At 35.4% G+C, this 52,461-nt stretch carries 47 protein-coding genes; 19 read left to right on the forward strand and 28 right to left on the reverse strand.

Going from position 1 to position 52,461, the window contains the following annotated elements; all coding sequences use genetic code 11:
• Positions 1–35 precede the first annotated feature (35 nt).
• The 5 genes from NF27_RS08890 to NF27_RS08910 all read right to left on the reverse strand — a co-directional run bounded on the left by NF27_RS08890 (position 36) and on the right by NF27_RS08910 (position 3,819).
• On the reverse strand, positions 36–704 hold the full coding sequence (locus NF27_RS08890) for a hypothetical protein (RefSeq protein ID WP_039458531.1): 669 nt from the start codon (positions 702–704) through the stop codon (positions 36–38).
• 121 nt (positions 705–825) lie between these two features.
• Positions 826–1,209 carry a hypothetical protein gene (locus NF27_RS08895; protein ID WP_039458534.1) on the reverse strand — a complete coding sequence of 128 codons (384 nt, stop codon included), beginning with the start codon at positions 1,207–1,209 and terminating at the stop codon, positions 826–828.
• Between the two features lie 199 nt (positions 1,210–1,408).
• Entirely contained in the window at positions 1,409–2,017 is a 609-nt protein-coding gene (locus tag NF27_RS08900) for a TonB C-terminal domain-containing protein (RefSeq protein WP_039458537.1), read from the reverse strand.
• Positions 2,018–2,022: 5 nt separating this feature from the next.
• Positions 2,023–3,150, reverse strand: coding sequence for an FtsW/RodA/SpoVE family cell cycle protein (locus NF27_RS08905; RefSeq protein ID WP_039458539.1), 1,128 nt, complete (start codon positions 3,148–3,150; stop codon positions 2,023–2,025).
• An 18-nt stretch (positions 3,151–3,168) separates the two neighbouring features.
• Positions 3,169–3,819, reverse strand: coding sequence for an alpha/beta hydrolase (locus tag NF27_RS08910; protein ID WP_053332734.1), 651 nt, complete (start codon positions 3,817–3,819; stop codon positions 3,169–3,171).
• 314 nt (positions 3,820–4,133) lie between these two features.
• Between NF27_RS08910 and mraY the strand changes: the two genes are divergently transcribed.
• A complete protein-coding gene (mraY, locus tag NF27_RS08915; protein WP_039458542.1) occupies positions 4,134–5,222 on the forward strand; it encodes a phospho-N-acetylmuramoyl-pentapeptide-transferase in 1,089 nt (362 codons plus the stop codon).
• Between the two features lie 4 nt (positions 5,223–5,226).
• Positions 5,227–6,633, forward strand: a complete 1,407-nt coding sequence (murD, locus tag NF27_RS08920) for a UDP-N-acetylmuramoyl-L-alanine--D-glutamate ligase (RefSeq protein ID WP_039458546.1) — start codon at positions 5,227–5,229, stop codon at positions 6,631–6,633.
• 337 nt (positions 6,634–6,970) lie between these two features.
• Here murD and NF27_RS08925 read toward each other — a convergent pair whose 3' ends face one another.
• From NF27_RS08925 to NF27_RS08990, 14 genes are all read right to left on the reverse strand, one after another.
• Positions 6,971–7,438: a hypothetical protein gene (locus tag NF27_RS08925; RefSeq protein WP_039458548.1), complete on the reverse strand. Its 468-nt coding sequence runs from the start codon at positions 7,436–7,438 to the stop codon at positions 6,971–6,973.
• A gap of 30 nt (positions 7,439–7,468) precedes the next feature.
• Positions 7,469–8,008 (reverse strand): hypothetical protein, encoded by a 540-nt coding sequence (locus tag NF27_RS08930; protein WP_053332735.1) that lies wholly within the window; start codon positions 8,006–8,008, stop codon positions 7,469–7,471.
• Between the two features lie 116 nt (positions 8,009–8,124).
• Positions 8,125–9,669, reverse strand: coding sequence for a glycine--tRNA ligase subunit beta (glyS, locus tag NF27_RS08935; RefSeq protein WP_053332736.1), 1,545 nt, complete (start codon positions 9,667–9,669; stop codon positions 8,125–8,127).
• Between the two features lie 58 nt (positions 9,670–9,727).
• A complete protein-coding gene (gene folP, locus NF27_RS08940) occupies positions 9,728–10,492 on the reverse strand; it encodes a dihydropteroate synthase (RefSeq protein ID WP_039458551.1) in 765 nt (254 codons plus the stop codon).
• Complete coding sequence (gene folK / locus NF27_RS08945; protein ID WP_039458553.1) at positions 10,485–11,000, reverse strand: 2-amino-4-hydroxy-6-hydroxymethyldihydropteridine diphosphokinase; 516 nt, start codon at positions 10,998–11,000, stop codon at positions 10,485–10,487. The genes folP and folK overlap by 8 nt, the downstream gene beginning before the upstream one ends.
• Before the next feature lie 63 nt (positions 11,001–11,063).
• Entirely contained in the window at positions 11,064–11,630 is a 567-nt protein-coding gene (locus tag NF27_RS08950; RefSeq protein ID WP_039458555.1) for a hypothetical protein, read from the reverse strand.
• A gap of 22 nt (positions 11,631–11,652) precedes the next feature.
• Positions 11,653–13,470, reverse strand: coding sequence for a flagellar filament capping protein FliD (fliD, locus tag NF27_RS08955; RefSeq protein WP_039458557.1), 1,818 nt, complete (start codon positions 13,468–13,470; stop codon positions 11,653–11,655).
• Between the two features lie 92 nt (positions 13,471–13,562).
• Positions 13,563–15,977, reverse strand: a complete 2,415-nt coding sequence (locus NF27_RS11410; protein ID WP_053332737.1) for a flagellin N-terminal helical domain-containing protein — start codon at positions 15,975–15,977, stop codon at positions 13,563–13,565.
• Positions 15,978–16,182: 205 nt separating this feature from the next.
• Positions 16,183–16,695: a FixH family protein gene (locus NF27_RS08965; RefSeq protein WP_039458559.1), complete on the reverse strand. Its 513-nt coding sequence runs from the start codon at positions 16,693–16,695 to the stop codon at positions 16,183–16,185.
• A gap of 137 nt (positions 16,696–16,832) precedes the next feature.
• Positions 16,833–17,318 carry a hypothetical protein gene (locus NF27_RS08970; RefSeq protein WP_039458560.1) on the reverse strand — a complete coding sequence of 162 codons (486 nt, stop codon included), beginning with the start codon at positions 17,316–17,318 and terminating at the stop codon, positions 16,833–16,835.
• A 61-nt stretch (positions 17,319–17,379) separates the two neighbouring features.
• Positions 17,380–17,940 (reverse strand): hypothetical protein, encoded by a 561-nt coding sequence (locus NF27_RS08975; protein ID WP_039458562.1) that lies wholly within the window; start codon positions 17,938–17,940, stop codon positions 17,380–17,382.
• Between the two features lie 120 nt (positions 17,941–18,060).
• Positions 18,061–18,753 carry an amino acid ABC transporter ATP-binding protein gene (locus NF27_RS08980; protein ID WP_039458563.1) on the reverse strand — a complete coding sequence of 231 codons (693 nt, stop codon included), beginning with the start codon at positions 18,751–18,753 and terminating at the stop codon, positions 18,061–18,063.
• Positions 18,737–19,390: an amino acid ABC transporter permease gene (locus NF27_RS08985; RefSeq protein ID WP_039458564.1), complete on the reverse strand. Its 654-nt coding sequence runs from the start codon at positions 19,388–19,390 to the stop codon at positions 18,737–18,739. Before NF27_RS08985 ends, NF27_RS08980 begins: the two co-directional genes overlap by 17 nt.
• A gap of 6 nt (positions 19,391–19,396) precedes the next feature.
• Positions 19,397–20,173, reverse strand: coding sequence for an ABC transporter substrate-binding protein (locus NF27_RS08990; protein WP_039458566.1), 777 nt, complete (start codon positions 20,171–20,173; stop codon positions 19,397–19,399).
• Positions 20,174–20,248: 75 nt separating this feature from the next.
• Here NF27_RS08990 and NF27_RS08995 point away from each other — a divergent pair, with 75 nt between their 5' ends.
• Complete coding sequence (locus NF27_RS08995) at positions 20,249–20,674, forward strand: arginine repressor (protein WP_053332738.1); 426 nt, start codon at positions 20,249–20,251, stop codon at positions 20,672–20,674.
• A gap of 2 nt (positions 20,675–20,676) precedes the next feature.
• Here the strand turns inward: NF27_RS08995 and rsmA are convergent, their stop codons facing one another.
• On the reverse strand, positions 20,677–21,513 hold the full coding sequence (gene rsmA / locus NF27_RS09000) for a 16S rRNA (adenine(1518)-N(6)/adenine(1519)-N(6))-dimethyltransferase RsmA (RefSeq protein ID WP_053332739.1): 837 nt from the start codon (positions 21,511–21,513) through the stop codon (positions 20,677–20,679).
• Positions 21,514–21,576: 63 nt separating this feature from the next.
• Here rsmA and NF27_RS09005 point away from each other — a divergent pair, with 63 nt between their 5' ends.
• The 4 genes from NF27_RS09005 to cysS all read left to right on the forward strand — a co-directional run bounded on the left by NF27_RS09005 (position 21,577) and on the right by cysS (position 27,134).
• Entirely contained in the window at positions 21,577–22,464 is an 888-nt protein-coding gene (locus tag NF27_RS09005) for a branched-chain amino acid transaminase (RefSeq protein ID WP_039458567.1), read from the forward strand.
• A gap of 133 nt (positions 22,465–22,597) precedes the next feature.
• Entirely contained in the window at positions 22,598–24,796 is a 2,199-nt protein-coding gene (locus NF27_RS09010; protein ID WP_039458569.1) for an LPS-assembly protein LptD, read from the forward strand.
• A gap of 19 nt (positions 24,797–24,815) precedes the next feature.
• Entirely contained in the window at positions 24,816–25,763 is a 948-nt protein-coding gene (locus NF27_RS09015; protein ID WP_039458571.1) for a peptidylprolyl isomerase, read from the forward strand.
• Positions 25,764–25,796: 33 nt separating this feature from the next.
• Complete coding sequence (cysS, locus tag NF27_RS09020; protein WP_039458572.1) at positions 25,797–27,134, forward strand: cysteine--tRNA ligase; 1,338 nt, start codon at positions 25,797–25,799, stop codon at positions 27,132–27,134.
• A 9-nt stretch (positions 27,135–27,143) separates the two neighbouring features.
• Here cysS and priA read toward each other — a convergent pair whose 3' ends face one another.
• Positions 27,144–29,108, reverse strand: a complete 1,965-nt coding sequence (priA, locus tag NF27_RS09025; protein WP_039458574.1) for a replication restart helicase PriA — start codon at positions 29,106–29,108, stop codon at positions 27,144–27,146.
• Between the two features lie 7 nt (positions 29,109–29,115).
• Complete coding sequence (gene flhA, locus NF27_RS09030; RefSeq protein WP_039458575.1) at positions 29,116–31,236, reverse strand: flagellar biosynthesis protein FlhA; 2,121 nt, start codon at positions 31,234–31,236, stop codon at positions 29,116–29,118.
• 127 nt (positions 31,237–31,363) lie between these two features.
• Here flhA and NF27_RS09035 point away from each other — a divergent pair, with 127 nt between their 5' ends.
• The 4 genes from NF27_RS09035 (at position 31,364) to NF27_RS09050 (ending at position 35,689) form a co-directional block, all read left to right on the forward strand.
• Positions 31,364–32,665: a M48 family metalloprotease gene (locus NF27_RS09035; protein WP_039458577.1), complete on the forward strand. Its 1,302-nt coding sequence runs from the start codon at positions 31,364–31,366 to the stop codon at positions 32,663–32,665.
• Positions 32,666–32,737: 72 nt separating this feature from the next.
• Positions 32,738–33,559: a DsbA family protein gene (locus NF27_RS09040; RefSeq protein ID WP_039458578.1), complete on the forward strand. Its 822-nt coding sequence runs from the start codon at positions 32,738–32,740 to the stop codon at positions 33,557–33,559.
• A gap of 89 nt (positions 33,560–33,648) precedes the next feature.
• Complete coding sequence (locus NF27_RS09045; RefSeq protein ID WP_039458580.1) at positions 33,649–34,431, forward strand: hypothetical protein; 783 nt, start codon at positions 33,649–33,651, stop codon at positions 34,429–34,431.
• Entirely contained in the window at positions 34,424–35,689 is a 1,266-nt protein-coding gene (locus NF27_RS09050) for a heme biosynthesis HemY N-terminal domain-containing protein (protein WP_039458582.1), read from the forward strand. Before NF27_RS09045 ends, NF27_RS09050 begins: the two co-directional genes overlap by 8 nt.
• 3 nt (positions 35,690–35,692) lie before the next feature.
• Here the strand turns inward: NF27_RS09050 and tpiA are convergent, their stop codons facing one another.
• Complete coding sequence (gene tpiA / locus NF27_RS09055) at positions 35,693–36,406, reverse strand: triose-phosphate isomerase (RefSeq protein WP_039458584.1); 714 nt, start codon at positions 36,404–36,406, stop codon at positions 35,693–35,695.
• A gap of 143 nt (positions 36,407–36,549) precedes the next feature.
• On the opposite strand from tpiA, the gene NF27_RS09060 reads away from it, so the two are divergent.
• Positions 36,550–37,068: a DUF3576 domain-containing protein gene (locus NF27_RS09060; protein WP_039458587.1), complete on the forward strand. Its 519-nt coding sequence runs from the start codon at positions 36,550–36,552 to the stop codon at positions 37,066–37,068.
• An 88-nt stretch (positions 37,069–37,156) separates the two neighbouring features.
• Positions 37,157–39,286 (forward strand): hypothetical protein, encoded by a 2,130-nt coding sequence (locus tag NF27_RS11415; protein ID WP_053332740.1) that lies wholly within the window; start codon positions 37,157–37,159, stop codon positions 39,284–39,286.
• Here NF27_RS11415 and fmt read toward each other — a convergent pair.
• Positions 39,283–40,203 carry a methionyl-tRNA formyltransferase gene (fmt, locus tag NF27_RS09070; RefSeq protein ID WP_039458589.1) on the reverse strand — a complete coding sequence of 307 codons (921 nt, stop codon included), beginning with the start codon at positions 40,201–40,203 and terminating at the stop codon, positions 39,283–39,285. The two genes, NF27_RS11415 and fmt, sit on opposite strands and share 4 nt — an antisense overlap.
• A 239-nt stretch (positions 40,204–40,442) precedes the next feature.
• Between fmt and NF27_RS09075 the strand changes: the two genes are divergently transcribed.
• Positions 40,443–41,768 (forward strand): M23 family metallopeptidase, encoded by a 1,326-nt coding sequence (locus tag NF27_RS09075; protein ID WP_053332741.1) that lies wholly within the window; start codon positions 40,443–40,445, stop codon positions 41,766–41,768.
• Between the two features lie 7 nt (positions 41,769–41,775).
• Positions 41,776–42,843: a LysM peptidoglycan-binding domain-containing M23 family metallopeptidase gene (locus NF27_RS11420; protein ID WP_161791846.1), complete on the forward strand. Its 1,068-nt coding sequence runs from the start codon at positions 41,776–41,778 to the stop codon at positions 42,841–42,843.
• A 93-nt stretch (positions 42,844–42,936) separates the two neighbouring features.
• Here NF27_RS11420 and phbB read toward each other — a convergent pair whose 3' ends face one another.
• Both phbB and NF27_RS09090 read right to left on the reverse strand, forming a co-directional pair.
• Positions 42,937–43,656, reverse strand: coding sequence for an acetoacetyl-CoA reductase (phbB, locus tag NF27_RS09085; RefSeq protein ID WP_039458593.1), 720 nt, complete (start codon positions 43,654–43,656; stop codon positions 42,937–42,939).
• 22 nt (positions 43,657–43,678) lie between these two features.
• A complete protein-coding gene (locus NF27_RS09090; RefSeq protein ID WP_039458595.1) occupies positions 43,679–44,848 on the reverse strand; it encodes an acetyl-CoA C-acetyltransferase in 1,170 nt (389 codons plus the stop codon).
• A 259-nt stretch (positions 44,849–45,107) separates the two neighbouring features.
• Between NF27_RS09090 and hslU the strand changes: the two genes are divergently transcribed.
• Positions 45,108–46,427, forward strand: a complete 1,320-nt coding sequence (gene hslU, locus NF27_RS09095) for an ATP-dependent protease ATPase subunit HslU (protein WP_039458597.1) — start codon at positions 45,108–45,110, stop codon at positions 46,425–46,427.
• A gap of 6 nt (positions 46,428–46,433) precedes the next feature.
• Positions 46,434–47,015, forward strand: a complete 582-nt coding sequence (gene plsY / locus NF27_RS09100) for a glycerol-3-phosphate 1-O-acyltransferase PlsY (RefSeq protein ID WP_039458599.1) — start codon at positions 46,434–46,436, stop codon at positions 47,013–47,015.
• A gap of 123 nt (positions 47,016–47,138) precedes the next feature.
• Here the strand turns inward: plsY and NF27_RS09105 are convergent, their stop codons facing one another.
• Positions 47,139–47,609, reverse strand: coding sequence for a DUF2269 family protein (locus NF27_RS09105; protein WP_053332743.1), 471 nt, complete (start codon positions 47,607–47,609; stop codon positions 47,139–47,141).
• Complete coding sequence (locus NF27_RS11635; RefSeq protein ID WP_068982024.1) at positions 47,609–48,898, reverse strand: SDR family oxidoreductase; 1,290 nt, start codon at positions 48,896–48,898, stop codon at positions 47,609–47,611. Before NF27_RS11635 ends, NF27_RS09105 begins: the two co-directional genes overlap by 1 nt.
• Positions 48,899–49,075: 177 nt before the next feature.
• Here NF27_RS11635 and gatA point away from each other — a divergent pair, with 177 nt between their 5' ends.
• On the forward strand, positions 49,076–50,536 hold the full coding sequence (gene gatA / locus NF27_RS09115) for an Asp-tRNA(Asn)/Glu-tRNA(Gln) amidotransferase subunit GatA (protein WP_039458604.1): 1,461 nt from the start codon (positions 49,076–49,078) through the stop codon (positions 50,534–50,536).
• 30 nt (positions 50,537–50,566) lie between these two features.
• A complete protein-coding gene (gene fumC / locus NF27_RS09120) occupies positions 50,567–51,964 on the forward strand; it encodes a class II fumarate hydratase (protein ID WP_039458607.1) in 1,398 nt (465 codons plus the stop codon).
• Positions 51,965–52,461 lie beyond the last annotated feature (497 nt).

Below are 52,461 nucleotides of genomic sequence, written 5' to 3' on the forward strand. Positions count from 1 at the left end.
AGTTATTTGCTTCTACCAACATCTATCTCCAATTTCTATTCTTTGCAACACAACCATTCATAATCTGATAATAAAAAATTTCCCTTTTTATCATTAAATTTGGGGTCTTTCTCTATTTCAGCTCTTAACTTATCAATAAGCTCAGGAAGCTTTTTAGTTAAATCATTTAAAATATCTTCAGATTTACGTTTCGGCGGAATTCTAAGTAGCTTTCTTATAAAGCTAGTGTTTTCAGGATATTTGATTTTATATATCAAATCTCTTTCTATTAAATCATCTGCTTTTTTATATACATTTCTTAAGGTTTGTTTTTCTTGGTATAGTTCAAACTTTTTCTGGTAACTATCAACTTTAAAATCCTTAATTCTGGTTACAGCAACTACATCTTCTATGCTATAATCTTTACCGGCTGAGATTTTTTCATATATCTTAAATAATCCTTTTATATCTTCATGTTCTTGAGAATTATCATATTTTGTTTTTCTATTTGCATCTGTAAAATGCTGATATAAAAGTTCTATAATTTTATAAGAATTGGTAATATTTTTAGAATCACTACTAATAAAATTATTAAATGCATTAATAAATTCTTCGGGTGGTATTAAACTGTCTATATCATGATATTCTTTATTAAGATAACTTTGTAAACCTTGAAAATTACCTTCTTCTATGAATTTTAATATTTTATCTTGATTTAAAGCCATAACCCTTTTCCCTATCTAAGCTATTAACTTTGAATCTAGCAAAAAAAGGTTAATGAAAGGTAAACAAAAAGGTTTTACAAAACTTTTGTTAGCAATATATAAGTTTTAATGAAAAGTGATTTTAAACAAAAGTAGTCGATGCAATTTTTAACTCCTCACCGACAAGTACTAAAACAAATAAACACTTAATAACCACTACATCCGAGGCATCTTTTAAATAATGGCTCCAATCAACTTCAGCCATTAACATGTTATTATTTATAAAATGCACTCTCATGATTTCAATAGAATTTTCGTCTGTTTGTTCAATACTTAGCTGCTCGGTTAATTCCTCTTTTAAGTAACTTTGCAAGTCGCCGGGAATTGTAAATTCTTTAATTTGTTTATTTAATATATTAAATATAAATGTGTTCGGGATATAATGCATATTACAAAGAGCTGTAGCATTTGACTCCCTAAAGGACTTAGAATAAAAAGAAAAAAAATCTAAAACTTTCTGTTGCATAATCTTATCTAACCCAAAAGCTATAATTACTACCTTAAGTTGAAGATGGTTAATTCGCAATATGATTTAGGGGTATATAATACAACTTTAAGTATAAATTATTGGGTAAAATTAACTTTTTATTAACTTTTTACAAATGCGCTTGAAAACTAACATAATATTTTTTGACGTTTATAAATAAATATTTTGCAGAAAAACATTAAAATAGAAAAAGTGAAAGCTCATAAGTAATACTATTAATATCATTATCTTCAATCGAAGGGTTGGGAAAGGGGGAAGATTTTAATAATACCTGCTTAATAAAATTATTTATTACTTCTTCATGTATAGTTAATATCTTATATCCGATCAAATTTCCTGATTTATCAATTTTTATTCTTATATCCACTTTTTCATCAGAAGGGATATTTTCAGGTAAATTAATAAGGTTATTATGAATATGTGCCGAAAGAGTTATACCATAAGAATTTTTAGAATCTATTTTTCTCTGCTGTTCTATAACCTCTTTATTTGCGCTATTTCGCAATGGTTTTCCTATTAAAATATTTCTTATTTCTCTCATACTAGATTGCACTTGATGAACTCTAAGTTCTTGTTGAGGATTTTTGTTCTCTCCGGTTTGCTTAATATCCGAATCTATTAAATTAATATTTATAACGGTTACGATATTTCTCTGGGGTTGGATTTTTTCAATAAATAGCTGATTATAAAATACAAAGCATAAAACTATAAAAATATGTAAAAGTAACGAAATAAAGAAGCTTAGTATAGCGAATTGATCAATATATACACTCTCCTTATCTTGCACTTTTTTTACTCTTTTTTTAATCCTAACAGTGAACCGTAACGTTTCTTAGTTAAACTTAGGGATATCCCTATAATTATGGCAAAAGAAAGCACTGATGAACCGCCATAACTGATAAACGGCAGCGTCATTCCCTTAGTCGGGAATAAATGCAATGTAACACCGATATTAAAAATAGACTGTAAAGCAAAATACATTAGTAATCCTGCAGTAGAATATATATAAAACAAATTATTATCTTTTATAATTTTAAGGAACCCACGCAATACAATCAGGAAAAACAATAAAATTATTACCGAAGTGAATATAGCCCCTAACTCTTCACCTGAAACTGCAAAAATAAAATCAGTATGCGAGTCCGGTAAAACATTCTTTATCGTCCCCTCTCCGGGGCCTTTACCGAACAACCCTCCGTTTAGGTAAGCTTCTAACGATTTCTCCACCTGATAATTCTCATTTTCTTTCGGGTTTAAAAAACTATCTATTCTACGTGCAACGTGAGGCAGAAACAGATAAGCACCAAATGCTCCGAAAATTGTAAGCCCTCCCGTTACTATTATCCAAACGATCGGAAGCCCAGCAATAAAAAATTGAGTAGCCGTTACAGCCGTGATCGAAATAGTCATTCCTATATCAGGTTGCAATATCAAAAGAATAGCAATCACTAGGTAGAGGAATGAACAAATGGTAAAGCCCGGTAGATTGGATGTGGTATAGCGCTCAGATAGTATTAAGCCGGTTATTACCGCAAAAAATGGTTTTATAAACTCTGAAGGCTGCAAGGAAAACCCTTGGATTGTTATCCATCTCTTCGCGCCTTTAGCTTCATCTCCGATAAATAATACTGCTACCATTAAAGTAAGGAATATTAAGAAACCAAAGAGTGAAAATCTTTTTATAGTTTTTTCCGAGAAGGTCGAGATTAATAATATTAAGCTAACTGCCAGCAATAAAAAAATAAACTGCCTTTTTACAAAATAAAACGAGCTTAGGCCTAATCTCTCGGCCACAGCCGGGCTTGCAGTAGTAATTAGCATAGCACCAATGGAAATTACCATCAGCACGAATATAAGAAAGACTGAGTCAATCGCCCACCACCATCTTTTAAAAAAACCACTTCCCCTTCGTTCAACCATATTCTTTTACTTATAACCCTATTTTGAAAACATACCTTGTAGGAACTTGCCGCCACTTATAATACCTTCCATATCAATCCCATGGCCAAGCTTTTGCCTAAGTAAAGTTTTACACTCTACATTTAAATCATTTAACGTATGCTGAGCTAAGGTCATCATAGAGGCGGGTAATACTTGATCTTCCGCTCCATGTACTAACATAATACTCGGGCTGGATTTTATTTCATTTTTTAATAAATGCGGGCTGAGTAGCATTCCTGAATAACCCAGTACTGCTCTCACCGATGTCTCCCGTCTTAATGCAGTATGCAAAGACATCATAGTTCCTTGCGAAAACCCTAATAATACAACCTGAGAAGGAGTAAGTTTAAATTTAGCAGCCTGTTCATCTATAAAGCTGTTCAAGATTTTTTCCGCTGCTCTTGCACCCTTAGTCATAAACTCATCGTCACGTTGAGTTAAGCTAAACCACTGGAAAGCAGCCCCGCCTCCTTCAAAAAGATGGGGCGCATTAGGCGAGATAAAATGCGCATGGGGTAAATATTCCGCAAGCTCAGGGGCAAGAGATATTAGATCGGAAGCATTGGATCCGTAACCATGCAGCATAATTACTAACTGCTCGGGAGCCGGACTTTTATTGCTTAAATATTCCAAGTATTCAAGTGTCATCTCTCACTTACCATCTAATCATATTAAAATTTTATTAATACCTAGCATTAAAAACCTATTTATATTACTGATATTTCTATAAATAATATTTTTTCATTTTAAGCTTCTTCAAGAATATCAGGGTAAAAACTATAAAACAAATCTTTAAATAATATATTCTTAAGTTTATACACATACTTTCATATTGCTTTTTAAATCACTTTTGGCAATATTTTTTTATAAGCTTTTTACTGAATACATATTAATATAATAGCTTTTTAAAGTAATTTTATTAGTATGTTTAAACTTAATATTAGTGATGAGATTTTTAAATAATGCTTTATTATCTTGCAAACTTACTTATAAATTACTATCCCATGTTAAATGTTTTTAAATATTTAACCTTTAGAAGCGGCGGAGCTATAGCTACGGCTTTATTAGTAAGTTTTTTATTAGGTAATAAAATTATAAACTGGCTGAAATCTATACAGGAAGGCGGCCAACCGATTCGAACCGATGGTCCGGAATCACATCTAATTACCAAAAAAGGAACACCCACTATGGGAGGGGTTCTAATTATTTTAAGTATTACTTTTTCAGTTTTATTATGGGCTGATCTTAGCAATCCTTATATTTGGGTAACGTTGTTCATCACTATTTCTTATGGAGTTCTTGGCTTTTTAGATGATTACCTAAAGATTAAATATAAAAACTCCAAAGGTGTTTCGGGGAAAATAAAATTATTTTGGCAATTTAGCTTAGCATTGATTGCAGGTATTATGGTTTCCTATATTGCTGAGCCTCAGCATGTACGCTTGCTGACTTTTCCGTTTTTTAAGCATCTTGTTTCGGACTTAGGATGGTTCTATTTTGTCTTTATTGCGATTGTAATGACGGGAGCTTCTAATGCGGTAAATTTGACCGATGGCTTGGATGGATTGGCAATAGGTCCGATAATGGTGGTTTCTGCATGTTTTGCACTTATCAGCTATTTAGCGGGGAACGTTAATTTTGCTAATTATCTCCAAATCCATTATATATCGCACTCCGGTGAGCTTGCAGTATTTTGTGCTGCAATGATAGGAGCAGGACTAGGGTTTTTATGGTATAATGCTCCTCCCGCTCAAGTATTCATGGGGGATGTAGGAAGCTTATCTTTGGGCGGAGCAATCGGGGTAATAAGTGTAATTACAAAACATGAGATAGTGCTATTTATTACGGGCGGGTTATTTGTTATTGAAGCTATCTCCGTAATTTTACAAGTCGGCTCTTTCAAACTTAGAGGTAAACGTATATTTAAAATGGCACCAATACATCATCATTATGAAAAATTAGGTTGGCCGGAAACAAAAATAGTTATGCGTTTTTGGATAATCTCTATAATTTTTGCTTTAATTGGTTTATCAACATTAAAACTTAGATAGGGTTATGATTCCGATAAATAAATTTAGATATCAAGAAGTCATACTTCTGGGATTAGGACGTTCAGGACTTCCGGCATTGCATTCATTACTTTGCGGGAAAACCAAAGTTATAGCAATTGATGATAATTTACAGAATGTGAATATCGGCGGCTTAGCCGGAATGCTGCATCAACAGGCAATATCCGAAAGAAATTTAATAGTTAATCCCAGTATTGACCAAATCAATTTTAAAAATATCAGTGCTGTTATTGCAAGCCCGGGTATACCTTTAACTTACCCTAAACCCCATCCAATAATTGAAAAAGCTAAACAGCTGAATATACCGATCACTTCTGATATTGAATTATTATATGAGACTTGCACCAAGTCAAAATATATCGCAATAACCGGTACAAACGGTAAATCTACTACCACTGTCTTAATTGGACATATTTTGAAATATGCTAAGCAAGTTGTACAAGTAGGAGGCAATATCGGAGTTGGGGCATTGCAGTTAGAACCTCTAGACAGTAATGGAATATATGTACTGGAAACTTCTTCTTTTCAACTTGCTTTACTCAATAAAGTTAAATTTGATATTGCTGTATTTCTTAACCTCACTCCTGATCATTTGGATCGCCATAGGGATTTTGATTCTTATAAAGCAGCTAAGCTTAAAATTTTTGAAAATCAAAAATCTGATGATTATGCGATTGTTTCAATAGATACATTAGAAATGCAAAAAATATTCGATTACTTAGCTAAATACGGCAAACAAAAGATTATCCCCCTTTCAATACAAAAAATTACCGAGAATGGGGTAAGTATAATAGATGGTGTAATTTATGATAATATAACCCCTAATGTTCAAAAAGAATTTGAAATTAAAGAATTAAAAAGATTACCGGGAGAACATAATGCCCAAAATATTGCAGCAGCATATGCGGCGGCCAAAATTAACGGTGTTAAAGAGGAAATTATAGTAGAGGCAATAAAATCTTTTAAAGGCTTGGAACATAGAATTGAGTTAGTACTTGAAAAAGGAGAGCTTAAATTTATTAATGACAGCAAAGGCACCAATACCGATGCCACCCAAAATGCTCTTAAAGCTTTTAATAATATTTATTGGATTGCCGGCGGTATTTCCAAAGACCAAGGAATTGAATGTTTATCACATTTATTTGATAGGTTGAAACATGTATACTTAATAGGTGCTGCAGCCCCGAAATTTGCCGAGGTATTTAAAAAATATAATATACCTTATACATGTGCCGGCACTTTGAAAAAGTCTTTAGAATTGATTAAAGAGAGCAATATTAATTCCGGAGTAGTGTTACTCTCTCCGGCTTGCGCTTCATTGGATCAATGGAAAGATTATGAGCAAAGGGGTAATAGTTTTAAGGAAATAGTCAAGGAAATGTGGAATGACTAAAAACCAATTAGAACTATATTTAAGAATAGCTAATTCCTTCTTTGTAAATAGCTGCTATGCTAATCGGTAATAATTACCGTTAATTCTTATTATTACGAATCGGTGTAAAGACATCAGATAAAAGAAATCTTAACTTCTCAGCTTCCACTTTATCTATATAAACCTTGATTACTATAAATTATATTGCTCCATAAAACATTACCGCTTAATGCATCAATAATACCGATTAAAAGATAGGAGGTATCATCATTTTCCATGGCAGCACTTGAATTAGTAAGTACACTTATTACGAAATCACGAGCTCTAGCGCCATTAGTTTTAACCGCTGCCTCATATTCTATAAAAAGTAGTAAATTACTATCGATTTTTTTTCGAAAACAGTTGCAGGTATACCTAAGTTTTCAGATATGGAGAATGCCTTTTCCTCTTCCCATAAAACACGTGCATAAAGCTTACCCTTTGCTGTATTAAAAGATTGCTGCAATCGTGCAAAATCTTCAGATAATTGTTGTTCCCATATCTCTCTTCTATGTAACTTTTTAACTCTGAACCCTTTATCTTGAATAGCCTTTACCACTTCTTCCTTAATTATATTTTCAAGATAATCTTCATAGTCATGCATGCGCTTTTTCTTACCTACCACATCAACCATATTAACTTCAACTTTAGGAGGTAGAACCACTACATCATTATACTCCTTAATTTTACTTTCAAAATCCGGAGAATGGCGCTCTTTTGTAACTTTTGCACAACCTGAAGCAGTTATAATTACTAAAATTAAAGGTAATATAAGTAAAAAACGCATATCAAAAAATCTCAATATTATTTTAGTTAATTATAGAGCCGGTGTAATTCGTGCACCGGAATTTGAAAAAATGATATACACCTTTTGCCCTTCTTGGAGAAGAGGAACATTGCTCTGAACAACGGCAATTAATCCGCTGGTTGTGGCAGTAGAAATTGCATTTCTCATTGCAGAACTACCTTCGTAGTAAACATTTTTAAGTTTAGATATATCAACTTTTACAATATACTCACTGCCGTTAGCCTGGCTCAATTTATCCTGAATAAGTGCTCCGACTGCTGCACCTGCAATTGCTACACCGACTATAGCTGCACCCTGACCGGTACCGGCACCCATTCCTGCACCTGCAGCTGCACCCATAGCACCGCCTCCTGCGATACCTATAACATTATCCGATAGCTTTTCCGAGCCTTTTATAACAACCGGACGCACTGAAACAATCTGACCTTCAAGGGTTAAATTTAACCTTGAATCACTGGTATATACATGACTTGAAAGATCAGGCGCACACCCGTTGAGCAAACTAACTAATGTAATAAATAGTACTGTTTTTAAAAATGGAGTTTTCATATTTGTAATTATAAACAAAAATTTTAAAATTGGTATAAATTATATATTATTTAATATCTTTTTCAATTAAACTTTATTAACTTCTATAAAAACCTTATATTAAGTGGCCAACTAACTTAAATATTATTACTTATAACTTCCCGTTCCGATATATAATTTATTACATCTTCTCTGATATTAAAAGTCGCTAAATCAGTTTTAATATCCAGTGCAAAGTTATTTTCAGCTATGATTCTTACTACTCCGTTTGCTGCCCTACGTAGTGCAAACGGATCTTTTGAACCGGTAGGCTTAATATTAATTGCAAACATTTGATTCAAAGTATCAAGCTTATCCGCTAGAGCTACAATTGCCGCGACTTTATTAGTCGGAACATAATCATTAGGTCCTAAAGGCTTATAATGATCTCTTATTGTAATTGCTATATCTTCATCTTCTCTATCATTTAGTGCATAATAATAACCCATAATTCCCTGCAGTTCAGGAAATTCTCCTACCATTTCAGTTATAAGATCAGCTTTCATTAAACTAACCGCTCTTAAAACTTTTGCAGTATCAATTTGTAACCTCTGTGATAATTTTTCAGCGATAGCTTTTACGCTTTCTACCTTATCATAAACACTTCCGATTTCTTTATGAAAAGTTAAAGCCTTAAGCTGCTCAATTCTTTTTTCTAACTTTATTTTTTTATCATTTTCATAAAAGAATAAGGCATCAAATAGCCTCGCGCCTAGCACAGTCTGGTTGCCATGAATGATTTCTTTTCCTTGATCTTGTCCGATAGTATTTGAAACAATAATGAAGTAGGGAGCTAATTTTCCGGAAGTACTATTTCTCAGCATCAAATAACGCTGATTATTTCTAAGCGTGGTAATTAATACTTCTTCAGGCAGGGTCATAAATTTTTCATCAATCTGCCCCAAATAAACTACAGGATATTCAACTAAATTTACTACTTCATTTAAAAGCTCATTATCCTCAATAATGCTTAGATTTTTCCCGGATATGGCTTTTCGGATTTCCTGTTGTATAATTTCTTTTCTGTTTAATGCATCTAAAATTATAAAATTTTCTTTAAGTAATGTACTATACTCTATAAGACTTGCCGAGTTAACTGTGATTTCCTTACCCGAGAGGAATCTATGCCCGTAAGTTTTATTTGAGGCAATTATATGACCGAATTTAACCGGTAGTACCTCATTATCGAGAAAACAAACTATTGAATGCAGCGGCCTTACCCACCTGATATCATAATCCCCCCATCTCATTGATTTTGGCCATATAGCTTGATTTAAGCTAACTTCAACAGTTTCTTTGAGTACTGACTTTAAATCGCTTTGATTCCGTTTTAATTTATAAAAATAACATCCTTCCCTTAATTCCAACTCTGATTTGTCAGAAAGATTATATTTCCTCATGAAACCGTCTAAAGCCGCCTCAGGCGCACTTTCTTTAGGTCCTTTTACTTCCTCTGTCTGCTCTGCTACTTCAGTTGATAATCCGTTAATATGTATACAAATCCTTCTTGGAGTATAAAAAGATTTTGATTCAACTTTTTGCCCTAATTTATCGACTATATTCTTTTCTAAAGCAGCAGTAAAGGCAGCAAGCATTTTAGCCGGCATTTCTTCAGAAAATAATTCTAATAAAAAATCACTCATATAATTTCAATTTATTTTATTTGAATAAGAACATTAGCACAAATGCACTAATAATGGATTAAAAATTTAATGCTTCCGCCACTTTAAAGGCTCTTCTATGCCAATTTACATTATGAATTCTTAAATAGTCCGCTTGAGTTCTTAGGTAAAGTGACGCGGTTAAAGTTTCTAAATCCCTTTCTTGGGGGGGATAATCCGAAACAAGCTCTAAGAAAGATTTGCGGGAATGCCCGATTAGGATCTCAGTACCGAATTTCCTAAACCTTTCTAAATTTTTTAATACTTCAAAAGATTGTTTAGGGTTAGTACCGAAGCCGATTCCCGGATCTATAATCAGCTGATCTAATGCAATACCATATTTTAAACATGCTTCAACTTTCTTTTCAAAACCATATTCAATTTCATTTATATTATTTACTCTGACATTTTTATCTGCAGGTACAACTAAACTATACATTAAAATATATTTTACTTTACTTTCGGCAACTAGCTTCAGCATATTATCATTTAAACCGAAGGATACATCGTTAATTATCTCGGCACCGTATGCTATTGCCTTCTCAGCCGTTTGATAGTTATATGTATCAACACTTATCGGTTTTTTATCTAAGCATTTTAAAATCGGCTCGAGTATTTTCCATTCATCCTGATGGGTAACGAGCTCTGCACCATATGTAGTCGAAGCTGCTCCGATATCAACAATATCCGCACCTTCCTCAAAAAGTGTGCAAAGACGGTTTACAGCGTCCTGTGGTACAGCGTATTTCCCGCCATCCGAGAAAGAGTTTAAAGTAACGTTCAGGATTCCAACTAGCTTAGCCATTTATTAATTCTAATTTAGTTTTTTTGACCTTCGATATTTGGTTAAGATGTAGCTTTTTTAAAGCATAGTGTAAAGGCTTATTTGTAATAGGATGAATTAGATTTGCTTCAATTTCGCATGCAGGAACTAAAACGAATTCTCTCTCTAACATACCCGGATGCGGAATATTAATTTTATTATCATTTATTATATAATTATCAGCGAGTAAAATATCAATATCAATCACCCTAGGAGACCACCTAGGTGTGGCTAAGTCTCTTCCTAAATCTGCCTCAATTTGTTTACATACTCCAAGCATACGAAAAGGATCCAAATCAGAAAAACCGCTTAGGCATAAATTCAAAAAATCTTTATCCCATTCAGGGTTATAGCCCTCAAGTAACAGGGCTTTAGTCTCATAAACCGAGGAAATTTTTAATTCTTTTAAAAATGCAAGTTTATTTACTGCTTGTGACAGATAAGAAATTCTATCAAAAAGGTTGGAACCTAAGCTAAAAAGATACTTCATAAAAAAATGCTTTTTTGCTTATTATAATAAATACTATTATTATGATCCAGTTTTAAAATGCTTTCAAGATATGAGATTTCCGACTTTGCTTTGCTCAATACTTTCTAAATTAGCAGCGGGCACTGAATCATGCATATTTTTTTGCATAGCAACAAAAAATTGGGTCAGATAATTAGTAACAATACCTGCTTCCTCAAAGTATTTTTCTTTTAAAGTTGCATTTGCTAAAACAATACTATCATAAATAAAGGCCAACCTCTCATCGATATCTTTTAAATGTGCCTGGAGTTCATGGTCTTCCGAAAGGGAAAATACTTTTCTGAATTCCATAATGATTTTTAGGGATTTATCAATTCTATTATATACTTCAAGCCTTCTTTGTGCCAAGGATTGTTTTTGCTTACCGATCTTATCAGCAGAAATTTTCTTTATTTCTTTCAGCTCGTTTATAACGAATTTGCATGTATTACCAACATACTCAAAAGCTCTAATATATATGCTAAATGCATTTATCGGGTTATATAAATTATTACTACCGTAGTTATTTAGTTTATTAGTATATGAGGGGTTTGCATATTTTGTTTCAGATTTGTCTTCATTAATTGCAAATAAATTAATTCCTGAAATCATATTAACTCCCTAATTGGTATTATTATTTAGTTGAATATTGCTGCTGCGCTTCTAAAAACTCTAATGTAGAATTAAGCTCCCTGAACAAGGCTTCGAGCTTACCGTATTTATTCAGTAAAAATTCTCTTTCCTTATCCATAGCTTCATTCTTTTTTTCAATCTCTTTTTTATACTTTTCTACTGAGTCAGTTAATGTTTTTTGAGCTTTGGTAAAAGCTTCTTCTTTATTAAGCTCGCTTATATAATTGCTAATTTTATCACCAAAGCCTTGAGTGATAGAGCTATTAATTGTCTCTACACCATTGCCTGTATAGGAAAAATCAAAATTTTCTAAAATTGTTCCTGCAATTCCTTGTATATTATATCCTTGAGTGACATCGTCAGGATTTTTCAAAGTTAGGGAAGCATTAATTGTAACAGGCGATGAATCGGTCGGCGAGGTATAAGTTACCCGCACTCTATCCTCCGGGGCAGCTCTATTGACATCTATATCAAACTTAAGTGAACTGACATTAATATTAGTTCCCCTTTTCGCACCAATAGATAAATTAGCCGAGTCGGAAGTGAAATTTAATCCGAACAACTTCTTCACATCTTCCATATTGTCCGAAAGTGCGGAATTAAGTTTGTTATCATCCGTCACTAAAACACCTGTATAATTATTTTCTTGAACGACAACATTTTCCTTTTTAACGAATGTTATTCCTATACTTGCAAGAGTGTTATAATCGGGAAGTCCTTCCAAAGCTTGGGTAAGAATATTTTTAACATTGGATTTAATAGTTTTAACTAATGAATCTTTTTTTAAATTTGCAAGTCTAGTAGTTTTTTCATCATTGGTTTCATCTTTATCCGGCTTTTGTGCAGCAATAAAATCCTGCTGTTGGATAAACATTGTAAGTACATTATAATTTTCTACAAATTGAGTGATTGAATCATGAACTGACTTAGTATCAGGGCTAACGCTAACATTAATAATATCCCCTGCTTTAGTCTCTTCCGATAATGTAAAAGTTATATTATCGATAAAATCGGTAATTTTATTTGAAGGCCTGGTTACCGTGATACTTCCGTTATAAACCATGACTGCATCTTGTGCAGCTTGTACGTCTAAGCTAGGGTTATTAGTCGGGTCTTGTGTAAAGACGTTATTTAAAACGTTACTCGGGTCATTCAGGGTATATGCATTTTCCACCCCCGTCAGGTTCGATTCAAGTATAAGCCTATATTGCCCTACGTCGGGCTGTAATATTTTAGCTGAAACATTTGTAGTTGAACTTTTAGCATTAATTTTATCTTGTATAGTGCTTAATGAATCGCCCTCATCCAGAGTTATATCAATTCCGTTAATTTGAAAAATTCCTGCATTGAACTCACCGCTTGAGGGGGTGGTGGGGTCGTTTGTAACTCCGTCTGTCTTTGATGAAAACGCCCAACTTTGCTGTATTTTCGCTTTTGCCGTTTTTTGAACTTCAATACTGAAATTTTCGATCGGCGCGCCGTTTTTTACACTAATTGAAATATAGTTATCAGCCCCGACACCGTTACCCATTGTTGCGGCAACATTTCTCTTGGAGAAAATATCATCCTTGTTACCTGCTGCATTTTTTAATAAACTTGCAGAAGTCTCCAGGTTTTTTACATAAGTGGACAGCTCTTTAAACACTAAAGATTTTTTATTAGTTATTGATAATGAATCTTCAATTTTCTCAATTTCCAATTTTTTCGGAAAAACCGTGCCTTCAATTATTGACTTAACGTCAAGCCCTAGGCTTCCCCCGGTGAGGACTTTTTTTCCTGCAATAGTATCAAAATTCCCTAAACTTAACATTGATCCCATTTTTTCCCTATTTTTAAGTGCCTGAAAAACTAAAATTTATTATAAAAAAAGCCCGGGGAGGCATTGCTCCCCAAGCTTTCTATTTTTAAGTATTAACCAAGTAGCTTTAACAAACTTTGCGGTAAGTTATTTACTTGAGCTAATACTGAAATGCTCGCATTCATCTTAACTTGAGCTAGCCCGAAGTTAGTAGATGATTCGGCAACGTTAGTATCAAGATATACAGCTCTTGCAGCATCAGTATTTTGGAGAGTGGTTGCAATATTTGATGCAGCACTGTCAAACCTTGCTTGTTGTGCACCAATACTAGCTCTCGCTCCTTTTACCTCATCAATTGCCGCATCAATTACTTCCCCGGCCTTTTTTGCACCTTCTTCGGTTGTAATATCCAGAACTTCACCTTTAAATACAGCTTTGGTACTTAAATCACCCAATTCTACATCAATTACCTGGTCGGTTTTAGTTCCGACTTGGAAGCTCATTCCGGCTTGGTTTGCTTTAAATGCTGAAAGTAAATCATTATTTAAGGTGCTTACTTCAGTGTCAGTTATAAACTTAACATCTTTACCCCAAATAATAGAAATCTTCTCATTGCTGTCTGTGGTGTTAATAAGCTCAATTTTTTGTCCTTTAGGTGCGCTTTCAGCTAAATCAGTTTTAGAAAAAGTTCTGCCGTCACTTAAGGTAATACTGAGTTGAGCCTTTTGGTCATTAGTTTCCGTAGAACCGACAACTTTAATATCTGCAACATTAATTGCATCAAAGCTTTTTGAAGTCATACTGATTACAGTATCTTCAATTGAAGTTCCACTTGCATCAAAGGTAGAGATATCTCTATTTTGATAGAAATTAAGCGTAGCTACAGCATCATTAATTCTTTTAGCAAAGTTATCAGCTTCAGCTTGGTTAGCAACAGTAACACCATTGTTAGCAGCTAATTGTAAATCAAACCATCCGCCTTTCCCGTCTAAATCGTTAGATTTCATTCTGATAATATAATCTGCAGTTGGAGCGGTGTCTTTCACTTCTGCTTCATAAGTATAGTCACCGGCTTTTATGCTTAACTTAACTGCATCATCTCCGGTTCTTGTTGCTGTAAAGCCACTTAGCTTACCCATAAAGGAAGCATTATCACTAATATGAGAAACATCAATCCCGTCAGCAGCACCTGCGGTTCCTGCACTAACCGATACGGTTGTAGTATCGATTATTAAGTTTGCACCGTTAACTGTACTTGTCGCACCTTTTGCAGTAGCTCTAATTTGCAGGTTACCGGAATCTAATCTAGCTTCGTAGATATAATTGGCAATATTAGAATCTTCGGAATTATTTAAATATGTTGCAATATTTTTTAAAGTTTCCAAATCGCTTGAAGTACTTCTTAAAATTTGTGATTCAGGAGTTTCCACTTTATTTTTTAAAGTAAGTTTTGTTCCGAATACACTTAATACATCCTCGTTTGCTAAATCAGTTGCATTTACGGTCACCCAGCCTGAAGTTGCAGTAGTTTGAGTTAAGGTCTTAAGAATGTTATCACCAACTGTACCTTGTACACTTACTGAGCTTCTTCCTAAAGAACCGGTTGTAGAACCTGCCGAGTAATAACCGCTTACGGTTCCTGCAGTACCATTAATAACGGTATATGATGTACTTCCTGCTGAAGTAGTCGCCATATATTCAGCTGAGTTTGCTACACCGCCTGCAGTTACTAAAAATGAACCTGCAACACCTTCTTTTTTACTGGTAATAGTTAAAGTATTACCGTTAGCAGTTGCAACCAGATCAGATAGCCTTGCCGCATTTTGCTCAGTCATTGTTGAATGATAATCAGTACCGACGTTATTAATAATGTTAGCAATGGTACTTGCTTTAGTAGTAGTTAATGTTCCGTCAATTACTATATTAGCACCTGTTACAACTGTTGCAGCACCGGTAAAGTCAAAATCAAATGCGACACCATTTATATTTAAAGCTGCTACTGCGTTAGCAGTACCAACGGTTCCGGTAAAAGTTATATTTGCGGAAGCGGTTGCACCTTCACTCGCGGAAGCAGTATTTGATTCTACGCCTTTACCACCGGAAAGAGACCCGTCAAGTAATGCCTTATTGTTGAATGTGCTGGTAACCACAAGACGATCTTGTTCACTTACGAGTTGTTGAAATTCCTCGTTATAATAGCCTCTTTCATTTGATGAAGAGCTTCCCATAGCAGCTTGCATAGTAAGCTCTTTCATTCTTGTTAGGCCATCCAGAATCCCGGTCGCCGCACCGTCAGCCACCCCAAGCACTGCATTTGCTTGCCCTGTCGCCGTTAAAGCAGTTTTAAGTGCAGTCATGTTTATTTTTAAACCGGTACCGACCGATAAACCTGCCGCATCATCTGATGCTTTGGTAATTCTTTCTCCTGTTGATAATTGCTTAGCGGCTTTTGCGATTGCGCTGCTGGTTTTGCCTATTGTTGCGCCCGTAGTGTTCGCAATTAAATTTGAACTGATTGAAGTTGTCATAATTTTTTTCCTACTTGGATTTTTTTGATTGAGACTAATGTCTCTGTAGTAGATAAAGATTGAATCTATATTAAAACTTTACCTAATAATTTAATGTTAAATCTAAAATGAATTCATGGCAATACCTTTTTATCAATTATTATAAAAGCCCAGGAAGCTTTCTTAACTTTTATTTAATATACAAAATGGTATATATATTATATTCTTACTGCTCTTTATCACTAATTGTGATCCTTCTGTTTAAAAAGAATACATCGTTTTTAACGGAAGCTTTCAGTTTTATTTCCCATTGCCCTTGAAGAGGAAGTTGAACTGTTTTTGAGTATCTACCGGAGGAAATTTCCTCCAACTTCACAACCATATCATACTTATCATTTACGGGGCGCATAATTCGTACTTCAACTTCCCCACCTTTAACCGGACGATATTTCTTATCAAAAAGAGTAAAATCAAGTTCGATTAAGTTTTTTCCAACCAAATAATATCTGAGGTTACCGATCCACCCCAGTTTCTTTTGTGCTTCGTTTTCCTTGATTACTTGGTTATAATCCAACCCTTTTTGGTAAGCGTTCTCCGTAATAATCCCATTGTAGGAATTTTTGGAAATGTAAATAAAGATTGAGTCTAAGGTCACATAAAGAAGTATGAAGGCAATAAATAAATATGGTATTATAGATTTTTTGGTTTCCATAGCATGCTCTTTTAAAATATGGCGCACCAAGATGCTTAAATATAGGAAATACTACATGCATAATATAAAAGCAATATTTTGCTGATTAAATTTTTAGGCTGACTTACTTAGCAACCGATTATTTTTATATAACAGCCGGTTGCTAAATAGTATTATCAGAGAATTTAATACTCAAAATCGATATATACGGCATTATCCACCGGAACCGCTCCGTCAAAGGTGTTATCGCTTAAATTTTCGTCTTTAAAAGATATGCCCTCAAGTAATGCCTTATTGTTGAATACCCTAGTACTTACAAGGTGTTCTTGTTCTAATTTAAATCCCTGATAGCAACAAGCGCTTATAGTTCCTGCAGCAGTATTATTAACAGTATATAATACACTTCCCGCTGAAGTAGACACCATGTATTCAGCTGAGTTTGCTACACCGCCTGCAGTTACTAAAAACAACCCTGCAACACCCTCTTTTTTGCTGTTAATAGTTAAAGTGTTACCATTAACAGCTGCAACCAGATCAGATAGCCTTGCTGCATTTTGCTCAGTCATTGTTGAATGATAATCAGCACCGACATTGTTAATAATGTCAGCAATGGCACTTGCTTTAGTAGTAGTTAAATCTCCGTCTATTATTATATTGGCACCGGTTACCACGGTTGAACCACCAAAGTCAAAATCAAAAATGACTCCATTTATGTTTAAAGCAGCTGTAGCATCATTTGTACCTGCTGTAGCTTGTAAAAGTTATATTTGCAGAAACAGTCTTTACAAGGCGTTCTTGTTCATCTACAAGCTGTTCAAATTTATTGTGGTAATACCATCTTCCATTTGGTGAAGAACTTCCCATAGCAGCTTGCATAGTAAGCTCTTTCATTCTTATTAGGCCATCCAGAATACCTGATGCTGAACGATCAGGCACTCCAAGCACCGTGGCTAAACCTTCCAGAATACCTGATGCTGAACGATCAGGCACTCCAAGCACCACATTCTCATTCTCAATTTCCATTGCCGCCGAATCATAAATAAACTTCTTTATATTTATTTGGGAACGTAACGCCTTTACTCTTTCAATCGCCGCATCAATTGCTTCTCCGGTCTTTTTTGCAACTTCTTCGTTTGAAAGATCCCATACAAAATCGGAAATAACCCACTTAAATTCTATAGGGGGATGGATTTCCTTCCCACTTAAAACACTACCGGATTGGTCTTGATTATTATCAATTTTTGCAGAATTGATAATGTTAGTGTTCGATGAAAAACTAATTGAAGTTGTCATACTTATTTCCCCCTTAATATTTATATAAACGACTCTCTTTTAAGTAGTTATTTTATGTATTTAATAAGAACCTAATGTTTTGAGACTAACTATAAATTATGCTCGAAACAAGATTTATCATTATAAAATATTTTTTAAGAATAGCTTTAGGCGTTCACTCTTAGGGTTGTTGAATATTTCATAGGTAAGGGCATCTTCCAAGATTTTGCCCCCGTCGATAAATATAACCCGATCGGAAATCTCTTTAGCGAACAGCATCTCGTGGGTTACTATAATAAGCGTAATATTAGTGTGCGCGAGTTGTTTTATGGTTTCTAAAACTTCCTTAACGTTTTCGGGGTCAAGTGCTGAAGTCGGCTCATCGAAAAGCAGGATTTCCGGTTCCATACATAATGTTCTTGCAATTGCCGCCCTTTGCTTTTGACCGCCCGAGAGAGCGGAAGGGTATTTATCCGCCGAAGTTTCCAGCCCGACTTTTTTAAGTAGCTCTATTGCTTTATCCTCTGCTTCCCGCTTACTTTTCTTCAAAATTTTAACCGGTGCGTAGGTCAAATTTTGTAACACGGTCATATTAGGAAAAAGGCAAAAGTTTTGAAATACCATACCTATGCTATGTTTTTTATTATTCGCAGCCACTTTGATTTCACCTTGGGTATAACCCTCCAAGCCTGCTATACATCTTAAAATAGTTGATTTACCGCTTCCCGATGAGCCGATGATAGAAATAACTTCTCCTCTGCTAACTTTAAAGTTTATCCCGTCTAATATTTTGTGGTCGCCAAAATATTTAGTTAAATTATTTATACTTAGCATGTAATCTCGTCTCTAAAATTTTAGCAAAATAAGTTAAAGTAATTACCAGTATATAGTAGCAGATCCCGGCAACAACAAGCGGAGCAAAATAGGTATACTGCTCAGCTGCAACTACTTGCGCTCTTCTCATCAGGTCTGCCTCCCCGATTATCGCAATAATTGATGATTCTTTAATCATACCGGCTACTTCGTTAATAAGTGCAGGTAATATATTTTTTAATGCCTGAGGTAAAATTATATCTTTCATCATAAAGAAATAAGGTATATTTAAAACTCCGGCTGCCTCAAATTGCCCCTTGTCGATTGCTTGAACCCCGGCTCTGATTATATTGCATATATAAGCACTTGAATTAATAGAAAAGGCAATAACTCCGGAAGCAAACGCCGATATCTTATACCCGGTAAGGGCAGGCACGGCAAAATAGACAATGCTTAATTGCAGTAGAAGGGGGGTACCTCTTATTATTGAAACATAAAGCTTCACAGGAAAAGAGAGCACTTTATTTTCACTTAAAATAACAAATGCGAATATAATCCCGAGGAAAAACCCGATAAACACTGAGGTAAGTGAATACTGTAAAGTAATAGTTATTCCTTCAACAATATATAACACCCACTGAAAATCATAATTAGTCATAAATTTTTACTCTTTACTTTCAACAATCCATTTTTGTTCTAAGCTTCTTAACTTGCCTTCTTTTTCAAGATTATCCAAAGCATAGTTAAAAGCTTTTGTAAGTTCTGACTTTAGGGGTAAGACAACTGCATTGCCGCCTATAAAATCTTCAATAACTTTAGATTTTAAGTTCGGGTTTTTGGAGATTATTTTTCTTGCAATTTCCGCATCTAATAAAACTCCGTCTATTCTTCCGATTTTTAATTCTTCAATTAATGCAGGAACTCTGGCAATAGATAAGATTTCCAATGATGGTATGCCCGCTTGTTTTTTCTTTAAGTAAGTTTCCATAGTTGAACCCATCTGTACTCCGATTTTTTTATTTTCAAATCGGGATACTGCTTCCGTGTCTTTCGAGTCAAGAGTTAAGATTTCTATTTTAGCCTGGTAATATAATTTAGTGAAATCTACATTTCTGGCACGTTCGGGAGAAGGCGACATAGCTGAAATAATAAAATCTATTTGCTTGCTATTTAACGCAGGGATTAAGGAACCGAAATCCATGTCTTTAATCTCAAGCTTAAAATCAAGTTCATTTGCAAGCATATATGCTAAATCAATATCAAACCCTTGCGGCTTACCCAAATGCATAAATTCGAAAGGCGGATAGTCTAAAGATACTCCCATAACTAATGTTTTTTTTATATCCTTATCTATATTATCATGCTTAGCAAATGGGTTTAAACACATTATAAGCGTAATTGATAATAGACCTAAAACTAATATTACAAGCTTCTTTTTCATTTTTGTTCTCGACTTTTCTTTAGCTGATATGTTAATCTATTATGCATACATATGCAACATATAACTTCATAATCTATGATTGAAGAGCTGATCTTAGAGATTATAAAAAATGAGAAAATTTCTAGCCAGGAAGCTTTAGTGCTTAGGGTAGAAGAGTTGTCGCAAGAACACGTAGAGCAATCTACACTATCCAGAAAATTAAAGAAGCTGAATATTGAAAAAGAGAACGGCATTTACAAATTAAAAGAGAAAAAAAACTTTTTCTCTAGGCAAGTTATTAAATATATTAATATTTCGGAGCCCAATCTTCTTATAGTCAAGACTATTCCGGGTGTTGCCAATTCAATAGCTATTATAATTGATAATGAAATCGAAGCTAAATCCCGGCTGGCATCAGAAATAGCAGGCACTATAGCCGGAGATGATACAATTTTTATAGCAGTAAAGAATCCTAATAAATTACATCTAGCCAGAAAACAAGTTGAAGAGCTCATAATGTAAGTTTATAAGGGAATAATTTTATCTCCCAAATCGCAAAAATTTTTAAGTGTAAGATTCTCCGGCCTTGCAAGCGGATTAATGTTTAACTCCTCAAGCACTGATTCCAGGTTCTGAACTTTATTCTTTAATATAGATCTGACCATTTTTCTACGTTGACCAAATAAGATTTGAGTCATTTTCTCTACTTTACTAATATTTGCATTATAAAGAGGTTCTTTTCTCGGGGTTATAGTTACTATACTTGAAGTTACTTTAGGAGGAGGATAAAAATGATGTGCTTCAACATCGAACTTTTTCTCAACTTCACATAACAATTGGCATATAATTGAGAGCCTCCCGTAATGCGTAGTTGAAGGCATTGCCGACATTCTTTCCACTACTTCCTTCTGCAACATTACCGTGATAGACTCAAATAAATTTGTTTTTGTAATCCACTTTAATACTAACTCGGTACCGATATTATATGGAAGATTGGCGATCACCTTAGCAGGATAGTCAATTACCTCCTCTTCCTTAATTTTGAGAGCATCTCCTTGCACTACCTTTAAACGCTCAACATTTGCAGCAATTAGAGTTTCTAAAGCTTTAATACAGTTTACATCCATTTCAACGGCAACAATTTTTTCAGCATTACTTGCTAATAATGATCTGGTTAAAGTACCAGCTCCCGAACCTATTTCGAGTACATTAATCCCTTTTAAATTTCCGGCCGATAAAACTATTCTATCAGTGATATCAGTATCAAGTATAAAATTTTGCCCAAGCTTTTTGTTTGGTGTTAATCTATATCTTTTAATTATTTCACTAATTGAAGGCAGTATATTTGAAATTTTATCCATAGATTATTGCTTTGAATTTGCAACTAATATATCTTGCTTCTTATAAATTAACAGGAGTTTTTTATGTCTCTTATTCCATTTGATCAAAGGGAAGGTTTTATTTGGTTTGACGGCGATTTTGTCGAATGGAAAGATGCTAAAATTCACATTCTTACTCATGGATTGCATTACGGCTGTACCGTTTTTGAAGGTATTAGAGTTTATAATTATAAACCCTTTAAACTAAGGGAGCATCAGCAAAGGTTAATTAATTCGGCAAAACTTGTCGGGTATAATCTACCGTTTACACTGGAAGAGCTGGAGCTCGCTGCAATTAACGTAGTCAAAAAACAAAATATTAAAGATGGGTATTTAAGACCGGTCGCATGGCTCGGCAGTGAGACTATGCTAATTTCAGGAAATAATTGCAAAGTGCATACTGCAATTGCGGGATGGGAAACTTTTGAACAATCTAGAACAACTATACGAGAAAGAGGAGCAAGGGTTGTAATAAGCAATTGGATAAAGCCTCCGGCCGATTGTACGCCTTTTAAAAGCAAAGCATCAGGAATATATATGATTGCAACCATGGTAAAAAATGAAGCTACCGCAAAAGGATTTGATGATGCCCTCATGCTTGATATAAACCAAAATATTACTGAAGCAACTACTTCAAATTTTTTCATTATTACAGGTAACAAACTTTTAACCCCGATCCCAGATTGTTTTTTAAACGGAATTACCAGGCAAACTGTAATTGAAATTGCTAAGACTAATGGTATGGAGGTAATAGAGAAATATATAAAAATTGAAGATTTAAATGAAGCTGAGGCAGCATTTTTTACAGGCACGGCTATTGAGATAATGCCGATCGGGCAAATTGCAGCAACTAAAGCCACCTATGGTTTTGATATAAAAAACCACAAACTTAAACTTTTAATGGAAGCTTACAGCAAGTTGGTTAATGCTTAGGCTAACAATAATCCGAACACATTACCGGTAAATTATTTACGGTTTTCTAACAAATGATTAACAAAGTTAATTAGTTGTTAAAATTATAATTTTTTGCTAAATATAACAATACTTACTTTATTTGAAATTAACAATGCAGCGTTTAATATTATTTTTTATCGGTTTAATACTCTTTACCTATAAAATAAGTTACGGAAATACTTACGTAAGCTCCCAAAATAAACCGGTATATATAGAATATACCGATCTCTTTTACAATGATGCCGATGAGGTCATTATTTTTAAGGGAGATGTTATAGTTGTACAAGGCAATGAAGTCTTAACAGCTGAAGAAATGCATTACCATAAGGCTGAAGATAAATATTACGCTAAAGGAAATATTGCCATTCTTAAAGAGGACGGCAGCGTTTATTTTGCCGACATTTTAAATCTTGATAGGTTTTTATATAAAGGAAGAGCCTTAAATTTTAAAGGAAGACTTACTGAAAACGGTTTAATATCTGCATCAGAAGTAGAGATTTTCAGTAAAACTAAGATGCAAATGGGCAACGTAGTCTTCTCAACCTGCCGGATATGTGAAAACAATATGTTTCCCAATATACCCTTATGGCAAATTAGGGCAAAAGAAGCCTTAATTGACCGAGATAAAGAATCTATCACTTATAAACATGCAAGATTAGAAGCTTTTGGAACTCCGATTGCATATACGCCTTATATTGTCACTCCTACTCCGGGAGCCAAACGTAAGAGCGGGTTCTTATCACCAAATTTCGCTTGGACAAATGACTTCGGTTACAGCATAAAAACTCCTTATTACTGGAACATAGCCCCTAACATGGATGCAACTACATCAGTCAGGCTGTTTACAAAAGATCAACCATTACTGGAAGGAAATTTCAGGCACTTAACCAATCATGGTGAATACCTCTTAGAAGGTAGCATGATTGATACTAAGAAAGTTCTAAAAGACGGTACAGTGGTTGAAAACAGTAAACAAGTGAGAGGCCATATTAACTTCGAATCTCTCTTTACTTTAGAAAATACTATGTTTGATAGTTATATCGGTCTTAATTTAATGAGAGTATATGATAAGAGTAAAACATATCTTAAAAAGTATAAAATCAGCCAAGAAGATATCTTAACTACCAATGGGTTTGTTAGGAACTTTTGGGATAATAATTATTTATTTTTAGATACTCTATACTTCCAAAATTTAAATACAGCTTATACTGACGCGGATTGGAAAACAGCTCCTAGAGTCGTTCCTTGGTTGAGAGGTTATTTTGATAAAGACTTAGAGTATAATAACTCAAAAATTTATTTTGATATTGATGCTTTAAATTTACATAGAAATACCGGCATAAAATATCAAAGGTTATCTTCTACAGTAGGATACAAAGTCCCTTTTGTTTTACCCTACGGGCAGTTATTACAAATAGGCGGAAGCATTAGAGGTGATTATTATCAAGTACACCAAAGTAATAACTCTAAAAAAGTTACCGGCGATAAACCGGTAGGTAACACCACAACGGCTTATCCTCAATTTGATATTGAATGGAGATTACCTCTTATAAACCATACTAATTTCGGAACAATAACTCTTGAACCGATTGCAAATCTCATAGTTGCTCGTGATCATAAACCGTCATATATAATTCCTAATGAGGATAGCCAGTTTTTTGAAATTTCTGCTTTAAATTTGATGAGTAACAACAGGTATTTAGGGCATGACCAATTAGAAACAGGATCTCGTTTAAATTACGGCTTAAGAGGTAATTTAAAAAGCAAATATATTGAGAACTTAGGCTTCACGGCCGGAGAAGTTATTAATTTTAAGAAGCATGAAAATTACGGCAAAGCTTCCGGTCTTATGGAAAAAAGATCCGATTATGTAAGTAAAGTATATTTACAGCCCATCAAAGAAGTATACCTTGTGCATAAATTAAGATTAGATAACAAAGATTTGTCCGTAATGCGTAATGAAGTATATACTTCATTAAATTTACCTGAATGGAATATGTCAATAAATTATATGGAAGTCGGTAAAAAAATATTAACCTATAATAACCAACATAATAAAATTTATCGCAAAGATATAACAAGCACAGCTTCATATAATATTTATAATGATTGGTGGCTTGGGGGATATGTAAAGAGAAAATTAGGCGGTAAAATCCCCGGAGCAAGTAAGAAAATTTCCGAAGGGGTGAATCTTAACTATCTAGGAGATTGCTTACAGACATTTTTTATTGTAGAAAGAGATCATACAAAGCTTAATGATTTAAAACCAAGCACAACATATGCTTTAAATGTTAAGATTCCAGGATTTTAATTAAAGGAAAAGAAGTAGAATGAAGAAAATATTGTTATTTATATTTATTGCCTTTTACCAACTCTCATATGCTGCTGAACAAGCAGTTGTTGCAGTCGTAAACCATATGCCGATAACCGACCTGGATCTAAATCGCAGAATAGAGTTGGTTGTAAAATCCAACAATCTGCCTCACAACCCGAAAGCTTTAGAAGCTTTAAAATTTCAAGTTTTACAGATGCTAATAGATGAGAAGCTTTTTGAACAGGAAGCAAAAAAATTAAATATCATAGTTGATGAAATAGATATTAAACGTGCTTTTCATACTATTGCAGCTAATAATAATTTAAAGATTAGCCAACTTGATGCATTCTTAAAAAACTCGGGAATCTCTCAGGATGAACTGGAAAATCAAATAAAGCATCAATTACTCTGGTCGAAACTTATTAAAACTCAAATTGAACCGTTTGTAGTAGTAACCGAGCAGGATATCAAAGATTCCCCTTTATTACAAAAAGCTCACTCAACAACTCGATATGAAGATAGAGTAAGACTTGCAGAAATAGCAATCTTTACCGGCACTAATAATATTGAGGAAGCTAAAGATTTAATAGAACAATTAGCTGACCAAATTAAAAACGGCGCTGACTTTGCCAAACTTGCCAAGAACTTTTCCCAAAGCTCCAGTGCTACTAAATCAGGAGAGATAGGTTGGTTTTATATCAAGCAGCTATCTAGTGAATTCGCTGAAGCGGTAATTAATCTTAAGCCGGGTGAAATTTCTGAGCCCATAATTATGAATGACAGTGTATATATAATAAAAGTACTTGATAGAAAGACTGCTCCACAGCAAAAAGAAGATTTGCCCCATTCAAATTTAGCTAAAGATGAGGAATTAAAAGAATCTTTGAAACAAAGGAAGCTCGATAACCGAGTTAAGGCTTATCTTTTAAAACTTAGAAACCAAGCATTTATTGATTTAAAATAATTCTTAAATCCAAATCGGGTAATATAAAAAAATATGTCCATATTTTTAATTAATACACTTACCAAAGTTAAAGAAGAATTTATCCCCATAGACCCGCTCCATGTTAAGATGTATGTTTGCGGTCCTACTGTTTATGATCGTCCTCATCTTGGTAATGCGCGCTCTGCCGTAGTGTTTGATACTTTATATCGGTTACTGAAAAAAGTGTACCCTAAGGTTACCTTTGTTCGTAATATTACTGACGTCGACGATAAAATCATTACAGCTTCCGAGCTCAATAAAGAAGATATCAGCTCCCTAACCACTCGTATTACCAAATATTATCACGAAGATATAGCGGCCATTTCTTGCGTTCCTCCGACAATTGAGCCGAGAGCAACCGCACATATCCAAGAGATGATTGAAATGATCGAGAGCCTAATCAAGCAAGGGTTTGCTTATCCGGTAGAAGGACATGTTCTTTTTAACATTGAGTCTTTTGAGGGGTACGGCAAACTTTCAAGAAGAAGTGTTGAAGAAATGATTGCAGGAGCAAGAGTAGAGGTTGCACCTTTCAAAAAGCACCCGGCTGATTTTGTTTTATGGAAGCCCGCAAAAGAAAATGAATACCATGCCAGCTTTGAAAGCCCATGGGGTAGGGGTAGACCAGGTTGGCATATTGAATGCTCTGCAATGAGTAAAAAGCACCTCGGTAATACTTTTGATATCCATGGTGGAGGAATAGATTTAACTTTTCCGCATCATGAAAATGAAATTGCTCAAAGCGTATGCGCTAATAATTCTGTCGAATTTGCGCGTTACTGGGTACATAACGGCTTTTTAACCGTTGACGGCGAGAAGATGAGCAAAAGCCTAAATAACTTTAAAACCGTGAGAGAAGCCTTAAATGAAGGAATTGAGGGCACTGTGCTAAGGTATTTTTACCTCACGACTCATTATCGCAAGCCTCAAGATTTTACTCAAAAAGCAATTGATGATGCGAAAAAGGCTGTTGAGAGATTCAGAAACGTATTAAGCAAATTTAATAAAGAGGATTCTGACTCCACAGCTACACTTGAAGTAACGGAAGATTTAAAAGATGATTTAAATACTCCTGCAGCTCTTGCCAGACTCCATGGTTATGCTGATCAATTTTTTAAAGGCAATGAAACTATGGCGCTTCATCTTTATAGAAACGCTGAGTTTTTAGGTTTAAATTTATTAAAAGATGTTGAAGCTATACCTGTTGAGATTATAAAGCTGGCAAATGAGCGTATGCAAGCTAAGGCGGAGAAAAATTGGCAATTAGCTGACTCTTTAAGAGGAGAAATTGAGAGAAAAGGTTATACTATAAAAGATACCAAAGGAACTTTTGAAATCAGCAAGCTTTGACAATGCCTCTTATAAAAAGCTATAAGGGTCGATATCTATCTTAAGCTTAACTCTTGGAGAGAGATTAATTTTAGAAAGCCAATGAGCAATAATCTTTTGCATATTTATATTCTTTGCACTCTTAACAATGAATCTATAACGATATCTTTTTCTTAACATAAAGATCGGAGCAGGCGAAGGGCCTAGAACGGTAATATTGCCGGTTTCAGGAATGTGAACGGCGATTTGATCCGCGGTATCCAAACAAGCTTGTTCGCTTATAGATTGTAAAGTTATAATTGCAAGTTTTGAATAGGGGGGCATATCAGCTTCCATTCTATCATTTAACTCCGCTTCATAGAACTTCTCACTATTTCCATTGCTTAAGTTTTTTAGCAATGCGCTTTCCGGTTCATAAGTTTGAATAATTACTACTCCTTTCTCAACTTCTCTCCCTGCCCTGCCTGAAACTTGATGCAGCAACTGATAAGTCCGCTCTAGTGTTCTTATGTCTCCGCCGACTAAGTTTTTATCAGCTTCTATTATTCCGACTAAGTTAAGCTTAGGGAAATGCAACCCTTTTGCCGCCATTTGGGTACCGATTACAATATCAACTTCATTGTTCATAATTGCATCAATTATCTTTCCAGCTTCTTTATGGTTTTCGATGGTATCGCTGGTAAATAAGACAGTTCTGGCATCAGGTAAAAGTTTTTTGATTTCTTCTTCTATTCTTTCCACCCCCGGGCCTAAGGCAAAGACTTTTTCCGTACTGCCGCATGTAGTACATTTTTGCACTTTCTCAATTGAATACCCACAGTAATGACATTGTAAAATACCTTTTTTCTTATGTTCTACCATCCAAAAATTACAGTCCGGGCATTCTACTTTAGTTTTGCAGTTACTACAGTAGGTAATCGGAGCATACCCTCTACGATTAAGGAATAATAAAGATTGTTGCTTTGAAGCCAGGATTTCTTCAAGGTGGCTTTTTAAAGTGGGAGAAATCCATTCTCCTTTATTAAGCTGCTCTTTATTCAAATCAACTATTTTAATTTCCGGTAATGTTGCTGTTCCGTGACGAGAAGAAAGATAAACTTTTTCAGACTTGTTTTGCTTAACGTTATATATACTTTCTAAAGAGGGAGTGGCTGAAGAGAGAATAATTGGTATTTTTTCCAAACTTGCCCTTAAAATCGCCATATCTCGAGCATTATAGATTACTCCTTCTTCCTGCTTATATGATTGGTCATGCTCTTCATCAATTATAATCAACTTTAAATTTTTATAGGGCAGAAATAATGCACTTCTGGCTCCGACTATAAACTTTGCTTTACCGCTGAAAACCGCCTCCCAATATATTTTTTTTTCCTTAGGAGAAATGCTTGAATGCCACTGAACCGGTTTAAAACCTAACCTTTCTTCAAATCTTTGCATAAGTTGGGTGGTTAAAACAATTTCAGGCAATAGTACTAGCGTCTGTTTACCTTGATTAATTAATTCTTCCGCGGCTTTTAAGTAAACTTCCGTTTTACCGGAACCGGTTATACCTTCAAGTAAAATGGAGCTGTATTGATTTTGTGACAACTTTTCTTGAATAAGCGCTAAAGCACTTTGTTGTTCGTCTCTTAAGCTCACTAAGTTTGATATGGTTTTATGCGCTCCGATTTCAATTTTAACTTCTTTATCAAAATGCTTATTGCCCCCAAGTACCATTTTAAGTATTAACCCTCTTGGTACCATGTTGTAATTTGCTACCCGGTCAATAAATTTTATAAGGTTTTCTTCAAATTTCAGCCCCCTATAAACTTTACTGATTTCCTTAAGTTTACCATGGCTTTCATTGGTTTTACCTATAATAACACCGATTATCTCGGAGCTTCTGAAAGAAACTTTAACTAACTGCCCGTGCGATAAGTCATCTTCACCCGTATATTTATAGGTGAAAGTCTTATCAAACCTCAGTGGCAACAAAACAGAATAAAGTGTTTCCATTATTTAATTAAATTTGACCTATAGTTTTAATTTTAGCTTTGGGGTGAATTTCGCTTTGCGATAACACTACTATATTTGCCCTTAATCTCTCAACAATAGCTCTAATAAAAGGTCTAAGATTTGAGGAAGTTAAAATTACGGGAAACTCTCCTTCAAGTGCATGCCTCTCTAAAACTTTATTAATGGAAGCGACAAATTCCTGCAATTTACTCGGCGCCATTATAAGTTGCTTTTCATCATTTTCCCCGGTAATTGCATCTGAAAATGCCTGCTCCCATTGAGGCGATAATATAACTATCGGTATATACCCTCTTTCATTAGTATTAGTATGACATATTTGCTTAGAAAGTCTGGTTCTGACATGTTCTGCAATTTTTGATGCATTGTTGGTGTTCACCGAAATCTCGGAAACAGCTTCAAGAATAGTGGATAAATCTCTAATTGATACTCCTTCGGCTAAAAGCTGCTGTAAAATCCTCTGTAAAATTGTAGTAGAAATTTGTGAAGGAATGATCTCTGAAGCTAACTTCTTATGTTCGGGGGATAATCCGTCGATTAGCTTTTGGGTTTGGCTATAGGTAAGTAGCTCAGTTATATTTTCCTTAATAATTTCCGTCAAATGAGTGATAATAACCGTCGGCGGGTCAACTACCGTATATTCTCTAAATAACGCTTCTTCTCTTTGATCTTCAAGTATCCACTTAGCAGCTAATCCGAAAGCAGGTTCAGTCGTGACTTCTCCCGGAAGCTCAATGGCTTTTCCTTTCGGCTCCATTACTAACAGCATTTCCGGCCTGACATTCGACCTGCCGCACTCTATATCTTTAATCTTAATACAATACGTAGTCGGATCCAACTCGAGATTATCCTGTATTCTAATTGAAGGTATAATGAACCCCATATCTCTGGCAATCTGCTTTCTTAAGGCTTTTATCTGATCAGTTAATTTATGGCCTTTTTGGTAATTAATTAAAGATAATAATTCATAACCTAATTCCAGTTTTATAGTATCAATTTGTAAAGTATCACTCAAAGCATCCTCAGGAGCAGCTCCTTCAACACTTTCATCACCTTGAGCTATACCGTCCGCTTTCTCTTCATCCTCCTTAACCTTAGCTTTAGCCTTATTTAAATAGTATGCAAGTCCTGAAGTTATACCGGCTACGAATAGAAAAGGAATGGCAGGAATTCCGGGCATCATCGCCATAAATGCAATTAACCCCGAACTAACCCCTAAAGCTTTCGGGTAACTTCCCAGCTGCTCAAATATTGCCTTTTCGGCGGAGCCAGTAGAACCTGATTTTGTTACCAGTAAACCTGCCCCCGTAGAAACTATTAATGCCGGTATCTGAGTAACCAACCCGTCACCGATAGTAAGTATGGTATATGTGGTAAGTGCTTTTTCAAAACTCATGTCCATTTGCACGGTACCGATTATAATACCGGCAACAAAGTTGATAAATATGATAAGCAGCGCAGCAATAGCATCGCCACGAACAAATTTATTAGCACCATCCATAGCTCCGAAGAAAGTATTTTCGTCTTCTAAATGCTTTCTGCGGCTACGAGCTATTTCTTCACTGATTAAACCGGCTGAAAGATCGGCATCAATAGCCATTTGCTTCCCGGGCATTGCATCTAAGCTGAATCTTGCTGCCACCTCTGCAATCCTGCCCGAACCTTTAGTAATAACGATAAAATTTATAATAGTAAGAATAGCAAAAACAATAACACCGATTATAACCGAGCCTTGCATAACAAAATAACCGAATGCCTCAACTACATGTCCTGCCGCACTGGTACCCGTATGCCCTTTACTTAATATTAGCCTGGTGGTTGCAATACTTAAGGAAAGCCTTAGCATGGTTACAACTAATAAAACGGTAGGAAATGAACTAAAATCCAGAGGCCTATCAATAAAAAGCGATGTCATTAATATCAAAACTGAAAGTGTGATTGAAATACTTAAAAGAAAATCGACTACCATCGGGGGAATCGGAAAGATAAGCACCCCGACTATACAAAGAACACCTACTGCAAAAAAGATATCTAAATTGCGCTTTGAACCGGAAATTCCGTTTAAGATTCCTTCCTTATCAAATGGCAGATTGAAACTCCCAATGCGCATTTAAATCCTTACAATATAATATGTTTATAAGTATGAGTATAGGTGGGAATAATATTTTGTTAATACTTTTTTCTTTTATTTCTAAGAATTTTAAAGTTAAACTACTTCAAAACCTACTAAGTAAAAAATGCATATTTCGAAAATCATTATTTTTATTGCAGCATTTCTGATATGCAACACTGCACACGGCATGCAAATAATAATTGATGAAGAGGCAGAAGAAGTAATAACTGAAATTGCGCGACCGATCTTTAGAGCAGCAGGTTTGCCCGGTAAAGATTTAAAAATCAAAATAGTCGGCGATAAAAGCATTAATGCATTTGTAATGGATAATACTAATATTTTTATCTTTACCGACCTGATTACTTTTTCGGATAACCCGGATGTGCTCGCGGGAGTAATCGCCCATGAGTGTGCTCATATTGCTTTAGGGCATATTTCATTAACTCGCGAAAAGATGGAATCTTTGAAAAATAAAATGATTGCAAGTACTATTTTGGGAGCTGCCGCAGGATTATTAAGCGGAAACTTTGAAACCTTTGGTGCAGTAGCATTGGGTGGGAAACATGCTGCGGAAATGGATTTTTTAAAGCATTCAAGAATACAGGAATCACAAGCAGATGCTGCTGCAATTAAATACTTAGAGAAGATTAAGTTGTCTCCTGATGGCTTATCTAAGCTCCTTCGCCACTTAAACAGTAATGAAAGAATTTTTTATAAGGGCTCAAATCCTTATCTTCTCACCCACCCGGTTTCCAGAGAAAGAATTAATTATATTAAACAAAATACTAACATCTCTTTAGGATCACTCCCTTCAAGCTTAAACCATAAATATAAAATGATTGTAGCTAAGGTATTTGCTTTTACTTCTCCCTTTAAGGAAGTTTTCAAAAAGTATGGGGGCAATGATAAACCTGACCTATATGCACATTCGATTGCTTATTATAAAATCGGAAAATTAAAAACCGCACTTGAACTCATAGATAAATTGCTCTTAGTAGAACCGAATAACCCGTATTTTATTGAACTTAAGGCTCAATTTCTATATGAAAACGGTAAGGTTAACGAGTCTATTACTTATTATGAAAAAGCATTAAAACTTAAAAGTACATCTACCATATTTAAAATCGAGCTAGCTTCCGCATTAATTACCGCCGATTCCGACCTTAAAAAAGCCGGGGAACTTTTACGCTCTGCGATTGATGTCGACAGATCAAATTTTAGCGCTTGGCATAGCTTAGGAATTGTTTTAGGTAAGGAAAATATGACTGACTATTCATATATAGCTCTCGCTCATGCATTTTCAATTATCGGAGATACTAAAACTGCTAAAAAATTCATTAATAGTATAAACAGTGAATCCAATCATATCAAAGACCCATTTTATATAAGCGCACTGGAAGAAGCTAAAACAGCAATAAAAAAATAGAAAATCACTTGCTTATTATCATAAAACTTTTAAAAGATAAGTTGCAGTAAATTATAAAGTACGGTCATCAATATGAATTATAGAATTTTATCCACCTATGTTTTCCTCTTAGGGTTCTTTGCTTTCCTGGGGTTTGCTTATTTTAATTATTCTAAATCTCCTTCTGTGGAAAAACTCAATACTGAAAAATTTAGAGAAAATGAAAGTGCTCTTGAAGAAACTATTATAAAAGTCATTAAAGATAACCCTGAAGCTATTATTAAATCATTAGAAAACTATCAAATGAAAAAAATGCAAGAGGCCATTGCTGAATCAGGTAAGAAAATAAAAACTCATTTAGCGGAACTTGAAAATAATTCGGATGACCCGAGAGTGGGAATGAAGAATGCTAAAGTTAAAGTAATTGAATTTTTTGACTATAATTGCGGTTATTGTAAACATACATCAAATATCAAGTCTAAAATTATTGAACAGAATCCCGATATAGAATATGTATTTAAAGAATTACCGATTTTAGGCGAAAGCTCAGTACTTGCGGCTAGATATGCTTTAGCTGTAAATATAGTTGATAAGAGTAAATATTTAGCATTTCACTTAGCGGTACTAAACGACAAGGGTAAGAAAGACGAAGAAGCTTTACTTAGCTTAGCGGGTAAAGTCGGAGTTAATATTCCTAATCTTAAAAAGGCTTTAACTGATAATAAGATAAATGAAATTATCCAAGCTAACCAGAATCTTGCCAGAACAGTCGGTATAGGCGGAACTCCTACATTTATTATAGCAGGAGAGCTTATGAATGAGTTAGGCTACGAAAGCTTAGTTGCGAAAATTAACGAGGCTAAAGCTAAAGCAGAGCAGCCGAATAAAGTTACTCCATCCACAGATTCAAAGTAAGCCGGTAACTTTATAATAATACACTAAAAAAATAATATTAATTTTATCCCTCTTCGTTTATTCTACCAAATATTCGGAGAGGTTTTTTTATGAATGAAGAGATAAAAGAAGCTATTGTCAGCAAAAAAATAAAAAAGACGCCCATACTTATAGCATTGTTAGGAGTGCTAATCCTAAGCATATATTTAGGCTTTTTCCTTCTAAAAAAAGAATTAGATCAAATTCGTAATTCTATATTATTAGTTCAGGATACCACACAATACAGCCTATCAAATTTAGAAGAAATAAAAGCCCAAAAGCACTTGTTGGCTGAAACCCTAAAAGTATTCAAAAATGTGCCTAAGACCAGCAGCGAAGAAATAGTGAGCAAAGCTAATAAGTTTGAATTAATTAAAAGAATTTATCTGGTAAGACAAAGACTGAAAGACTCGCACAATATAGTTACGGATTTAGAGAAGATTGCAGATTATAATGATTCCTTTTTAAAAGATAAAATGAATAATTTTATTAAACTTGAATACTCTTCTCTTAAGTCAAATTCCAATCTAATTAAAATAATTGAAAATATTGAAAATACCAGTACGGAGATAGCCCAGCCCGAAGGCTACTATGCAAGAGTAAAACAATATTTTAATAAATTGGTATTGGTTAAAAGCAGCAAGGATTATAAACAGGAAAAGATAAGGAAAGATAAACTGGTGCAAATCAAAAAAGCAGTAGAGATGGGCAATATAGCTTCAGCTTATAATATTTCAAAAACTGTTTCTAATCAGAATAAAGAATTGGAATACTTACAAAATTTGCTGCATACTAGAATTGGCTTAGAAAAACTTTTAAATGAATTTACATTGAGTATACTGGAAAATGATTAGAATTATTACATTAATAATCTTTATAGCCTGTCTTACTTTCGGGTTTTTATGGTTGTATCAGAATAGCGGCAATATTAGTTTTGATGCCTTTGGTTACCATGTAGAAACTTCTTTTGCTTTATCAGTGCTGTTTCTTTTATTCTTTTTTATGGCAATGCTGTTATTAATACGTATATTCTTTGTCATACTCGGTTTGCCTTATAATTTTAAAAATTTAATTACTTCCTTTTATAAGGTTAATATTCCTTTAAAACTTGAGGAGCTGCTGGTTGCTATATATAATCATAATCATCCAAAAGCAAATAAAGCATTAAACCAGCTAAGGAAACATTTACCTGAAAATTTAACCAACTTATTAGCCTCGGAAGTAGCTTTGTTAAAAGAGGAACTGGGTGAAATTAAGTTGGCTTTTCTCAATTTGTCTAAGAATGATGCAACAAGAATTGCAGGTATAGAAGGATTAATTTCAGTTGCTCAACAGGAAAATAATTGGAATGAAGTGATAACTTACTGCAATGAGCTTAATAAAATTCATAAAAGCGAATGGTTACTAAGCACATATATTCATGCATTTATCATGGAGGATAAATGGGAGGATTTAATCAATTTTATTGAAAATTCCAGGCAATCTTCTTTACTCGCTAAAAATAGAAGAAAACAACTATTAGGAATTGCGTGTTATAAAGTTGCAAATAACTATTTTCTAACTCGTGATAGTGAAAATGCCTTAAAATATGCTTTATTTTCCTATAAACACCTTAGTGACTTTACTCCTAACCTCATTTTATTGGCAAAAATTAAAGCTGCAGATCAAAAATTCGAGGATAGTATAAAATATATTAAGGCTGTATGGCAAATAGAACCAAGTTTTAGCGCATCGGATATATTAGTTTCCATAAGAAAAAATTATACGGATGAGAAGTTTTTTAAAATTGTAAAAAATATAACCGGCTACAATTCCGGACATTATGAAAGCAATTTATTACTTGCAAAAGCTGCCCTTGATATCGGAAAATATGAAGATGCTTTTGAAGCAATATCAAAAGCTATTGAAGAGAATTATAAATTTAGGGCATGTCTTATAATGGCTGAATATTGCCAAAAAACACACGGGAATGTTACTGAAGTAATCGAGTGGGTTAAACGCGCGATAGGCTCGGAAATTGATGTTTTCCATTTATTATATTTTTGGGATTTCAACACAATGAACATTACTAAATTCCCGACTAATAATTGCTTTCCGATTGCGAGGGTCTAAAGCTCAACCTAATAAGCTTTTATATATTGCATGAAACTCTTCTGCTTTTAGGCTCGCTGCACCTACTAAAAACCCGTCTAAATTAGCTATGTCTGATATTAGACATGAATTATCGGCACTTACTGATCCTCCATATAATACTTTTGCTTTTGACATAGTTGTGATCATATCAACAACTTCTGCAATTTCTTCAACAGTGGGTATCACCCCCGTACCGATAGACCAAACCGGTTCATAGGCAATAACCGCATTTTTTTGATATAAAATTTGAGAGTTTTCAATTTGCTCCTTAATGAAACTCAGGTAAGTTCCCTCTTTCCTTTTATTCAACTTTTCACCTACACATAAAATCGGGATTAAATTACTTTGCACTGCTAAATCAATTTTTCGGGCTATTTCTTCACCTCGCTCATTGAAAAATTTTCTCCGCTCGTAATGCCCGATTATTACATACTTACACCCAATATCAGTAAGCATTTCACCACTAACTTCTCCCGTGTAAGAGCCTTTTGGAAATGAGGCAATATTCTGTGCGCCAAGCTTTACAGGACTGTTCTTAGTTATATTATTTACTAAGCTGAGATAAGGATGAGCAGGGCACAGCACAACTTCAGCCTGTTGCCCAGTAAGCATATTAACATAATATTCCGCAAGGCTTTTTAAGCTTTCTGAATTACCGTTCATCTTCCAATTAGCAATCAATATTTTTTTGTGCATAGAAACAATACTTTATTAGACTGTTAAAGATATAAAATTATATTTGTTTAACTCTAATAGCAAGTTTATTGCAAAACTCGTATTCTTGACTTTATCGGATTTGAATGCTAGGAAATTAAGCAAAATAAATTTTTGGTGAACTTATGAAAAAGTACCGGGTTTTGGCTACGATTATAGCTGCTCTAACCATTACTTCCTGCTCAAAAGCAGATAAAGAAACAAATTACCCTAAATCAAGGGAAGACCAAGAGTTGGAAAGAATGGGTAAACTTACCGGAGATGACGGAATAGTACTTTTCGGCGGCTCCAAGAAAAAAGGTAAATCAGTTGCCGATGCTATAAATGTTAACAGCTACCTGTGGAGAGCTTCTCTGGATTCGGTTCATTTACTGCAAGCCCCCCTTATTTCAGCTGACCCTTTCGGCGGGGTTATCATCACTGATTGGTATACAAGCAGCCCTAACGCTAAAGAAAGATTTAAGTTTAACATTATGATTATCGGTGCGTCTTTAAGATCCGATGCGGTTAAAGTTTCAGCTTTCAAACAAGTTAAAGATGCTCATGGAGCGTGGAAAGATAGCCCGATTACTCCACAATTTTCAAGAGATATGGAAGATAAAATCCTACTTAAAGCCAGAGAAATTAAAGTAAATAGCCTTTAAACTACCTTAAACATTATTTCTCGTTAACACTTAATTAACCTTTTGTTGCTAGTATAACGCTATAAAAGGTTAATTATTTTGTTATATTATGAAAAATCCTAGTAACTACGAAAGGCTTCAGCAAAACCAAGAAGAAATTGGACAGAAAATTGCTGCTTATATAAATACTCCTTTAAAAGACATTCCTAAGCCTAAAGAGATTGAATTTGATCTCCAATCTCCTAATTATAGCAAGTTAATTGAACAGCTGGAAGAGAATAGAGATGCCGGTGAAGGGATAAAATGGACAAGAAACACTTTAGAAGACGGTTCTAAAGTTCTAATTAGAGATGCACGTAACGTTAACCCTGCTGCTCCGCCGCCGCTTGATAGCCCTGAGTCATATAAAATTCAATTTTTAAATGCCGCAAGAGCTGCTGAGGAGATATTGAATTTAGAGCTGGGAAAAGCTACCTCGCATGAAATCCAAGACATAAAAGATAAAGTTCGCATAACGGTAAAGAATTTTTTAGACAATAACCTTGGTAAGGACGATATAAAAAAAGAAAATACTACATTAGTGGGGATCCTCAAAGCAGCAGGCATAGAGAATGCCGGGAAAAAAATCTCAGTTGCAAAAGATTTCGGTAACCTTTCCGATCAGCATTATCATGTGACCACAATTACCAAGCAAAAAGATAGTCAAGGTAAAGATAGCCTAGTCGTGGAATCAGATGCCATGCTTCTTGGGTTAACCGAAAATCAAAAGCTTCAGTATCTGGCGATAAAACATGCGAAAAGAGGAGAAAATATAGAACTCACAATAAAAGGTGAGCAGGTAAATATGGATTGGTATAATAACCTTGCACCGCATTTGAAAGATTTGGTACACAAGCATGCAGGAGAAATTGCCGAAGGAAATTTTGTGCTGCCGACTCAGTTGAGAGGCGAGTTGATAGGCGTACGTAATGCCCACTCTAAGACAACTTATATAACTCCTCCCCTTGATGAGCTTCAAACCTCGACGGAACCGTTAGTAATGAAGTCAAGGACTTTACATGCGGGCACTGCATCATTTCACGGCAAACAAGTTTCAAAAGAAGAACGCCAGGAGATAGCGACTGAGAACTTAAGGCAGCTGCAAAGTTTCGTGCCCCAAGGAAGAACCACAACTATTAACGTGCTTAATTCACCGGCTAACCCGACCGGGATAGATAGCGCTATCCATGAGCAGGTAGGTAAGGGACAGGAAAAATTAAAGGGAAATAGAGCAACAACCCCGTTTAATATTTGGCGACTGGTCTCCAGAAATGATAACACCGGCTTTGAGAAAATTTTGTCGGATGTAGGTATTATTTCCAATAGTATAGGTTTATTAGATATTGCAAAGTTTTTAACCACAGGAAAAAATGAGCAAGCAGCCAGAGAACAACTTGTTAGACAAAAAGTAGAAGGCTATGAACCTGAAGCATTAGAGGCTTTAGAGCATGCAATTAATGCTAAGCATCTTACGACCACTTCACATCTTTTTAGAGACCCTAATAATTCCAACCTCGCACTAAGCACTGAAATGAATGCAGTTGCCTTCTCTCTGCTTCACGGGGCTTTAAATAAGCCTGCAGACCTTAACAAGATACCGCTAAGTGAAGTAGTAGTCCAATGTGCAAGCGGTAAGGATAGGACAGGATTAGAACTCACTGACCAATCTTTTAAAGCAACGAATGAAGCATTACAATTAAAAGGTAAACAAGGTCAACAAATTGAGAACCTAAAAACTCAAGTAAAAGGCGGGCACACTCAATTTATGGCTTCAGCCAACGGCGGAACCAGGGGAGCGCATGGCATTAAAAAAGATACGCTCGCGGCTTTCCCGCAGGATCCCTATAAAGATAATATAGAAGGTCTTCAGCAAAACACGGCAAGCCATAATAAATTTAAATATGAGGATAGGGAAAAACAGCCTTTGGTTACTAAGATAATTAATAAGATTTTAGATGCCGTAACAAAACCGTTTAAGACAAATAAAGATGAAGAGATTACCTCTCCTGCTACAGAAAAGCCAAGTATTGCAAAGTTCAGCGATATAAGTTTAAAAAAATTTGAAGAGGAAAAGTCTAAAATGAAAGAGGATATTAAGCCGCAAACTCATGGTGAGCACCCGAGGCCTAAATGGGCAGAAGGGGTCATAGAAAGAAGAGAACAAAAATCTACTGTTCAATCACAACCTCAACGGGGTTAGTTAAGGTCACTGCCGATAGGAACCGAGAACCCCCTCAGGAAAGCTTCTGTGTACACCATTTTCCTGCCTTCTCTTTGTACTAATGTAGGCTTTATCACTCCTTTCTTACATGCTATCGTCAGGTGATCATCAATTACCGTGCCGCTAAGGGCATCCATCGAAGTTGACTCATATTCAGCCGTGATAATTTTTATCTTTTCATTTCTAAATATAAAATAAGCTCCGGGCTTAGGGCTTAATGCTCTAATCTTAGCATTAACCAGATGTGCGCTCATGTTCCAATCAATTTTTTCTTCATCCTTGAAAATTTTATTAGCATAAGTCAATCCTTCTTCAGATTGCTTCTTCCAAACCGCAGTACCGCTTGCAATTTGCTCAATCGTTTCAAGTAATAGTTTTGAGCCTCTTTCAGCTAAAACACCTGCAAGCTCTCTACCCGTCATATTCTGAGGAATAACATAAGGTTCTTCCAAAATAACATCGCCCGTGTCTAAGCCTTCATCCATTTGCATAATGCAAATTGCGGTTTCTTCATCGCCGGCCATTATACATCTTTCTATCGGTGCTGCTCCCCGCCATCTGGGAAGTTTTGAAGGATGAATATTAAGTGCTCCGAACTTAAATGCTTCTAAAACCGCTTTCGGTAAAATTAAACCATAAGCCACTACCACTATTATATCAGCGCCCAAAGCTTTCAGCTTTTCTACTTCGTCAGGGTTTTTCAAATTTTTAGGGGTAAAAACCTGTATGTCATGTTTTTCAGCTATAGTTTGAACAGGACTGCACAATAATTGTTTTCCCCTGCCCGCAGGTTTCGGCTCTCGCGTGTAAATAGCAAGCACCTGATGTTTAGAGCTAATTAAAGCCTCTAAAGCCGGGATTGCAAATTCAGGGGTACCCATAAATACTATTTTCATACTTACTCAACTATTTTTTGTAAACTATCTAATGAAACTAAAAGAATTGCAACTTTAAAGTAATTTAAGCTGCACAATATTTTCTTTAGTTATAGATAAATAGATGGTTTTTAAACTTAATTTTTATTAATTACCTTTTTTAGAAAATATAAGAAATTTATTATAGTTTCGCATTATTTCTTGCAACCGGCTCTTTATAATATTATAAATTTGCTATTAGAGAAATAATTTTTGCGTCAATGAGGAAATTACAGAAGTTTGATAAACTACATATCATCCTATTTTTAGGTATATTTATATCACTGGCTTTTAACGTTAGTTTTTATATTTCATTTAACGACCTGGAAAAAGATCTGGAGACTATTACTGCTCCCGAAGAAATGGAAGAAGCTAAGCCGGAAGTAATAGAACAGGAAAAAACTCCAGATCCTACAGATTCTTTAATGTTATTTACCGTACAATCAGGCGATACTTTATTTAAAATATTTTCAGATGCAGGTATTGCAATAAACGATTCCTATTCTATCAGCTCGGCAATCAATAAAGTTTACGAAGTTTCAAAGTTAAAAATCGGTAACCAAGTTGAGGTTAAATTTTTAGCGGAAGCCGATAAACCCGAGGATCATGATTATTATTCAAAAGTAAGTTATATAAAAGTAATTACCGATGATAAAATAATCGAAGTAAAGTATGACAATAAGGAAAAAGAATACATTGCTAACCTTGTAGTAATACCGCTTACGGTTAAAGAAGTTTTCGCCCATGGCACAATAAATGATAGTTTATATTTATCAGCCGTTAATTCCGGTGTAAGCCCATATGCGATAATGGATCTCATAAAATTATTCAGTTATAACGTTGACTTTCAAAGAGATATAAAACCAGGTGATGTATTTGAAGTATATTATAACTGTTTAATTAATGAGAAGGGGCAAAAAGTAAGGGATGGAAATATAATTTATGCTGCCGTAACTCTTGCAGGCAAGAAGAAGGAGATATTCAGATTTTTATCAGACCATCAAGCTACTGATTATTATGATAATAAGGGAGAAAGTATACGTAAAACTTTATTGAAAACTCCTATAAGCGGAGCCAAAATCTCTTCAGGTTTTGGTATAAGAAAACACCCGATTTTAGGGTATTCAAAAATGCATAAAGGCTTGGATTATGCAGCACCCAGAGGAACACCCGTGTTTGCCGCAGGTGACGGCATCATTCATTTTATTAAAGTAGTTAAGAACGGTTATGGGAAACATTTAGAGATTAAACATTCTTCCAAGTATTCTACCCTCTATGCACACCTTGACAGGTTCGCAAGCGGTGTTGCAAAGGGAAGCCGGGTAAGCCAAGGAGACATAATAGGTTTTGTCGGTTCTACCGGGATGGCAACCGGCCCTCATTTACACTATGAAGTACGTGAACGCGGCCAACAAGTCAATCCTGCAAAAATCAGCTTTCCTAAATTCCCTGCTCTTACAGGAGCTGATTTACAAAGATTTAAAAATCAGCTAAAAGGTATGGAAGAAAAAATTCTTATGTTTAAGAAAAAAGATGCGAATAAATAATATAAATATGAACACAACAAAAAAGATAGCTTTTGCTTTATTAATACCGGCTATACTTTCATCCTGCTCTGCTCAAAACCCGGCAGCCGTACGTCATAAAGGAAACTATTATTACGGTAAAGACGGTGTTTCTAAATATGCGATAGTCTATCCCGGGCAAACGCTTTTACAAATCGCAGTTGAGAATAATATTTCTCTTAAAGATTTAGCTAAAATTAATAAAATAAGCCCACCTTACCGTATCTATGCCGGTCAGCATATCAGGCTCCCGAATGAGCTTTATCATATTGTGCAGCCGGGTGAATCTTTAATGGGCATATCTTTAAGATATAAAGTTTCTTTTGCTGATATGGTAAAAATAAATGATATCCATCCGCCTTATCATGTTAAAATAGGGGAAAAGCTAAGGATTCCGTTAACCAGTAAAGATAATACCATTCACGCTGAAGAGCTTGACCCGTATAAAGGTGTGGCACAAGAGAAAGCAGCTCCTATCATTCCCCTTGATGACGGAGGGAGCAATATATCTAATTCTAAATCAGAGGCAAGTAAAGATGCCTATGAGGAAGAAGAATTTCAAAGTTTAGAAAAACAATTAGGTGATGAAGAAGGTAGAAATAAAAGCAAATCTTTATTAAAAGAGAATGGAAACAGCCCAGCTACTGATTTATCTTATAGCCTACCAACTCCTTTAAATTCAGATAAATTCGTATGGCCTATCGGAGACAATGCTAAGGTTATATCTCATTATGGTCAAAGCCCGGGTAAATTCAGTGAGGGGATGTCAATTGCGGCTCCGCTTAACTCTCCCGTCGCGGCTGTAAGTAGGGGTGAGGTAATATATGTCGGTAATGATGTTGAAGGCTACGGTAAAATGGTGATCATACGCCATGAAAATGATATTTTGTCAGCATATGCCCACAACAGCTCGGTTCTAGTTAAAAAAGGAGATAAGGTATCAAGAGGGCAAACCATTGCTAAGGTAGGTAAAACCGGAGACGTAGATAAAGCACAGCTCTACTTTTCATTGCGAAAAGGAAAATCGACTATTAATCCTGAAAAGCTTCTGAAGTAATAATAAGTATATCTTTATAGATATTGTTACTAAGCACTATATGAAAAAGGCGACCCTATAGCCGCCTTTTTATTTTATAGTTAGATATTAAAATTATACTCTTAGCGCACCGTTAACCGGGATAACCGTTCCGGTAATAAACCCGGAAGCATCATCAGCTAAGAATGCTATAACTCTTGCTATTTCCTCTACATTACCTAAGCGCTGCATCGGTACTTTAGCAACAATTGCATCTAAAGCCTCTTTCGGCATTGCTGCAACCATTTCAGTGCTAATATATCCCGGTGCTACTGCATTAACGGTTATTCCGGCTCTTGCGCTTTCCAGTGCTAGTGCTTTTGTAAAACCTTCAATCCCTGCTTTAGCAGCAGAATAGTTGGTTTGCCCCATCATACCGTTGGCATTAACCGAGCTCATGCTGATAATTCTGCCGAATTTACTATCCCTCATCTTTTGAATAACTGATTTAGACATATTAAATACAGATGAAAGATTAGTATCAATTACTGCCTTCCAGTCTTCATACGAGAGTTTATGCATCATAGCATCACGTGTAATCCCTGCATTGTTTACCAGAATTTCAACATTGCCGCCCAAATATTCTTCTGCTTTTGCCACTCCTTCTACACATTGATTATAGTTAGACACATCCAATTTAAAAGTTTTTATGCCGGTTTCCTGCTCTAATTTCTTTGCCAAATCATCACTTCCTGCATAAACAACTGCCACTTTATGGCCGGCTGCTTTTAAAGCCATTGCTATTGCTTTTCCGATACCTCTGGTTCCACCTGTAACTAACGCTCTTCTTCCCATTATTTTTCTCCTATTTTATTATTTATCTTTCTATACACATAGCAACACCCATACCACCACCGATGCAAAGAGTGGCTAAGCCCTTTTTCGCATCTCTTTTATTCATTTCATGGATAAGGGTTACTAAAACTCTTGCGCCTGATGCACCGATCGGATGACCTAATGCAATTGCTCCTCCGTTCACATTCACTTTAGTCTCATCTAATTTTAAGCTTTTGTTTACACAAATTGCTTGTGCTGCAAACGCTTCATTAGCTTCAATGAGATCAAGGTCATCTACTCCCCAACCGCATTTCTCTAATACTTGTTGACATGCAGCTATCGGCCCTGTTCCCATAATGATAGGGTCCACTCCTGCTTGGGCAAAGTCCTTAATTTTTGCTAGTATTTTTAAGCCTCTTTTTTCTGCTTCTTCTTTGCTCATAAGCATTAAAAGTGCTGCCCCGTCATTAATACCTGAAGCATTACCGGCAGTTACCGTGCCATCTTTTTTAAATGCCGGCCTAATTCCTGATAAAGCTTCGTAGCTGGCTCCTGCACGAATAAATTCATCTTGATCAAAGACTATATCGCCTTTTCTGGAAGGTATAGTAACCGGTACTATTTCATCTTTAAACTTGCCTGCTTTTTGAGCGGCTTCCGCTTTATTTTGCGAATTAACCGAGAATTTATCCTGATCTTCTCTGCTGATATTAAATTGTTCGGCAATTTTTTCTGCTGTTATACCCATATGCACGTTATTAAATGCATCCCATAATCCATCTTTAATCATTAGATCGGTTAGTTCTGCCGACCCCATTTTAGTCCCGTTTCTCATATGCACTGCATGTGGAGCACGGCTCATATTTTCCTGCCCACCGGCAATTACTATTTTGGCTTGCCCGGTTAGGATTGCCTGGTGCCCTAATGCTACTGCCCTTAGGCCTGAACCGCATACTTGATTAATTGTGAAGGCAGTTGTCGTATAAGGTAAGCCGCTTCCTATTGAAGCTTGTCTTGCCGGATTTTGTCCTTCACCTGAGGTTAAGATCTGCCCCATTATAACTTCGCTCACCTCATTCGGTGCTACTTTAGTATTTTCTAAAGTTTTTTTAATTAATATTTCTGACATCTTATGTGCAGGCATTGAACTTAAGGTTCCGTTAAAATTCCCTACTGCCGTCCTTAGTGCGCTAACTATTACTACTTCCATAAAAAAACCTTCTCCTTAAAAATAAAATTTTGATCCCGCCTAAACTAATAAGTTACATGACTTTGTAACAATTGACAATTATAGTTACTTAATATTCAGCGCAGTAACCAGATAAGAAATAAATTGTTAATCTAATTGCAATCAAAATCAATGATTATTTTGTGACTAAAAAATTTATAATTTAATAGTATGGTATACCTTGCTTTCTTTAGAACATTAGTTATTTTAAAATACCTAATTAAATAATTTACGAAAAAGAATGCATACATTTCTAACGCCTAAAGAAATAATTGCCGAATTAGACAGATTTGTTGTTGGTCAGGATAATGCTAAGCGTGCCGTAGCAATTGCACTTAGAAACCGTTGGCGCAGAAAACATGTGCCTGAAGATATTAAAGAGGAGATTGTTCCGCATAACATTTTAATGGTCGGTCCTACTGGAGTCGGTAAAACTGAAATTGCAAAAAGACTTGCAAAGCTTACAAGCTCTCCTTTTATTAAGGTAGAAGCTACTAAATTTACCGAAGTCGGCTATGTAGGTAGAGATGTAGATTCAATTATTAGAGATTTAATGGATATTTCTATTAATTTAGTACGTGAAAATATGCGCAAAGAAGTTACGGAAAAGGCGACTATTGCAGCGGAAGTTAAGTTAATTGATGCTATGGTCGGCGAAAGCGCCAGTGAAGAAACAAAGCTAAAATTTTATGAAAAATTCAGAAAAGGTAAAATGGACGGAAGTGAAGTTGAAATCAAGGTAGCCGATAATCCGTCAATGAATTTACCGACTTTTGATATACCGGGAATGCCGGGCGGCCAGATGGGAGTGTTAAGTATTGGGGATGTACTGGGCAAAGCTTTGGGCGGGCAAAAAACTAAAACAGTAAAACTTAATGTTAAGGATGCTTTTGAAGCATTACTCAAGGAAGAGAGCGATAAGTTACTAGATGAAGAAAAAGTTATTAGAGAATCAATTAGGCTGGTAGAGAATGAAGGGATAGTATTTATTGACGAGATCGATAAAATTGCCTCTCGTAGTGCAAGTCAAGGCCGTGGAGAAGTTAGCCGTGAAGGGGTACAGCGTGATTTATTACCTCTCCTTGAAGGTACTGTGGTAACTACAAAATACGGCTCGGTAAAAACCGATCATATTTTATTTATAGCATCGGGCGCATTCCATTTAGCTAAACCTTCGGATTTACTTCCTGAACTTCAGGGCAGGCTACCGATTAGAGTGGAACTTAACCCTCTTACCGAAGAAGATATGGTTAAGATATTGAAAGATCCTGCTCATAGCTTACCGAAGCAATATACCGCATTGCTTGCAGTGGAAAATGTTGAGTTGGAGTTCAGTGAAGACGGTTTGAGGGAAATAGCGAAAGTAGCTACTGAAATTAACCAGGAAGTAGAAAATATCGGAGCTAGACGACTACATACCATTATGGAAAAACTTTTAGAAGGTGTAAGTTTCTCGGCAACTGAAACTCCTTATGCTAAGGTGACGGTTAATCGTGATTATGTAGTTGATAACCTTACCTCTTTAACCAAAACCCATGATTTAAGTAAATTTATACTTTAGAAAAATATGTTTGAATTTATAATAGTTGCTTTTATTTCTTACTTTATGGGATCTATACCTTTTGGGTTAATACTTTCCGAATTACTGGGTCATGGCGATTTAAGAAAAAGCGGATCAGGTAATATAGGAGCAACTAATGCCATGCGCGTCGGCGGAAAAAAGTTAGGAATACTTACTTTAATTTTAGATGCACTTAAAGGCGTTATACCAATAATAATCTTTCTGTTTTTAAATTTTAGCGACACGCTGATTGCATTATGCGGAGTGGCAGTAGTATTAGGCCATGTATTCCCTGTTTGGTTAAAATTTAAAGGGGGTAAAGGGGTCGCCACTGCTGTTGCAGTACTTCTTGTTTCAGTACCCTATGTCGGATTAGTGTTTGTATTTTCATGGCTTTTAGTTTTTGCTTTGAGTAGAACGGTTTCCCTGGCATCTTTATGTGCAGTACTTTGTTCGACTATTACAGCTTTCTGGTTTGCTACTCCTTATTTTATTATGAGCCTAGTGCTCTGCATACTTATCTTCTATAGGCATAAGGAGAATATAAAACGGATATTAAACGGTACGGAACTAAAGTTTAAAAAATAAAGGCTTAGTTTTTAGAAATCATTACCAATAAAATTAATAAATTCTATTGCATGCTTAACAAGGCTCCTACGTTTCTTATTCTGGCTATTGTTTTTATCGCTGTAACCAGATCTTTTTAGGTTCTTATAGAGCCGGTTTGAACACCATTAAAAAAAAGATAATAACAAGACTTATAAATGCCGGCCAACCTAAGCTGAACCAAATATAAAAAAGTTTATAATATTTATCGGGTATAGGTAGGTTATTTCTCATGCTGTTATTAATTATTTTATATAATTGAATTTGTATCCATACTACCGGCAGCCAGCATAACCCGGCAATAATATATAGTATATAAGTAATAACTAACCACGTTTCTAAAAAATTATATCCAAGCATATGAAGTAATATAAACCCTGAAACGGGCTGGATAACAACCGCAGGGGTAGTAAATAAAAAATCTGCAATAACCGTAGATTTAGCGGCAAATAATTTAACGCTAATGTTATCGGATAGGTTAGACCACCACATAAAAAAAGCAATGCCGATGCCTGTGCCGAATAAAATTGTCGAGCTTATTATATGAATAGTTTTTATAACCAAATACCATTCCATCATTTATCTCGCTCAATAGCTATCATGACTAATGTTATAAGTAATATTGGTATATTTTTCATAAGCGCTCCCAGAGGATCAAACCATAAGGTGTTCTCGAGCACGGTTAGAGTTACGGTATAAACAAAGATTAAAATTAGTTGTAATAACCCGACCTGAGTTACTTTGTATCTTAACATTAAACATAGACCGAATATCATATCAACAAAGCAACCGAGCGGAAGTAAAATATTTATAAAACTTGGTTTTATATTTAAGCTAAGCATCAAATTATATGCCTTTTCCGGGGCTACCGCTAAACTGATCATCCCGGACATAAACCAGAAAACACCTAAAATAAAGCATATACAGGGTTTTAAAAAATAAAGCCTTGCATGCCATAAAGATTGTACGGTAAGCGGTTCCGTCGCAAGTGCAATCTTAAAACTTTTAGGGGTAATCTCGGTTTCACGGATAAATTCTTCCGCACTTGCCGTATTACCATGCTCCATCATATGATATGAAGTACTGTTAAGCGGGGCTATATTTAAAATATCACCGATTTTACAGAAAAGGCGAATTATCGGTTTAGGGATCTGTACTGCTTTAGTAGGTTTAAGTCCTAACCAACTTCTGAAGCTAAAGAGTATTTCTTTTACGGTTAGCTGTTCTAATCCCGCGACCTTAATTACTTTTTGAGTCGGTTTATCTTTGTTAATAAAATATGCTATACTGTCGGTCAAATCGTCCATATGAACCGGTTGAAATTTTTGCATGCCGTCGCCGACCAGGGGAATTACCGGCAATACGGACAATGCCCTAAGCAATGATGTGCCGCCGAAACTACCTGAAGCATAAAGTAGAGAAGGCTTAAGTATTACCCAATCAATCTCCTTAAAACTTTGCAAATATAAGTCCGCTTCTCTTTTACTTGCAGAATATTCCGTAAACTTTTCATCATCAATGCCCAGGGCTGAAATATGAATGATTTTTTTTATTCCTGCAAGCTTAGCCCCTTCAAATAAAGCTATTGTCCCTTTCGCATGGATATCATGAATATTATCTCCGGCTTTACTCTGTAAGATCCCTACTGCATTTATTATAACATCCATACCTGTTAATCTTTCACCCCACACTGCAGGATTATGATCGGTATTAAAATTACAGTAAACTATTTTGCAGTTAGGGAACTTTAGTCTCGTTCTTTCTACATCCCTTACCGCACAAACTATTTCGTGACCTAAACTTATTAGCTTAGCGGTTATATAAGCACCAATGAACCCATTTGCTCCGGTTATTAAAATTTTCATTTAATTTGTAGTTTTTTAATATTTTTTCATCTTATTTATATAGATGAGAGTGTCAACCTATTGCTTTTTCGGGGTGGGGCACTTTCCTAATATTTTAGTATATTAATTCTTTCTGTCTGATTGCAATATTTATGAAAATGTTTATCTTATGTTCTAAACAATAATCCTGCTGATTTTATGACCGAGCTTACGAATCTGACTATTTCCGAAGCGAAAAAGCTTCTTGCCTACAAAGAAATTACTGCGGTTGAACTAACCGAAGCACATTTGAAAAACGCTGAACACTCGAAGCTTAATGCTTTTACGGTGCTTACTCATGAAATAGCTCTTGCTCAGGCAAAAATTTCCGATTCAAAAATTCAAAGTAACAGCGGCGGGATAATAGAAGGTATACCTGTCGGGGTTAAGGATTTGTTTTGTACTAAAGGAGTTTTATCTACTTCCTGTTCACATATTTTAGACGGTTTTAAGCCTGAATATGAATCCAGTGTTACTACTAATTTGTTTAGTAATGGCGGGATCATGATCGGCAAGACCAATATGGATGAACTTGCCATGGGTTCTTCCAACACCACCAGCTATTACGGCAATGTAATCAACCCGTGGAAAAGAAAAGACGATGATACCGATCTGGTACCCGGGGGCTCTTCGGGCGGTTCTTCAGCGGCTATTGCCGCTAAGCTTTGTATGGGAGCTTTAGGGAGTGATACAGGCGGTTCCATCAGACAGCCTTCGGCATTTTGCGGGATTGTCGGGATTAAGCCAACTTACGGCAGATGTTCAAGATGGGGAATGATTGCATTTGCAAGCTCGCTCGATCAAGCGGGCGTATTCGCAAGGACGGTTGAGGATTCAGCTCTCATGCTGCAAAGCATCTGCGGTTATGATAAAAAAGATTCAACTTCAATGAACATGCCCGTTCCAGACTTTAAGCTTGCTCTGGGGCAAAGCATCAAAGGTTTGAAGGTAGGGATTCCGAAGGAATATCGGGTAGAAGGCACTCATCCTGATGTGACTAAAATTTGGGAGCAGGGGATCGAGTGGTTAAAGTCTGCAGGAGCTGAAATAGTTGAAATTACATTACCGAATACCAAATATGCACTTGCTACTTACTATATTATCGCCCCTGCTGAAACTTCCTCAAACTTATCACGTTTTGACGGCGTAAGATACGGATTAAGAGTATTACCGCAAAAAGGGACGCTTGACGATATGTATAAAGAAACACGTGCAACAGGCTTCGGGAGAGAAGTTAAGCGTCGTATTATGATCGGTACCTATGTTCTTTCGGCAGGTTACTATGATGCGTATTATCTCAAAGCTCAAAAGGTAAGGAGATTGATCGCGAATGACTTTCAAGAGGCATTCGGCAAAGTTGATGTAATACTGACGCCGACTGCACCTTCTACAGCCTTTGCAATAGGGGAAATTAAGCAGGATCCGATTACCATGTATTTAAATGATGTGTTTACCATTCCGGCAAGTTTGGCAGGTCTTCCGGGTATTTCCGTACCGGCAGGCTTAGGTTCCGACGGGTTGCCGCTTGGTTTGCAGCTGATCGGAAAATCTTATGATGAGGAAACTGTGTTTAAAGTTGCTGATATTATTGAGAAATGTGCTAACTTTAAGGGGATTTGAAATATTTAATTAATAATTAAGAGAGGGTATATGGAGAATAATGTCCAGTCTAATATCAGACTAGAAACTGATACATTCGGTGAAATAGCCGTACCGGCTGATAAATATTGGGGAGCACAAACCGAGCGGTCATTCGGAAACTTCAAGATCGGTGAAGAAAGAATGCCTAAGCCTTTAATAAAAGCTTTGGCGGTAATTAAGAAATGTGCCGCAGCGGTAAACTATGAGATGCAATTACTGGATAAAAAAATTGCAGATACGATTTGTGCAGCTGCCAATGAAGTAATAGAGGGTAACCTTGAAGATAATTTTCCGCTTGTAGTTTGGCAAACCGGATCTGGTACTCAAACCAATATGAACATGAATGAGGTTATCTCCAACCGCGCGATCGAGATGCTGGGCGGAAATATGGGTTCTAAAAAACCCGTACACCCTAATGATCATGTGAATATGGGACAATCATCCAATGATACTTATCCTACCGCAATGCATATCGCCGCAGTCTGTGAAATAAATGAAAAATTAATTCCGGCTCTTAATTATATTCATCAAGCTTTAGATAAAAAAGCTAATGAGTTTGAAAATATTATTAAAATCGGCAGGACGCACTTACAAGATGCAACTCCCATGACATTAGGTCAGGAATTTTCAGGATATACTACCCAAATTTCCTATGGGATTGAAAGAGTAAAAGCAACCTTACCTAGGCTTTCCTTACTTGCTCAAGGCGGGACTGCGGTCGGAACCGGCTTAAATGCAAGCCCGGGATTTGCAGAAAAGATAGCCGATAAAATTTCTACCGAAACAGGATATAAATTTCAAACGGCACCAAACAAATTTGAAGCATTAGCATCTAATGATGCTTTGGTTGAAGCAAGCGGCGCTCTCAATGTGCTTGCCGCAAGCTTAATGAAGATAGCAAATGATATTAGGCTATTGGGCTCAGGCCCCAGGTCAGGTTTGGGTGAACTGATGTTACCTGAGAATGAACCGGGTTCCTCTATTATGCCGGGTAAGGTAAACCCTACCCAATGTGAAGCTCTAACAATGGTATGTACCCAAGTGATGGGCAATCATGTCACTATAACCGTAGCAGGTTCAAACGGCCATTTTGAACTTAATGTTTTTAAACCGGTGATAATTTATAATTTCCTCCAATCGCTAAGGTTGTTATCCGATTCTATGGTAAGTTTTGTTGATCACTGTATTTCAGGAATTACCGCAAATGAGGTAAGGATTCAAAAACTTATGCAGGATTCTCTAATGCTGGTTACTGCTTTAAACCCGCATATCGGTTATGACAATGCGGCAAAAATTGCTAAAAATGCGCACAAAAAAGGCTTAACACTCAAACAATCAGCTTTGGAACTTGGTTTGCTTTCCGAAGAACAGTTTGATATGTGGGTCAAACCTGAGCAGATGATTTAATGCATTTCTGATTTTAGCTCTTAGAAAGGGTATTACAAAATAATAATAATTTATCTTGTAATACCAGTACAGTACAATAAGCTCTTCCTGGTAATTTTTATTATAATGCTTTTTTAGTAAACTCAAAAAGCTTACCTTTATGAGTGGAGAGATTACTGTAATGAATTTAAGCTTTACAATGCTTTAAAGTTAGCGCAAATATTGAGATACTTTGTATTTGCCCTCAGTTTCAGTCGAGTTGAAAACCATTTGAACTTAAATTAGTTTCAAAGTTATAAAGGTTATATTGTAAAATCTTTAAAAGACTTTATTAATAGTATTTCATAATTTTTTAAATACAAGTAAATATAACTATTGATATTATACCTGTACTATCATATAGTAACTCATGTTTTTAATATTAATGAAACACATATTTAATTATTTTAATGTATAATAAGCATTTTAATATTAATGAAACACATATTTAATTATTTTAATGTATAATAAGCATTTTA

It is taken from the genome of Candidatus Jidaibacter acanthamoeba (genome assembly GCF_000815465.1).
Taxonomy (GTDB): domain Bacteria; phylum Pseudomonadota; class Alphaproteobacteria; order Rickettsiales; family Midichloriaceae; genus Jidaibacter; species Jidaibacter acanthamoebae.

Coding starts and splice junctions, on each gene's coding strand:
- NF27_RS08890 (WP_039458531.1), bottom strand. CDS start 704: ATGGCTTTAAATCAAGATAAAATATTAAAATTCATAGAAGAAGGTAAT.
- NF27_RS08895 (WP_039458534.1), bottom strand. CDS start 1,209: ATGCAACAGAAAGTTTTAGATTTTTTTTCTTTTTATTCTAAGTCCTTT.
- NF27_RS08905 (WP_039458539.1), bottom strand. CDS start 3,150: ATGGTTGAACGAAGGGGAAGTGGTTTTTTTAAAAGATGGTGGTGGGCG.
- NF27_RS08910 (WP_053332734.1), bottom strand. CDS start 3,819: ATGACACTTGAATACTTGGAATATTTAAGCAATAAAAGTCCGGCTCCC.
- mraY (WP_039458542.1), top strand. CDS start 4,134: ATGCTTTATTATCTTGCAAACTTACTTATAAATTACTATCCCATGTTA.
- murD (WP_039458546.1), top strand. CDS start 5,227: ATGATTCCGATAAATAAATTTAGATATCAAGAAGTCATACTTCTGGGA.
- NF27_RS08925 (WP_039458548.1), bottom strand. CDS start 7,438: ATGCGTTTTTTACTTATATTACCTTTAATTTTAGTAATTATAACTGCT.
- NF27_RS08930 (WP_053332735.1), bottom strand. CDS start 8,008: ATGAAAACTCCATTTTTAAAAACAGTACTATTTATTACATTAGTTAGT.
- glyS (WP_053332736.1), bottom strand. CDS start 9,669: ATGAGTGATTTTTTATTAGAATTATTTTCTGAAGAAATGCCGGCTAAA.
- folP (WP_039458551.1), bottom strand. CDS start 10,492: ATGGCTAAGCTAGTTGGAATCCTGAACGTTACTTTAAACTCTTTCTCG.
- folK (WP_039458553.1), bottom strand. CDS start 11,000: ATGAAGTATCTTTTTAGCTTAGGTTCCAACCTTTTTGATAGAATTTCT.
- NF27_RS08950 (WP_039458555.1), bottom strand. CDS start 11,630: ATGATTTCAGGAATTAATTTATTTGCAATTAATGAAGACAAATCTGAA.
- fliD (WP_039458557.1), bottom strand. CDS start 13,470: ATGGGATCAATGTTAAGTTTAGGGAATTTTGATACTATTGCAGGAAAA.
- NF27_RS11410 (WP_053332737.1), bottom strand. CDS start 15,977: ATGACAACTTCAATCAGTTCAAATTTAATTGCGAACACTACGGGCGCA.
- NF27_RS08975 (WP_039458562.1), bottom strand. CDS start 17,940: ATGACAACTTCAATTAGTTTTTCATCGAACACTAACATTATCAATTCT.
- NF27_RS08980 (WP_039458563.1), bottom strand. CDS start 18,753: ATGCTAAGTATAAATAATTTAACTAAATATTTTGGCGACCACAAAATA.
- NF27_RS08985 (WP_039458564.1), bottom strand. CDS start 19,390: ATGACTAATTATGATTTTCAGTGGGTGTTATATATTGTTGAAGGAATA.
- NF27_RS08990 (WP_039458566.1), bottom strand. CDS start 20,173: ATGAAAAAGAAGCTTGTAATATTAGTTTTAGGTCTATTATCAATTACG.
- NF27_RS08995 (WP_053332738.1), top strand. CDS start 20,249: ATGATTGAAGAGCTGATCTTAGAGATTATAAAAAATGAGAAAATTTCT.
- rsmA (WP_053332739.1), bottom strand. CDS start 21,513: ATGGATAAAATTTCAAATATACTGCCTTCAATTAGTGAAATAATTAAA.
- NF27_RS09005 (WP_039458567.1), top strand. CDS start 21,577: ATGTCTCTTATTCCATTTGATCAAAGGGAAGGTTTTATTTGGTTTGAC.
- NF27_RS09010 (WP_039458569.1), top strand. CDS start 22,598: ATGCAGCGTTTAATATTATTTTTTATCGGTTTAATACTCTTTACCTAT.
- NF27_RS09015 (WP_039458571.1), top strand. CDS start 24,816: ATGAAGAAAATATTGTTATTTATATTTATTGCCTTTTACCAACTCTCA.
- cysS (WP_039458572.1), top strand. CDS start 25,797: ATGTCCATATTTTTAATTAATACACTTACCAAAGTTAAAGAAGAATTT.
- priA (WP_039458574.1), bottom strand. CDS start 29,108: ATGGAAACACTTTATTCTGTTTTGTTGCCACTGAGGTTTGATAAGACT.
- flhA (WP_039458575.1), bottom strand. CDS start 31,236: ATGCGCATTGGGAGTTTCAATCTGCCATTTGATAAGGAAGGAATCTTA.
- NF27_RS09035 (WP_039458577.1), top strand. CDS start 31,364: ATGCATATTTCGAAAATCATTATTTTTATTGCAGCATTTCTGATATGC.
- NF27_RS09040 (WP_039458578.1), top strand. CDS start 32,738: ATGAATTATAGAATTTTATCCACCTATGTTTTCCTCTTAGGGTTCTTT.
- NF27_RS09045 (WP_039458580.1), top strand. CDS start 33,649: ATGAATGAAGAGATAAAAGAAGCTATTGTCAGCAAAAAAATAAAAAAG.
- NF27_RS09050 (WP_039458582.1), top strand. CDS start 34,424: ATGATTAGAATTATTACATTAATAATCTTTATAGCCTGTCTTACTTTC.
- tpiA (WP_039458584.1), bottom strand. CDS start 36,406: ATGCACAAAAAAATATTGATTGCTAATTGGAAGATGAACGGTAATTCA.
- NF27_RS09060 (WP_039458587.1), top strand. CDS start 36,550: ATGAAAAAGTACCGGGTTTTGGCTACGATTATAGCTGCTCTAACCATT.
- NF27_RS11415 (WP_053332740.1), top strand. CDS start 37,157: ATGAAAAATCCTAGTAACTACGAAAGGCTTCAGCAAAACCAAGAAGAA.
- fmt (WP_039458589.1), bottom strand. CDS start 40,203: ATGAAAATAGTATTTATGGGTACCCCTGAATTTGCAATCCCGGCTTTA.
- NF27_RS09075 (WP_053332741.1), top strand. CDS start 40,443: ATGAGGAAATTACAGAAGTTTGATAAACTACATATCATCCTATTTTTA.
- NF27_RS11420 (WP_161791846.1), top strand. CDS start 41,776: ATGAACACAACAAAAAAGATAGCTTTTGCTTTATTAATACCGGCTATA.
- phbB (WP_039458593.1), bottom strand. CDS start 43,656: ATGGGAAGAAGAGCGTTAGTTACAGGTGGAACCAGAGGTATCGGAAAA.
- NF27_RS09090 (WP_039458595.1), bottom strand. CDS start 44,848: ATGGAAGTAGTAATAGTTAGCGCACTAAGGACGGCAGTAGGGAATTTT.
- hslU (WP_039458597.1), top strand. CDS start 45,108: ATGCATACATTTCTAACGCCTAAAGAAATAATTGCCGAATTAGACAGA.
- plsY (WP_039458599.1), top strand. CDS start 46,434: ATGTTTGAATTTATAATAGTTGCTTTTATTTCTTACTTTATGGGATCT.
- NF27_RS09105 (WP_053332743.1), bottom strand. CDS start 47,609: ATGGAATGGTATTTGGTTATAAAAACTATTCATATAATAAGCTCGACA.
- NF27_RS11635 (WP_068982024.1), bottom strand. CDS start 48,898: ATGAAAATTTTAATAACCGGAGCAAATGGGTTCATTGGTGCTTATATA.
- gatA (WP_039458604.1), top strand. CDS start 49,076: ATGACCGAGCTTACGAATCTGACTATTTCCGAAGCGAAAAAGCTTCTT.
- fumC (WP_039458607.1), top strand. CDS start 50,567: ATGGAGAATAATGTCCAGTCTAATATCAGACTAGAAACTGATACATTC.